The 43,177-nt window shown below is 66.5% G+C and carries 45 protein-coding genes and 4 tRNA genes; 24 read left to right on the top strand and 25 right to left on the bottom strand.

Translation table 11 applies throughout. The features are described 5' to 3' along the window. The first annotated feature begins 221 nt into the window (after window positions 1–221). On the top strand, window positions 222–2,114 hold the full coding sequence (htpG, locus tag GIW57_RS18155) for a molecular chaperone HtpG (RefSeq protein ID WP_236512240.1): 1,893 nt from the start codon (window positions 222–224) through the stop codon (window positions 2,112–2,114). Window positions 2,115–2,425: 311 nt separating this feature from the next. Here the strand turns inward: htpG and GIW57_RS18150 are convergent, their stop codons facing one another. Further along, complete coding sequence (locus GIW57_RS18150) at window positions 2,426–2,728, bottom strand: hypothetical protein (protein WP_236512238.1); 303 nt, start codon at window positions 2,726–2,728, stop codon at window positions 2,426–2,428. Between the two features lie 131 nt (window positions 2,729–2,859). Between GIW57_RS18150 and ftsY the strand changes: the two genes are divergently transcribed. From ftsY to GIW57_RS18135, 3 genes are all read left to right on the top strand, one after another. Further along, window positions 2,860–4,188 carry a signal recognition particle-docking protein FtsY gene (ftsY, locus tag GIW57_RS18145; protein ID WP_236512236.1) on the top strand — a complete coding sequence of 443 codons (1,329 nt, stop codon included), beginning with the start codon at window positions 2,860–2,862 and terminating at the stop codon, window positions 4,186–4,188. 81 nt (window positions 4,189–4,269) lie between these two features. Beyond that, a complete protein-coding gene (mutY, locus tag GIW57_RS18140; protein ID WP_236512234.1) occupies window positions 4,270–5,394 on the top strand; it encodes an A/G-specific adenine glycosylase in 1,125 nt (374 codons plus the stop codon). A 5-nt stretch (window positions 5,395–5,399) separates the two neighbouring features. Then, the gene (locus GIW57_RS18135) at window positions 5,400–5,669 is read left to right on the top strand and encodes an oxidative damage protection protein (protein ID WP_236512232.1); all 270 of its coding nucleotides are present in this window, start codon (window positions 5,400–5,402) and stop codon (window positions 5,667–5,669) included. A gap of 67 nt (window positions 5,670–5,736) precedes the next feature. On the opposite strand, the gene GIW57_RS18130 is transcribed toward GIW57_RS18135, so the two are convergent. The 10 genes from GIW57_RS18130 to GIW57_RS18085 form a co-directional block, all read right to left on the bottom strand. After that, on the bottom strand, window positions 5,737–6,186 hold the full coding sequence (locus GIW57_RS18130) for a DUF6491 family protein (protein WP_025878820.1): 450 nt from the start codon (window positions 6,184–6,186) through the stop codon (window positions 5,737–5,739). A 160-nt stretch (window positions 6,187–6,346) separates the two neighbouring features. After that, window positions 6,347–7,060 carry a lipoprotein-releasing ABC transporter ATP-binding protein LolD gene (gene lolD / locus GIW57_RS18125; protein ID WP_032977862.1) on the bottom strand — a complete coding sequence of 238 codons (714 nt, stop codon included), beginning with the start codon at window positions 7,058–7,060 and terminating at the stop codon, window positions 6,347–6,349. Beyond that, on the bottom strand, window positions 7,053–8,294 hold the full coding sequence (locus GIW57_RS18120) for a lipoprotein-releasing ABC transporter permease subunit (RefSeq protein ID WP_093819978.1): 1,242 nt from the start codon (window positions 8,292–8,294) through the stop codon (window positions 7,053–7,055). The genes lolD and GIW57_RS18120 overlap by 8 nt, the downstream gene beginning before the upstream one ends. Before the next feature lie 23 nt (window positions 8,295–8,317). Further along, entirely contained in the window at window positions 8,318–8,767 is a 450-nt protein-coding gene (locus tag GIW57_RS18115) for a hypothetical protein (protein ID WP_100464873.1), read from the bottom strand. Continuing rightward, entirely contained in the window at window positions 8,718–8,966 is a 249-nt protein-coding gene (locus GIW57_RS18110; protein WP_089240366.1) for a succinate dehydrogenase assembly factor 2, read from the bottom strand. The genes GIW57_RS18115 and GIW57_RS18110 overlap by 50 nt, the downstream gene beginning before the upstream one ends. A 97-nt stretch (window positions 8,967–9,063) precedes the next feature. Beyond that, window positions 9,064–9,849: a succinate dehydrogenase iron-sulfur subunit gene (locus tag GIW57_RS18105; RefSeq protein WP_025878815.1), complete on the bottom strand. Its 786-nt coding sequence runs from the start codon at window positions 9,847–9,849 to the stop codon at window positions 9,064–9,066. Window positions 9,850–9,915: 66 nt separating this feature from the next. Further along, entirely contained in the window at window positions 9,916–11,706 is a 1,791-nt protein-coding gene (gene sdhA / locus GIW57_RS18100; protein WP_100464870.1) for a succinate dehydrogenase flavoprotein subunit, read from the bottom strand. 31 nt (window positions 11,707–11,737) lie between these two features. Continuing rightward, window positions 11,738–12,124, bottom strand: a complete 387-nt coding sequence (gene sdhD, locus GIW57_RS18095; protein ID WP_025878813.1) for a succinate dehydrogenase, hydrophobic membrane anchor protein — start codon at window positions 12,122–12,124, stop codon at window positions 11,738–11,740. After that, on the bottom strand, window positions 12,121–12,513 hold the full coding sequence (gene sdhC / locus GIW57_RS18090) for a succinate dehydrogenase, cytochrome b556 subunit (RefSeq protein ID WP_089240360.1): 393 nt from the start codon (window positions 12,511–12,513) through the stop codon (window positions 12,121–12,123). The genes sdhD and sdhC overlap by 4 nt, the downstream gene beginning before the upstream one ends. A 57-nt stretch (window positions 12,514–12,570) precedes the next feature. Then, window positions 12,571–12,744: a DUF1674 domain-containing protein gene (locus GIW57_RS18085; protein ID WP_080149151.1), complete on the bottom strand. Its 174-nt coding sequence runs from the start codon at window positions 12,742–12,744 to the stop codon at window positions 12,571–12,573. A 39-nt stretch (window positions 12,745–12,783) separates the two neighbouring features. Between GIW57_RS18085 and GIW57_RS18080 the strand changes: the two genes are divergently transcribed. After that, window positions 12,784–13,659 carry a folate-binding protein YgfZ gene (locus GIW57_RS18080; protein WP_100464867.1) on the top strand — a complete coding sequence of 292 codons (876 nt, stop codon included), beginning with the start codon at window positions 12,784–12,786 and terminating at the stop codon, window positions 13,657–13,659. A gap of 127 nt (window positions 13,660–13,786) precedes the next feature. Here GIW57_RS18080 and ugpC read toward each other — a convergent pair whose 3' ends face one another. Further along, window positions 13,787–14,869, bottom strand: a complete 1,083-nt coding sequence (gene ugpC, locus GIW57_RS18075) for a sn-glycerol-3-phosphate ABC transporter ATP-binding protein UgpC (RefSeq protein ID WP_100552183.1) — start codon at window positions 14,867–14,869, stop codon at window positions 13,787–13,789. 352 nt (window positions 14,870–15,221) lie between these two features. On the opposite strand from ugpC, the gene zwf reads away from it, so the two are divergent. From zwf to eda, 5 genes are all read left to right on the top strand, one after another. Then, the gene (gene zwf, locus GIW57_RS18070) at window positions 15,222–16,658 is read left to right on the top strand and encodes a glucose-6-phosphate dehydrogenase (RefSeq protein ID WP_089240355.1); all 1,437 of its coding nucleotides are present in this window, start codon (window positions 15,222–15,224) and stop codon (window positions 16,656–16,658) included. Continuing rightward, the gene (gene glk, locus GIW57_RS18065) at window positions 16,655–17,662 is read left to right on the top strand and encodes a glucokinase (protein ID WP_025878808.1); all 1,008 of its coding nucleotides are present in this window, start codon (window positions 16,655–16,657) and stop codon (window positions 17,660–17,662) included. Before zwf ends, glk begins: the two co-directional genes overlap by 4 nt. Next, window positions 17,659–18,381 carry a 6-phosphogluconolactonase gene (gene pgl / locus GIW57_RS18060; protein WP_236512230.1) on the top strand — a complete coding sequence of 241 codons (723 nt, stop codon included), beginning with the start codon at window positions 17,659–17,661 and terminating at the stop codon, window positions 18,379–18,381. The genes glk and pgl overlap by 4 nt, the downstream gene beginning before the upstream one ends. 58 nt (window positions 18,382–18,439) lie before the next feature. Continuing rightward, window positions 18,440–20,356: a phosphogluconate dehydratase gene (gene edd, locus GIW57_RS18055; RefSeq protein ID WP_025878806.1), complete on the top strand. Its 1,917-nt coding sequence runs from the start codon at window positions 18,440–18,442 to the stop codon at window positions 20,354–20,356. A gap of 234 nt (window positions 20,357–20,590) precedes the next feature. Then, entirely contained in the window at window positions 20,591–21,250 is a 660-nt protein-coding gene (gene eda / locus GIW57_RS18050) for a bifunctional 4-hydroxy-2-oxoglutarate aldolase/2-dehydro-3-deoxy-phosphogluconate aldolase (protein WP_236512228.1), read from the top strand. 291 nt (window positions 21,251–21,541) lie between these two features. Here eda and GIW57_RS18045 read toward each other — a convergent pair whose 3' ends face one another. The 3 genes from GIW57_RS18045 to ispG form a co-directional block, all read right to left on the bottom strand. Beyond that, window positions 21,542–22,189, bottom strand: a complete 648-nt coding sequence (locus tag GIW57_RS18045) for a response regulator (protein ID WP_025878804.1) — start codon at window positions 22,187–22,189, stop codon at window positions 21,542–21,544. Between the two features lie 202 nt (window positions 22,190–22,391). Next, a complete protein-coding gene (locus tag GIW57_RS18040) occupies window positions 22,392–23,141 on the bottom strand; it encodes a phosphatase PAP2 family protein (RefSeq protein WP_089240345.1) in 750 nt (249 codons plus the stop codon). Then, the gene (gene ispG / locus GIW57_RS18035; RefSeq protein ID WP_100464858.1) at window positions 23,122–24,387 is read right to left on the bottom strand and encodes a flavodoxin-dependent (E)-4-hydroxy-3-methylbut-2-enyl-diphosphate synthase; all 1,266 of its coding nucleotides are present in this window, start codon (window positions 24,385–24,387) and stop codon (window positions 23,122–23,124) included. Before ispG ends, GIW57_RS18040 begins: the two co-directional genes overlap by 20 nt. A 114-nt stretch (window positions 24,388–24,501) precedes the next feature. On the opposite strand from ispG, the gene GIW57_RS18030 reads away from it, so the two are divergent. Together GIW57_RS18030 and GIW57_RS18025 are read left to right on the top strand one after the other, a co-directional pair. Further along, window positions 24,502–25,722, top strand: a complete 1,221-nt coding sequence (locus GIW57_RS18030) for an ATP-binding protein (protein WP_089240341.1) — start codon at window positions 24,502–24,504, stop codon at window positions 25,720–25,722. Beyond that, the gene (locus tag GIW57_RS18025) at window positions 25,719–26,288 is read left to right on the top strand and encodes a response regulator transcription factor (RefSeq protein ID WP_032952096.1); all 570 of its coding nucleotides are present in this window, start codon (window positions 25,719–25,721) and stop codon (window positions 26,286–26,288) included. The genes GIW57_RS18030 and GIW57_RS18025 overlap by 4 nt, the downstream gene beginning before the upstream one ends. Before the next feature lie 90 nt (window positions 26,289–26,378). Here GIW57_RS18025 and pgi read toward each other — a convergent pair whose 3' ends face one another. The 7 genes from pgi to pcnB form a co-directional block, all read right to left on the bottom strand. Beyond that, window positions 26,379–27,893 (bottom strand): glucose-6-phosphate isomerase, encoded by a 1,515-nt coding sequence (pgi, locus tag GIW57_RS18020; RefSeq protein ID WP_236512226.1) that lies wholly within the window; start codon window positions 27,891–27,893, stop codon window positions 26,379–26,381. After that, on the bottom strand, window positions 27,890–28,270 hold the full coding sequence (panD, locus tag GIW57_RS18015) for an aspartate 1-decarboxylase (RefSeq protein WP_100552178.1): 381 nt from the start codon (window positions 28,268–28,270) through the stop codon (window positions 27,890–27,892). Before panD ends, pgi begins: the two co-directional genes overlap by 4 nt. 87 nt (window positions 28,271–28,357) lie before the next feature. Then, complete coding sequence (locus GIW57_RS18010) at window positions 28,358–28,852, bottom strand: hypothetical protein (RefSeq protein ID WP_236512224.1); 495 nt, start codon at window positions 28,850–28,852, stop codon at window positions 28,358–28,360. Between the two features lie 66 nt (window positions 28,853–28,918). Next, window positions 28,919–29,758, bottom strand: coding sequence for a pantoate--beta-alanine ligase (gene panC, locus GIW57_RS18005; protein WP_100464845.1), 840 nt, complete (start codon window positions 29,756–29,758; stop codon window positions 28,919–28,921). Continuing rightward, complete coding sequence (panB, locus tag GIW57_RS18000; protein ID WP_025878796.1) at window positions 29,755–30,570, bottom strand: 3-methyl-2-oxobutanoate hydroxymethyltransferase; 816 nt, start codon at window positions 30,568–30,570, stop codon at window positions 29,755–29,757. Before panB ends, panC begins: the two co-directional genes overlap by 4 nt. Before the next feature lie 34 nt (window positions 30,571–30,604). Beyond that, entirely contained in the window at window positions 30,605–31,090 is a 486-nt protein-coding gene (gene folK / locus GIW57_RS17995; protein WP_236512222.1) for a 2-amino-4-hydroxy-6-hydroxymethyldihydropteridine diphosphokinase, read from the bottom strand. 3 nt (window positions 31,091–31,093) lie between these two features. Next, on the bottom strand, window positions 31,094–32,473 hold the full coding sequence (gene pcnB / locus GIW57_RS17990; RefSeq protein ID WP_100464839.1) for a polynucleotide adenylyltransferase PcnB: 1,380 nt from the start codon (window positions 32,471–32,473) through the stop codon (window positions 31,094–31,096). Between the two features lie 49 nt (window positions 32,474–32,522). Here pcnB and GIW57_RS17985 point away from each other — a divergent pair. After that, window positions 32,523–32,597 (top strand) — tRNA-Glu (locus GIW57_RS17985). A gap of 444 nt (window positions 32,598–33,041) precedes the next feature. Here GIW57_RS17985 and GIW57_RS17980 read toward each other — a convergent pair. Continuing rightward, window positions 33,042–34,466 carry a sugar porter family MFS transporter gene (locus GIW57_RS17980; protein ID WP_236512220.1) on the bottom strand — a complete coding sequence of 475 codons (1,425 nt, stop codon included), beginning with the start codon at window positions 34,464–34,466 and terminating at the stop codon, window positions 33,042–33,044. A 186-nt stretch (window positions 34,467–34,652) separates the two neighbouring features. Here GIW57_RS17980 and fdxA point away from each other — a divergent pair, with 186 nt between their 5' ends. Beyond that, a complete protein-coding gene (gene fdxA, locus GIW57_RS17975) occupies window positions 34,653–34,976 on the top strand; it encodes a ferredoxin FdxA (protein ID WP_005409054.1) in 324 nt (107 codons plus the stop codon). Between the two features lie 231 nt (window positions 34,977–35,207). On the opposite strand, the gene GIW57_RS17970 is transcribed toward fdxA, so the two are convergent. Both GIW57_RS17970 and dapA read right to left on the bottom strand, forming a co-directional pair. Further along, window positions 35,208–35,723, bottom strand: coding sequence for a hypothetical protein (locus GIW57_RS17970; RefSeq protein ID WP_236512218.1), 516 nt, complete (start codon window positions 35,721–35,723; stop codon window positions 35,208–35,210). Window positions 35,724–35,755: 32 nt separating this feature from the next. Then, a complete protein-coding gene (gene dapA / locus GIW57_RS17965; RefSeq protein WP_100464829.1) occupies window positions 35,756–36,649 on the bottom strand; it encodes a 4-hydroxy-tetrahydrodipicolinate synthase in 894 nt (297 codons plus the stop codon). Window positions 36,650–36,813: 164 nt separating this feature from the next. On the opposite strand from dapA, the gene GIW57_RS17960 reads away from it, so the two are divergent. The 10 genes from GIW57_RS17960 (at window position 36,814) to GIW57_RS17915 (ending at window position 42,985) form a co-directional block, all read left to right on the top strand. After that, window positions 36,814–37,374 (top strand): glycine cleavage system protein R, encoded by a 561-nt coding sequence (locus tag GIW57_RS17960; protein WP_025879444.1) that lies wholly within the window; start codon window positions 36,814–36,816, stop codon window positions 37,372–37,374. A 91-nt stretch (window positions 37,375–37,465) separates the two neighbouring features. Beyond that, window positions 37,466–37,945: a peroxiredoxin gene (locus GIW57_RS17955; RefSeq protein ID WP_089240319.1), complete on the top strand. Its 480-nt coding sequence runs from the start codon at window positions 37,466–37,468 to the stop codon at window positions 37,943–37,945. 84 nt (window positions 37,946–38,029) lie between these two features. Further along, complete coding sequence (locus tag GIW57_RS17950) at window positions 38,030–39,430, top strand: PhoH family protein (protein WP_236512216.1); 1,401 nt, start codon at window positions 38,030–38,032, stop codon at window positions 39,428–39,430. Next, window positions 39,427–39,933, top strand: a complete 507-nt coding sequence (locus tag GIW57_RS17945; protein WP_100464817.1) for a hypothetical protein — start codon at window positions 39,427–39,429, stop codon at window positions 39,931–39,933. The genes GIW57_RS17950 and GIW57_RS17945 overlap by 4 nt, the downstream gene beginning before the upstream one ends. Before the next feature lie 9 nt (window positions 39,934–39,942). Further along, window positions 39,943–40,611, top strand: coding sequence for a YoaK family protein (locus tag GIW57_RS17940; protein ID WP_236512215.1), 669 nt, complete (start codon window positions 39,943–39,945; stop codon window positions 40,609–40,611). Between the two features lie 319 nt (window positions 40,612–40,930). Beyond that, on the top strand, window positions 40,931–41,740 hold the full coding sequence (gene thiD, locus GIW57_RS17935) for a bifunctional hydroxymethylpyrimidine kinase/phosphomethylpyrimidine kinase (RefSeq protein ID WP_236512214.1): 810 nt from the start codon (window positions 40,931–40,933) through the stop codon (window positions 41,738–41,740). Then, on the top strand, window positions 41,737–42,663 hold the full coding sequence (locus GIW57_RS17930) for an alpha/beta fold hydrolase (protein ID WP_236512212.1): 927 nt from the start codon (window positions 41,737–41,739) through the stop codon (window positions 42,661–42,663). The genes thiD and GIW57_RS17930 overlap by 4 nt, the downstream gene beginning before the upstream one ends. Next, a tRNA-Arg gene (locus GIW57_RS17925) sits at window positions 42,654–42,730 on the top strand. Before GIW57_RS17930 ends, GIW57_RS17925 begins: the two co-directional genes overlap by 10 nt. A 69-nt stretch (window positions 42,731–42,799) precedes the next feature. Next, window positions 42,800–42,876: transfer RNA gene (locus tag GIW57_RS17920), tRNA-Arg, on the top strand. 32 nt (window positions 42,877–42,908) lie between these two features. Further along, window positions 42,909–42,985 (top strand) — tRNA-Arg (locus GIW57_RS17915). Window positions 42,986–43,177 lie beyond the last annotated feature (192 nt).

Raw genomic sequence — 43,177 nt, 5'->3', positions numbered from 1 at the left:
ATGGATGGCGCCATCGAGCCCCCAGGGATGGGTCTACGGCGTGTCCTGCCCACCCACACCGCCCCGCCATCCCACGGAATGCCCGCTGTTGCTGTTGCCCTGGCCTCTGCGGGTGCAGGGCGCCGCCCTGCCCGACCAACCCCTTGATTTCGGGACAATCACCCTTACCCCTTGGCGAGGCCGCACGCGCTTGCGCGGCATTGCACATGGAGCCCTAACCGATGTCCGAGACGATCCAGACCGAAACCCTTGGCTTCCAGACCGAAGTCAAGCAGCTGCTGCAGCTGATGATCCACTCGCTGTACTCCAACAAGGAGATCTTCCTCCGCGAGCTGGTCTCCAATGCCGCCGACGCCGCCGACAAGCTGCGCTTCGAAGCCCTGACCCAGCCCGAGCTGCTGGAAGGCGACAGCGAACTGCGCGTGCGCGTCAGTTTCGATCCGGCCGCGCACACCATCACCATCGAAGACAACGGCATCGGCATGAGCCGCGCCGATGCCATCACCCACCTCGGCACCATCGCCAAGTCCGGCACCGGCGACTTCCTGCGCCAGCTGTCCGGCGACCAGAAGAAGGATTCGCAGCTGATCGGCCAGTTCGGCGTCGGCTTCTACAGCGCCTTCATCGTCGCCGATGAGGTCGAAGTCACCTCGCGTCGCGCCGGCCTGGCGGCCAGTGAAGGCGTGCGCTGGACCTCGCGTGGCGAAGGCGATTTCGATGTCGCCACCATCGACAAGGCCGAGCGCGGCACCCGCATCGTCCTGCACCTGAAGGATGGCGAGCACGACTTCGCCGACGGCTGGCGCCTGCGCAGCATCCTCAAGAAGTACTCCGACCACATCGGCCTGCCGATCCAGATGCCCAAGGAAGACGCTGAAGAAGGCGCCGCGATCGAGTGGGAGACCGTCAACCGCGCCAGCGCACTGTGGACCCGCCCGCGCACCGAGATCAGCGATGCCGAGTACACCGAGTTCTACAAGCACGTCGCCCACGATCACAGCGACCCGCTGGCCTGGAGCCACAACAAGGTCGAAGGCAAGCTGGAGTACACCTCGCTGCTGTACGTGCCGGGCCGTGCGCCGTTCGACCTGTACCACCGCGATGCACCCAAGGGCCTGAAGCTGTACGTGCAGCGCGTGTTCGTAATGGACCAGGCCGAGCAGTTCCTGCCGCTGTACCTGCGCTTCATCAAGGGCGTGGTCGATTCCAACGACCTGTCGCTGAACGTCTCGCGCGAAATCCTGCAGTCGGGCCCGGTCATCGATTCGATGAAGGCCGCGCTGACCAAGCGTTCGCTGGACATGCTGGAGAAGCTGTCCAACGACAAGCCCGAGCAGTACGCCACGTTCTGGAAGGAATTCGGCCAGGTGCTGAAGGAAGGTCCGGCCGAGGACTACAACAACCGTGAGAAGGTCGCCGGCCTGCTGCGCTTCGCTTCCACCCGTGGCGAGGCCGATGCGCAGACCGTGTCGCTGGCCGACTACATCGGCCGCATGGCCGAAGGCCAGGACAAGATCTACTACCTGACCGGCGAGAGCTACAGCCAGGTGCGCAACAGTCCGCACCTGGAAGTGTTCCGCAAGAAAGGCATCGAAGTCCTGTTGCTGACCGACCGCATCGACGAGTGGCTGATGGGCTACCTGACCGATTTCGACGGCAAGGGCTTCGTCGACATCGCCCGCGGCGACCTCGACCTGGGCGCGCTGGAAAGCGAAGCGGACAAGCAGGAGCAGGAAGCTGCAGCGAAGGACAAGCAGGGCCTGGTCGAGCGCCTGAAGAACGTACTCGGCGATGACGTGGCCGAAGTGCGCGTGTCGCACCGGCTGACCGATTCACCGGCGGTGCTGGCCATCGGCGAGCAGGACCTCGGCCTGCAGATGCGCCAGATCCTGGAAGCCAGCGGCCAGAAGGTGCCCGACAGCAAGCCGGTACTGGAAATCAACCCGGGTCACCCGCTGATCGCCAAGCTCGATGCCGAAGCCGATGGCGCACGGTTCGACGACCTGGGCCGGGTGCTGTTCGACCAAGCTGCGCTGGCCGCCGGCGACAGCCTGAAGGATCCGGGTGCTTACGTCGCCCGTCTGAACAAGCTGCTGCTGGAGCTGTCGGCCTGATCGATGCCGGGATCGCCCAGCCTGGTGGTTGCCAACCCCGGTTGGCACCGCCATTGCCCCGGTAGAGGCCAACCTTGGTTGGCGCTGTCGCTGCCCTGGTAGGTGCCAACCTTGGTTGGCGCTGTCGCTGCGTTGGTAGGTGCCAACCTTGGTTGGCGCTTGGTTCGACTGCAGAAGCGTGCCAACCAAGGTTGGCACCTACCAGAGCGGATCACGGTTGTCGCCCGAAGCAGGGCGAGGTTGGTATTCCGCAGAAGCACGCCACGATTGCCCTCAGGGCCAGCCACCGGGCCCGCCCAGAGCCGGTCGGATCAGGCTTGCCGGTCCAGCAGCGAGCCCAGCATCTGGTCCTCGCGGCGGATCAGCGCCGCATTGGCAGCAAAGGCCACCACCTCGGCCTTGGCAGCCAACAGGTCACCCAGCGGCGCGGACGGGTCGGTGTCACCAGTAGAGGTCACGCGGGTCTCCACCCCGCCCTGCGCTACGGCTTCGCGCTGCAGTTGCAGGCGCGGTGCATCCGCGGTCGCCAGGTTGGCCACGTTGTGCGCGGCCACCTGCACGCCCCGCTGGGCTGCACGCATCCCGCTGAGGGCAACACCGGTCACATCGTTCATCGGGGGTCTCCCAGGCCACCCAACGCAGCCTTCCGCACCGGTTAACGGCCGCGCGGCTGCGACCTTGAGTCCACGCCGGCCAGACAGGCCCGGGTGGTAGCATATCCCTCTGATTTCAGCGCCTTTTGCCAATGCTCAGTTTTTTCCGCCGCAAGAAGCCCCAGGACGCCGCCACACCGGACGCGCCCAAGACCCAGCACTACTCGGCTGAAGAGCTGGCGGCGGCATTCCCGTCGGCCGCGCCGCCCGAGCAGGCCCCGGCCGCACCGGTAGCCCCGCCCGTGGCGGAAGCGCCGGTGCCAACCGCCACGCCCGAAGTCGTCGCGCCCGCAACGTCAGCAGCGCAGGCAACGCCGGACGCGCCGCAGGAAACCACTGCCGAAGCCCTGCCGGAACGCGTGCTGGCACCGGAGAACTTCGCCGCCGAAGCGGCCGCCGCCGCTGCGGTCCTCGCTCCGCTGGCCCCGGTCATCCCCGCGCAGGAACCGGCCGCCCCGGCCGCCGACCTGCCGGTGCTGGTCGATGCCCCGCCTGCCCCGGCCGGCAAGCCCGGCTGGCGCGAGCGCCTGCGCAACAGCGCATTCGCCCGCAGCTTCGGCGGCCTGTTCTCGCGCAATCCCAAGCTCGATGACGACCTGCTGGACGAGATCGAGACCGCGCTACTGACCGCCGACGTCGGCGTTGCCGCCACCACCGAGCTGATCGCCGACCTGCGCAAGCGCATGAAGGCGCGCGAATTCATCGATGCCAACGCCCTGCTGGCGGCACTGCGCGCCGATCTGATCGCGATCCTGCAGCCTGTGTCCAAGCCGCTGGTCATCGACCGCAACGCCAAGCCCTTCGTGGTGCTGACCGTCGGCGTCAACGGCGTTGGCAAGACCACCACCATCGGCAAGCTGGCCAAGCGCTTCAAGGACGAGGGCCACAGCCTGATGCTGGCCGCTGGCGATACCTTCCGTGCTGCCGCCGTGGCCCAGCTGCAGATCTGGGGCGAGCGCAACGGCGTGGCCGTGGTCGCGCAGGGGCAGAACGCCGATGCCGCCTCGGTGGCCTACGACGCGTTGCAGGCCGGCAAGGCCCGTGGCACGTCGGTACTGATCGCCGATACCGCCGGCCGCCTGCACACCCAGTCCGGGCTGATGAACGAGCTGGGCAAGATCCGCCGCGTGCTCGGCAAGATCGACGAGAATGCGCCGCACGAAGTGCTGATGGTGATCGACGGCACTACCGGCCAGAACGCGCTTTCGCAGCTGCGCCAGTTCAATGCCGCAGTCAAGGTGACCGGCCTGGTGGTGACCAAGCTGGACGGCACCGCAAAGGGCGGCGTGGTTTTCGCGCTGGCCCGTGAGTTCGGCATTCCGATCCGTTTCGCCGGCATCGGCGAGCGTCCGGAAGACCTGCGCGTGTTCGATCCGGAAGCCTTCGTCGACGCCCTGTTGCCCGAAGCGCTGGGTGCCTGACATACCGTGCAGCCACGCATGGCGTGGCTCTACTGCAACCCGGTAGAGCCACCCCATGGGTGGCTGCCTCCTGGAGTACCGATGCCCCGCCAGCCGAACGCCAGCGCCACGCCCGCTCCTGAGCACGGCTTCGTCGCCCGCCTGCTGCACTGGTTCGACGACCACGGCCGCCACGATCTGCCCTGGCAGCATCCGCGCAGCCCGTATCGGGTCTGGTTGTCGGAGATCATGCTGCAGCAGACCCAGGTGGCAACGGTCATTCCGTACTTCCACCGTTTCCTGCAGCACTTCCCCACCCTGCCCGACCTCGCCGCCGCCAGCAACGACGCGGTGATGGCGCAGTGGGCCGGGCTGGGTTACTACGCCCGTGCGCGCAATCTGCATGCGGCCGCCAAGCGCTGCGTGAGCGAACACGGGGGCGACCTGCCGCGTGATTTCGACGCCCTGCACGACCTGCCCGGCATCGGCCGCAGTACCGCCGGCGCGATCCTCAGCCAGGCCTGGAACGACCCGTTCGCGATCCTCGACGGCAACGTCAAGCGCGTGCTCAGCCGCTATCACGGCGTCGAAGGCTTTCCTGGCCTGCCCGCCGTCGAAAAGCAGCTGTGGGCCATCGCCGAAGCACAGGTCGCGCAGGTGCCGGCGGCGCGCATGGCCGACTACACGCAGGCGCAGATGGATCTCGGTGCGACGGTCTGCAGCCGGTCCAGACCGGCCTGCGTGATCTGTCCCCTGCAGGCCGATTGCGTGGCACGTCGCGAAGGCCGTACGGCCGAGCTGCCAACAGCAAAGCCGGGCAAGGTGCTGCCCGAACGCGAGGCGGTGGCCCTGCTGCTGCGCGACAAGCAGCAGCGCGTGCTGCTGCAGAAGCGGCCGGATACCGGCATCTGGGCGCAGCTGTGGACGCTTCCGCAGGCCGATGCGGGCAGCGAGCTGCAGGACTGGTTCGACGTGCACGTCGATGGTTCACTGGAAGATGCCGAGGAACTACCGGTGCTGCAGCACACCTTCAGCCACTACAAGCTGCATCTGCAGGTATTGTCACGGCAGGTGCACGGCCTGCGCGTGGAAGAACCCACGCTGCGCTGGGTCGACGACGCCGAACTGTCTGCACTGGGCTTGCCAGCCCCTATCCGGAAGCTGCTTGATGGCACGCCCATCAAGCCCCCGAAGCGAACCTCCGCAAAATCCCGCAACCACGAGTGAGTGCCATGCCCCGAACCGTCTTCTGCCAGTACGAACAACGCGATGCCGAGGGGCTGGACTTTGTGCCTTACCCAGGCGATCTGGGCCAGCGTGTGTTCAACCACATCGGCAAGCCGGCGTGGACCGCATGGCTGGCACACCAGACCATGCTGATCAACGAGAACCGCCTCTCCCCGCGCAAGCCGGAGCATCGCGCATTGCTGGAAACGGAACTGGTGAAGTTCCTGTTCGAGAAGGACGCGGAGAAGCCTGCTGGTTTCACCCCGGAAGCCTGATCTGGAGGTAGCGCCGGGCCATGCCCGGCGTCCAGCCATCCGCCGGGCATGGCCCGGAGCTACCGCCCTACTTCGCGGATTCCTCGCGCTCCTGCACCTGCGCCTGGCGCAGCTCCTGCTCGGAGGCGCGTAGCGCCTTCACGTCGAGCTTGCGTATGGTCTTGATGAAGCACGGCATGCGCGGGCCAGCGGTCGGGTCACGTACCAGCACCTTGTCGAACGGCGCCGAGACGCGGTTCATCCGGCTGGTCAGGCCGATGGCGGTCGCATACGACAGATCCTGGCAGGGACCATTCAATTCCAGCAGGTAGGCCTCGCTCGGACGCGTCCAGACCGCCAGCGCACTGTCGCCCAGCTCGGTCCAGCCATTGAGGCTGCCGAAGAACTGCATGTCCTTCTGCGGTGCGCCGGCGTGGGCACGATACAGCTCCAGCTTCTCGGCACTGCCCAGGCGGCCGGTGGTGGCACAGCCAGCCAGAGCCAGGCACAGCCCGGCGATCAACAGTGGGGTCTTCATGGCCATCTCCACGGGGAACTGTGCCGATCATGCACCCGCCGGGGTGGTGCCGGCGCAACGGCCGGCAGCCTGGTTCAGCCGTTGGTCGGCGGCCCCCAGCCGACCAGGCCCTGCATCGAATCCGGTAGTCGCCAACCTTGGTTGGCGCTTGGCCGGCCGCTCAGACGTCGGCGTGGGCCAGCGCGTGCAGGCGCCCTTCGCGCAGCTCCAGCACCCGGTCCAGACGCCGTGCCAGCGAGCGGTCATGGGTCACCAGCACCAGGCTGGTATGCCGCGCACGGTTGAGCTCCAGCATCAGCTCGAACACGGTCGCAGCAGTGCGGTCATCCAGGTTGCCGGTCGGCTCGTCGCCCAGCACGCAGGCCGGGTGATTGACCAACGCGCGCGCCACCGCAGCACGCTGGCGTTCGCCACCGGACAGTTCGCCGGGCTTGTGGTCCAGGCGATGGCCCAGGCCGACCGATTCCAGCAGCGCAGTCGCACGCGTGCTGGCCTCGGCCACCGCGGTACCGGCCAGCATCACCGGCATCATCACGTTTTCCAGCGCGGTGAATTCCGGCAGCAGGTGGTGGAACTGATAGACGAAACCCAGCGCCTGGTTGCGCAGCAGGCCGCGCGAGGTGTCCGACAGCGCCGACATGCGCTGGCCGGTGACATAGACCTCGCCAGCGGTGGGCGTATCCAGCCCGCCCAGCAGGTGCAGCAGCGTGCTCTTGCCGGCACCGGAGGCACCGATGATCGCAACCGTCTCACCTGCAGTCACCGTCAGGTCCAGCCCGTCGAACACCGGTGTCTGCATGCGCCCTTCGGCGTAGGTCTTGCCCAGCCCTTCGGCACGGATCACTTCATCGCCGCGGTTGAAGACCTTATTCATAGCGCAGGGCCTCCGCCGGCTGGGTGCGTGCTGCCCGCCAGGCGGGATACAGAGTGGCCAGGAAGCTCATCAGCAGCGCGACCAGGGTGATCACCACGATGTCGCTGGTCTGCATGTCGGTCGGCAGGCCGGTGATGTAGTACACATCCTCCGGCAGCAGCTTGACGTTGAACACCGACTCGATGGCGCCGAGGATGCGTTCCAGGTTCAAGGTCAGGGTGATGCCGCCGATCAGGCCTGCGAGGGTGCCGAAGATGCCGATCAGCGAGCCCTGCACCATGAACACCTGCATCACCCCGCCCGGGGTCAGGCCGAGGGTGCGCAGGATCGCGATGTCGGCCTGCTTGTCGGTCACCAGCATCACCTGCGAGGACACCAGGTTGAACGCGCCCATGGCGATGATCAGCGAGAGCAGGATGCCCATCACCACTTTTTCCATGCGCAGCGAGTGATACAGGTTGGCGTTCTGCTGGGTCCAGTCGCTGACCCGATAGGCGCCGCCGAGGTTCTGCGCCAGGTCCACGCCCACCTCCAGCGAGCGGTCCATGTCATGCAGTTTCAGGCGGACGCCGGTGGCGCCATCGGAACGCAGTACGCGCTCCAGGTCTTTCATGTTGGCAAAGCCCACACCGCGATCGACTTCGTTGTAACCGGCCTCGAAGATGCCGCTGACGGTGAAGCGTTTCATCCGTGGCACCGCACCAGCCGGCGTGCCCTGCACTTCCGCAAAGGTCACCAGCACCTGGTCGCCGACGTCCACGCCCAGCCAGACGGCCAGTTCCTTGCCCAGCAGCAGGTTGAAGCTGCCCGGGGTCAGGCTGCCGTAGCTGCCCTTGGTCACCTTCTTGTCGATCACCGACACCTTCGGCTCCAGCGCCGGGTCGATGCCCTGGATGATCGCCCCCTGCACACGCGGGCCGCTGATCATCGACTGGATCTCGATATACGGCGCAGCGCCGGCCACGCGCGGATCCTTGCTGGCCACATCGACCACGCGCATCCAGTCCGGCATCGGTTCTCCGTCGCGGCTGATGGTGGTGTGTGCGGTCATCTGCAGCAGGCGGCTGCGGATCTCCTTCTGGAAACCGCTCATCACCGCCAGTGTGGTGATCAGCACCGTCACCCCGAGCGCGATGCCCAGGATCGATGCCATCGAAATGAAGGAGATGAAGCCGTTGCGGCGCTTGGCGCGCAGGTAGCGCAGGCCAATGGCCACGGGAATGGGTTTGAACATGCAGGCACGCCAGTCGATTCAGCCTATGGTGCCACCGACCGGGGCTGACGGGAAACGCCGCGTGCGGATACGGCCAGTCGCAGTTCACGTCGCTGCCCGCGATTGAGTACATCCGGCCAGAACAACAGCCGTCGACGGCGCCAGCCTTCGCGCCACTGCAGCAGCAGCCAGGGCCCGCGCACCACCAGTCGCGGCTCGGCAATGTCCTGCCCGTCCACGCGCAGCGGCTCAGGCAGGGGCGGCAGCTGCAGCAACGCGCGGGGCCGCCGCAGGCGCCAGGCCAGCTCGGCCAAGCCCAGCACCCAGACCCCGATCAGCACGGGAACCAGGTGCCCCGGCGGCAGATCCGAGGCACGCAGCAGCCACGGCGCAGCCAACAGTACCGCCAGCTGGGCACCGGCCTGCAGCCGCGACGGGCGCCACTCAAGGCTTGAGGGCGAGGATCTTGTGCATGAGGGGGACGGCGTGCGCATGTGGGCAGGCCTCGTAGCCCATGAACCAGCGCCACAACTTATCGTCCTCGCAATCGAGCAGGAACAGGAAAACCTCGCGCTCTTCGGTCGGTGCACTGCTCCACTCACGGTCCAGGTAGCGACCGAACAACTGGTCCAGTTCGCGCATGCCGCGCCGGCAACGCCAGCGCAGCTTCTTCAGCAGAACATCTTCTTCCATCGTGTTTCTCCAGATACAGCAAAGCCACGCATGGCGTGGCTCTGCTGGGAGGTGCAGCCACGCGTGGCGTGGCTCTACCGGGTACAGTCGGGCCGTATCAGGCGCGGCGTTCCATCATCAACTTCTTGATCTCGGCGATCGCCAGCGCCGGGTTCAGGCCCTTCGGGCAGGTCCGGGCGCAGTTCATGATGGTGTGGCAGCGGTACAGCTTGAACGGATCTTCCAGATCGTCCAGGCGCGCACCGGTGTCCTCGTCGCGCGAATCGATGATCCAGCGGTAGGCCTGCAGCAGGATCGCCGGGCCCAGGTAACGCTCGCCGTTCCACCAGTAGCTCGGGCAGCTGGTCGAGCAGCACGCGCACAGGATGCACTCGTACAGACCGTCCAGCTTCTTGCGGTCTTCCGGCGACTGCAGGCGCTCACGGTCCGGCGGTGCCGGGGTCTGGGTACGGATCCACGGCTTGATCGAGGCGTACTGCGCATAGAAGTGGGTCAGGTCCGGAACCAGATCCTTGACCACGTTCATGTGCGGCAGCGGGTAGATCGGCACTTCCTTCTTGCCGCAGTCCGAGATGGCTCGGGTGCAGGCCAGGGTGTTGGTGCCGTCGATGTTCATCGCGCACGAACCACAGATACCTTCGCGGCACGAGCGGCGGAAGGTCAGGGTCGGGTCGATCTCGTTCTTGATCTTGATCAGCGCGTCCAGGACCATCGGGCCGCAGGCGTCCAGATCGACATCATAGGTATCGGTGCGCGGATTGCTGTCGTCGTCCGGACTCCAGCGGTAGATCTTGAAGGTGCGCACGTTCTTGCCGCCGGTCTTGGCGGGGAAGTGCTTGCCCTTCGTGATCTTGGAATTCTTGGGGAGTGAAAACTCGGCCATGGCTGCTCTCGTTGGCTCAGGCGGCCCGCGCCCGAGGGCGCGGATTGCATGTTAGGCGGGGTCGGATCAGTACACGCGCGGCTTCGGCGGCACCACGGACACGTCATCGGTCAACGTGTACATGTGCACCGGACGGTAGTCGAAGCTGCACTTGCCCTTCTCGTCCACGCTGACCAGGGTGTGCTTCTGCCAATTGACGTCGTCGCGGTCCGGGAAGTCCTCGTGCGCGTGTGCGCCGCGGCTTTCCTTGCGCTGCTCGGCCGAGTTGATCGTCGCCACCGCGTTCAGCAGCAGGTTGTTCAGCTCGTAGGTCTCGATCAGGTCCGAGTTCCAGACCAGCGAACGGTCGGAGACCTTCACGTCCTGGAACGAGTCGAAGATCTTGTCCATCTTCTCGCAGCCTTCCTTCAGCGTCTGGCTGGTACGGAAGACCGCCGCGTCAGCCTGCATGGTGCGCTGCATGCGATCGCGGATGACCGACGTCGGGGTATCGCCGTTGGCGTGGCGCAGCTTGTCCAGCAGGCCCAGCGCCTTGTCGCAGGCGTCGGCCGGCAGGGTCTTGTGCGCCGCGCCGGGGGTGATCGTCGCCGCGCAGCGATTGGCCACCGCACGCCCGAACACCACCAGGTCCAGCAGCGAGTTCGAGCCCAGGCGGTTGGCGCCGTGCACCGAAACGCAGGCCGCTTCGCCGATGGCGTACAGGCCCGGCACGACCGCATTGTCGTTGTCACCGACCCTCTGCACCACTTCGCCGTGGTAGTTGGTCGGGATGCCGCCCATGTTGTAGTGCACGGTCGGGATCACCGGGATCGGCTGCTTGTGCACGTCGACGCCGGCGAAGATGCGGGCGCTTTCGGCGATGCCCGGCAGCTTGTCGTCGATCACGCCCGGGCCGAGGTGGGTCAGGTCGAGCAGGATGTGGTCCTTGTGCTCGCCGACGCCGCGGCCTTCGCGGATCTCGATGGTCATCGAACGGCTGACCACGTCGCGCGACGCCAGATCCTTGTAGTGCGGTGCGTAACGCTCCATGAAGCGCTCGCCGCTGCTGTTGCGCAGGATGCCACCTTCACCGCGGACACCCTCGGTGATCAGGCAGCCGGCGCCGTAGATGCCGGTCGGATGGAACTGCACGAACTCCATGTCCTGCATGGCGATGCCGGCGCGCATGGCCAGGCCGCCACCGTCGCCGGTGCAGGTGTGCGCCGAGGTGGCGCTGAAGTAGGCACGGCCGTAGCCGCCGGTCGCCAGCACCACGCCCTGGGCGCGGAACAGGTGCAGCGTGCCGTCGGACATGTCCAACGCCAGCACGCCGCGGCAGGCACCTTCGTCATCGAAGATCAGGTCGAGTGCGAAGTACTCGATCATGAAGCGTGCGTCGTGCTTCAGCGACTGCTGGTACAGCGTGTGCAGCATCGCGTGGCCGGTACGGTCGGCCGCCGCGCAGGTGCGCTGCGCCGCCGGGCCTTCGCCGTACTGGGTGGTCATGCCACCGAACGGACGCTGGTAGATCTTGCCTTCGGCGGTGCGGCTGAACGGCACGCCGTAGTGCTCGAGCTCGATGATCGCCGGAATCGCTTCACGGCACATGTACTCGATGGCGTCCTGGTCGCCCAGCCAGTCCGAACCCTTGATGGTGTCGAAGAAGTGGTAACGCCAATCGTCCTCGCCCATGTTGCCGAGCGCAGCGGAGATACCGCCCTGGGCGGCGACGGTGTGCGACCGGGTCGGGAAGACCTTGGTCAGGCACACGGTCTGCAGGCCCTTGGCGGCCAGGCCGAACGTGGCACGCAGGCCGGCGCCGCCGGCGCCCACCACGACCATGTCGTACTTGTGTTCGGTAATCTTGTAAGCGGACATCTAGTCTGGATTCCTGTCTTGGCGCCTGGGCTCAGGCAACGCCGAGGGCGATGCGGCCCACCGCAAACACACTGACGATCATGCCGAGCACGGCGACGAACTTCACCGCGGTCTGCAGCACCAGGGCCAGCAGCGATTCGTGGATGTAGTCCTCCAGCACGACCTGCAGGCCGAGCTGGGCGTGCCAGAACATGGCGATCAGCAGGCCGATCAGCGGAACGGCGTTCCACGGCTTGGCGATCGCGGCAGTCGCGGTCACGTAATCCGAGCCCAGCAGGCCCAGCACGAACACCAGGAACCAGATGCCCAGCACCACCAGCGCGGCGGCAGTCAGGCGCTGATGCACGAAGTGCTCGGTGCCGGTCTTGGCCGAACCGAGACCGCGCACGCCCTTCAACGGGGTACGGAACTTGCTCACGCGGCACCTCCGAACATCACATAGGCCCACACCGCCAGGGTGATCAGCAGGCTGCCGATCACCGACATCCAGCTGCTGCGGATGAAGGTGGCAATGCGGAATCCGATCGCGAAGTCCTGCACGATATGGCGGATGCCATTGCACAGGTGATAGGCGAACGACCATGTCCACGCGAACAGGAACACGCGGCCATACCAGGCCCCGGCATGGCCGGTGAAGCAGTTCCAGGATTCGGGCCCCATCATCAGAGCCAACAGGCCTCCGGCGATGATGAGGGCACCAACAGACAGAAAGACGCCAGTGGCTCGATGCAGGATCGAGGTGGCCATCTGAATCTGCCAGCGATACACCTGAAGGTGCGGAGAAAGGGGACGTTGTCTGGTCGCCATTCGCTGGGCTCGTTGTCTCGGCTGGGCGGCATAAGGCCGCGTTGGCTCAATGCTGGATCAGAAATCGATGCAGCGTCCGTTTTTTTCCCAATCGCCATACCGCACCGGATCGAGTCCGCCGCGGCCACCGAATTCTTCTTCCACCTCTGGTTGTTCCACGGGCACAGGGACCGGGGGAACCAGCGGGGCTTCAGCTTCGGCGTCGGGAGTGGGGGTTGTTTGGCCTATCATGATGGGTCTCGCAACGCACAAATTTTAGACCTCGTTCACGTGCCTGACAACCTTCCCCCTGCTTTCGTCGCATATCCGCGCCTGCCCGGCCATCAATTGCTGAGCCTGCAGGGCGTGGATGCAGTGGCTTTTGCCCATGCCCAGTTCAGCAGCGACGTGACCGCCCTGCCCCTGCTGCACTGGCAGTGGAGCGCGTGGCTGAGCGCCAAAGGCCGCACCCTGGCAGTGTTTCAGCTGCTGCGGCTGGCCGATGACCATGTGCTGCTGGTACTCGCCGACGGCGATGCCGATGCGATTGCGTCGCAACTGCAGCGTTTCGTGTTCCGCCGCAAAGTGAAATTGCAGGTGCATGCCGACCTGGCAGTGGCCGGGGCCTTTACTGCGCCGGAAGCCGCTACCGGCGCCGCCATCGCGCTGGCCGGCAACCACGGCTGGGAACTGGATCTGGGCAGCGACGCACTTCCCCGCACGCTGCGCATCGGCCCGGTCGAGGCCTTCCCGGCCAGCGACGAAGCCGGGGACGCCGCCTTCGCCCTGGCCTGGCGCCAGGCCGACCTGCGCTTTGGCCTGCCGCGACTGGAAGCGAGCCAGCGCGAGGTGTGGACCCCGCAGCAGCTGGGCCTGGACCGCCTCAACGGCTACAGCGTGAAGAAGGGCTGCTACCCCGGTCAGGAAATCGTCGCGCGCACCCATTTCCTCGGCAAGGCCAAACGCGCGGTGCAGCTGCTGCACACCGCAGCACCGGCGCAGGCCGGCGATGGCGTGCAGCAGGACGGGGTCGCGCTCGGCACCCTGGCCAGCGTGGCCGGCGACCTGGCGCTGGCGGTGCTGCCGCTGGAGACCGGCGACAGCGAATTGCAGGTGGGTGATGCGCCCGCACAGCGGATGCCGCTGCTGGACGGGTTGGCGCGCTGAGGCGTCGATCCGGCACGTCATCCACGCATGGCGTGGATCTACCGAGCCCGAGACCCTGTTCCGGTGGGTGCGGACCGTTGGTCCGCACTGCGATGAAGCAGCCGAGCGTGGGCTCGGCTCTACAGGACTATAGGCGCTCGCCGGTTTCCGGGTTGAAGAAATGCAGGCCCTGCGGGTGGATCGCCACCCGGATGTCCTCGCCCACGCCCGGCAGCGACTGCGGCGCCACGCGCATGGTCAGCGCGTGCTGGCCACTGCTCATGTTGACGAAGATCTCGTTGCCGACCGGCTCGATGCCTTCGATGCGCGCGGTGAACGCATGCGTGTCTTCGCTGCCTGCCGGCTGCAGGTGTTCGGGACGCACGCCCACCGCGATCGGCTTCTGCAACCACGCCGGATCGATCGTCGCCTGCCCCAGCGGAGCCTGCCACGCGCCATCAACCACGGTCACGCCACCGGCATCGCCCTGCAGCGTACCGCGCAGCACGTTCATCGCCGGGCTGCCGAGGAAGCCGGCCACGAACAGGTTGGCCGGACGGTCGTACAGCGCCATCGGCGTGTCGATCTGCTGGATGATGCCGTCCTTCAGCACCACGATGCGCTGGCCAAGGGTCATCGCTTCAACCTGATCGTGGGTCACGTAGATCATGGTGGTGCCCAGCTTGCGGTGCAGCTGCGCGATCTCGGTGCGCACGCTGTGGCGCAGCTTGGCGTCAAGGTTGGACAGCGGCTCGTCGAGCAGGAACACCGCCGGCTCACGCACCAGCGCACGGCCCAGTGCAACACGCTGGCGCTGGCCGCCGGACATCGCCTTGGGCAGCTTGTCCATCATCTCGGTCAGGCCCAGCGTCTGCGCGGCTTCGCTGATGCGCTTGTCGATGGTGGCCTTGTCATGCCCGCGCAGCTTCAGGCCAAAGGCCAGGTTCTCGGCCACGGTCATGTGCGGGTACAGCGCGTAACTCTGGAACACCATCGCGATGTCGCGATCTTTGGGCGCCACGTCGTTGACCACGCGATCACCGATGGTCAACGTGCCGCCGCTGATCTCTTCCAACCCTGCCACCATCCGCAGCAGGGTCGACTTGCCACACCCGGACGGGCCGACCAGCACCATCAGTTCGCCGTCGGCCACCTCGAACGTGGCGTCCTTCACCGCGACCTGGCCGTTGTCGTAGACCTTGCGCACACCCTGCAACTGCACTTTTGCCATTTCACTCATCCAGTCCGCCCGACGCCGGGCTGTCTTTTGGGACTGCCTCGGCCCTCCCGATGGCAGTGATGATTGCGCGGTTGCCGCATGACGGCGACCACTGCAATCGAATACAGTTGCCCATTCTGCCATGTAAACGTTTTCACGTGGCACTATCCGAACGTCGGTGCGCGCCGACCTGCATCGTCGACCGAACGAAGGGTTGCCGCTGTAGTCGTTTCGATTGGAACGGTGCTCCGGCAACCCGGAAAGCCGATCCAGATGAGCCTCGGACAGGCAGTTGCGCGGATGTCCCCCGAACCCAGCCATGAAGCGATTGACAACGATGTCACCCGGATCTGAAACTCGAGCGATGCACGACACACTCTTCCTGTTTGGTGCCACAGGTGATCTGGCCCAGCGCTACCTGTTCCCTTCGCTGCTGCGCCTGCTCGGCGACGGCCTGCTGCCGGAGGATTTCCGCATCCGTGCGCTGGCCCTGTCCGGCCACGACACCGAAGCCTTCCATGACATCCTGCGGCCACGACTGCAGCAGGCGATGCCGATGGCCAGCCAGGAGGACATCGCCTCTCTGCTGCGTCGCATCGACTACCGCTCGGTCGACCTGCGCGACGTCGACTCGGTCGCCGCCGCGGTATCCGACCTCGTCGACCGCCGCTGCGTGAGCTACCTGGCGATCCCGCCGGGCCTGTACATCTCCACCTGCGAAGGCCTGGCCAAGGGCGGCGCACTGGCCGCACCGGCGCGCCTGATGCTGGAAAAGCCGATCGGCAGCGACAGCGAAAGCGCCGAGGAGATCATCACCACCATCGGCCAGTGGATCGACGAAGACCGCGTGTTCCGCCTCGACCACTACCTGGGCAAGGCGGCGGTACAGAACCTGATCGCGCTGCGCTTCGGCAACACGCTGCTGGAAGCGGTATGGAACCGCAACTACATCGAATCGGTGCACATCCTGGTCGCCGAAAGCGAAGGCGTGGATGGCCGCGATGCCTACTACGCGCGCTCCGGCGCCCTGCGCGACATGGTGCAGAGCCACATCCTGCAGCTGCTGTGCATGGTGGCGATGGAGCCGCCGGCGTCGTTGGAAGCCGACCGCATCCGCGACGAGAAGGTCAAGGTGCTGCGTGCGCTGCGCCCGCTGGATGCCAAGCACGCAGCGCGTGACAGCGTGCGTGGCCGCTATACCGCCGGCAGCATCAACGGCCAGCCCGCACAGGCCTATCAGCCACCGGAAGGCAGCGATGTGGAAACCTTCGCAGGCGTCACCGCGCACATCGACAACTGGCGCTGGAGCGGCGTGCCGTTCCACCTGGTCACCGGCAAGCGCCTGCCCGAGCGCACCACCCGCGTGGTGGTGACCCTCAAGCCGGTCACGCACTGGTTGTTCGAGCGTCCGCAGCGTGCGCAGGCCGCACCGAACCGCCTGGTGTTCCAGCTGCAGCCGCAGGAGAACATCGAACTGGGACTGATGAGCAGCCTGGCCGGCCCGGAATGGGGCGCACTGGAACTGCAGCCACTGGAACTGGAACTGTCGGTGCCGACGGGCCTGCATCGCCGTATCGCCTACGAACGCCTGTTCCTGGACGCCTTCAATGGCAACCACACCCTGTTCGTGCGCGATGACGAAGTGCGTGCCGCCTGGGCCTGGATCGACAGCGTCGCCGATGCCTGGAAGGCAGCCGACCTGCCGCTGGAACCCTACCCTGCCGGCCAATGGGGCCCGGCCAACGCGGTCGACTTCCTGCCGCAGGGCGTGGATGCGCCGGATAGCGGAGCGTCGGAATGAGTGCCAGCTCGCAGCCGGTGCTGGTCGCCGACATCGGTGGCACCAATGCCCGCTTCGCCCTTGCCGACACCTCGCAGGACGCCCCGCTGCTGAAAGAGAGCATCCGCGAATACGCAGTGGCGGAGTTCCCGTCGCTGGGTGATGCCGCGCGCCACCATCTGGAACAGATCGGCGCCACCGCAAGCCGTGGCGTGTTCGCCGTCGCCGGTCGTGTCGATGGTGACGAAGCCCGCATCACCAACCATCCGTGGGTGATCTCGCGCAGCCGCACAGCTGCGATGCTGGGTTTCAACGAACTGCACCTGATCAACGACTTCGCCGCGCAGGCGATGGCGATCTCGCTGCTGCAACCCGATGACGTGGTCCAGGTCGGCGGTGCCGCCTGGGTTCCGGGCAAGCCGGGCCAGCCGCGCAACTACGCAGTGATCGGGCCGGGGACCGGCCTCGGCGTCGGCGGCCTGATCCTTCGCCACGGCCGCTGCTACCCGCTGGAAACCGAAGGCGGCCATGTCAGCTTCCCGCCGGGAACGCCGGAAGAGATCCGCATCCTGGAGATCCTGTCCGAGCAGTTCGGGCGCGTCTCCAACGAGCGGCTGATCTGCGGCCCCGGCCTGGTCAACATCCATCGCGCCATCTGCGAGATGGCGGGTATCGACCCGGGCCAACTGCAACCGGTGGACGTGACCGCCCGCGCCCTGCACGGCGATCCACAGGCGATGCGTACCGTCGATGTGTTCTGCGCGGTGTTCGGTGCCATTGCCGGTGATCTGGTGCTGACCCAGGGCGCCTGGGACGGCGTGTTCCTGACCGGTGGACTGACTCCGAAGATGCTCGATTCATTGCAGCACTCCGGTTTCCGCCAACGCTTCGAACACAAGGGCCGGTTCTCCTCGATCATGGCGCGGGTGCCATCGCTGGCCGTGATGCATCCCCACGCCGGACTGCTGGGCGCCGCTGCCTATGCTGCCGACGCCGAACGTGACGCACCAGGAGTTGCCGCATGAGCCCCACCTTCCACGACGACCGCATCGAGTTCATCAACCACGGCGATGCCGATGGCTGGATCGAAGCGGTCGCTGCCGAAATGGCACAGGCGATCAACCACGACATCACCGAGCTGGGCCGCGCACGCATCCTGTTGTCGGGCGGCACCACGCCGGCACCGGTGTACCAGGCACTGGCCGAGCTGGACGTGCATTGGGACCGCGTTGAAGTGAGCCTGGCCGACGAGCGCTGGCTGTCGCCGCAGGATCGCGACAGCAATGCGTGGCTGGTGCGCGAGAACCTGCTCACACGTGCCGAAGGTGCGCACTTCGATCCGCTGGTGCGGATCGGCAAGCCGCTGCCGGAGTGCGTGTACACCGCCAACCTGCAGGCCCAGCACAGCCAGCGGCCAAGCCTGGTCGCACTGGGCATGGGCAATGACGGCCATACCGCCTCGCTGTTCCCGGGCTCGCGCGACCTGCAGCGCGCCCTCGAAAGCACCCTGCCGTATGCCGCGCTTGATGCCACCGGCTGCCCCGGTGCCAACCAATGGCCGCTGCGCATCACCCTTACGCCGCGCGGCCTCGGCCAGTGCCGCCAGCGCCTGCTGCTGCTGCGCGGCAAGCAGAAGCTGCAGGTGCTGCGCCAGACATTGGACAGCAACGACCCCCAGCAGTATCCGATCCTCAACGCGATCAACCTGGACGGCGCGCGCCTGCGCGTCCACTGGGCTGATTGATGTCGGCGGCGGCGCCCTGCCGTCGCCCGCCTCTCGCCACCTCGAACGCCGGTAGCCAATGAGCCTCCATCCGCAACTGCAAGCCATCACTGAGCGCGTCATCCGCCGCAGCGCCGCCTCGCGCGCCGCCTATCTGGCAGCGATCGACGCCTCGCTGCGCGATGGCCCGTTCCGCAGCCGCCTCAGCTGCGGCAATCTTGCCCACGGTTTCGCCGCCTGCGGTGGCACCGACAAGAGCCGCCTGCGCGGCGGCGTGACGGCCAATCTGGGCATCATCACCGCCTACAACGACATGCTGTCGGCGCATCAGCCGTTCGAGACCTATCCCGAACAGATCCGTGCGGTGGCTCGCGAACTGGGCGCGACCGCACAGGTTGCCGGTGCCGTGCCGGCGATGTGCGACGGCGTCACCCAGGGCCGTGGCGGCATGGAGCTGTCGCTGTTCTCGCGCGATGTCATTGCCCAGGCCACCGCGATCGGGCTCAGCCACGACATGTTCGATACCACCGTGTACCTCGGTGTGTGCGACAAGATCGTGCCGGGCCTGCTGATCGGCGCCCTCGCCTTTGGCCATCTGCCGGCGGTGTTCGTGCCGGCCGGCCCGATGACACCGGGCATTCCCAACAAGCAGAAGGCCGAAGTGCGCGAGCGCTACGCCGCCGGCGAAGCCACCCGTGAAGAACTGCTGGAAGCCGAATCGGCCTCCTACCACGGTGCGGGCACCTGCACCTTCTACGGCACTGCCAATTCCAACCAGGTGCTGCTGGAGGCGATGGGCGTGCAGCTGCCGGGCGCGTCGTTCGTCAACCCGGATACCGCGCTGCGCGATGCACTGACCCGCGAAGCCACCGAGCGCGCGCTGGACATCACCGCGCTGGGCGACGACTTCCGTCCGCTGGGCCGGATCATCGACGAGCGCGCGATCATCAACGCGATCATCGCGCTGATGGCTACCGGTGGCTCGACCAATCACACCATCCACTGGATTGCCGTGGCCCGCGCGGCCGGCATCGTACTGACCTGGGACGACTTCGACGAGCTGTCGCAGCTGATTCCGCTGCTGGCACGGGTCTATCCGAACGGCGAGGCCGACGTGAACCGCTTCGCCGCTGCCGGTGGCCCGGCGTTCGTGTTCGGTGAGCTGATCAAGGCCGGCCTGATGCATGGCGACCTGGTCAGCGTCGCCCGTGGCGGCATGGCCGACTATGCGCGCGAGCCGCAGCTGCGCGATGGCAAGCTGGTGTATCTGCCGGGCCTGGAGCGCAGCGCCGATGAAGAAGTGGTGCGCGGTGTCGACAATCCGTTCGAAAGCCAGGGCGGCCTGCGCCTGCTGCGCGGCAACCTCGGCAAGTCGCTGATCAAGCTGTCGGCGGTGAAGCCGCAGTACCGCACCATCGAAGCCCCGGCCGTGGTGGTTGATGCACCGCAGGTATTGAACAAGCTGCACGCCGGCGGCCTGCTGCCCGAGCATTTCGTAGCCGTGGTGCGTTATCAGGGCCCGCGTGCGAACGGTATGCCGGAACTGCATTCGCTGGCACCGCTGCTGGGCCTGCTGCAGAACCAGGGCCGGCGCGTGGCGCTGGTTACCGATGGCCGCCTGTCCGGCGCGTCGGGCAAGATTCCGGCCGCGATCCACGTGACCCCGGAAGCTGCACGCGGTGGTCCGTTGGGCAAGGTGCGCGAGGGCGACATCATCCGCCTGGATGGCGAAGCCGGCACGCTTGAAGTACTGGTGGACGCGGCCGAGTGGGCTGCGCGTACGCATGCGCCGAATACGGCGCCGGCCGCCAATGACCTGGGCCGCAACCTGTTCGCGATCAACCGGCGTGTGGTGGGTCCGGCGGATCAGGGCGCGATCTCGATTTCGTGTGGTCCGGCAGCGGCTGACGGTGGGCCGTGGGATTACGACGCGGAGTATGAGCTGGGGCACGATGCTGCGGCTGCGGCGGCGCCGCATGAGGCGAAGGACGCCTGAGGGTTGAAGAGCGTTGCGGGTTAGTCGCAGCGGTAAATTTCCTGGCTGAGGGCGCGGTCAGCCCCAGCCGGGACACGCCGTAAACCCATCCATGGGGGCTCGGTCGCGGCATCCATGCCGCTCACGGTCCCGTCTGGGGCTGACCGCGCCCTCCTGACACTCTCCGGCGCGTCAACGCCGCGAAGTGATCATTGAAAGCACAACAAGAGCGAAAGCAAAGGCAGAAGCAGAGCTATGGGTATCGAACAACATCAGGTGCGGGCGGCGGAGTTGCTGCATGCGGCGGGCATCCTGCCGGTGGTGACGATTCATACGCTGGACCAGGCACGTGCGGTCAGTGCGGCGTTGCTGGAAGGCGGGTTGCCGGCGATCGAGCTGACGCTGCGGACGCCGGTCGCGATGGAAGCGCTGGCGATGCTCAAGCGCGAGCTGCCGGATGTGGTGGTCGGCGCCGGTACGGTGCTGACGGTGGAGCAGATGCAGCAGTCCATCGATGCGGGCGCGGATTTCCTGGTGACCCCGGGCACGCCACCGGTGCTGGCCGATGCGCTGGCTGCGGCACCGCTGCCGGTAGTACCGGGTGCGGCGACGCCGACCGAGCTGCTGTCGCTCTACGCGCGCGGCTTCCGTGTCTGCAAGCTGTTCCCGGCCACGGCCGTGGGCGGCCTGGCCATGATCAAGGGCGTAGCCGGCCCGATTGCCGACCTCAAGCTGTGCCCGACCGGCGGCATCACCGAGAACACCGCGGCCGAATACCTCGAGCAGAAGAACGTGGTCTGCATCGGCGGCTCGTGGATGGTGCCGGGCAACTGGATCGACGCCGGCCAGTGGGACAAGGTGAGCGAAAGCGCGGCGCAGGCCGCGAAGATCGTCAAGCGCGTACGCGGCCACTGAACCACTACGGGGTCAGAGCCCTTTCCCGCCGGGAAAGGGACCCGACCCCAGTCTACGAGCGCGCACAGCGCGCGACCCGCTCCTGCCGTTCTTTTCTTCATTCCGCGGTTGCGGTGCACGGAACCTGTCCGTGGCCGGGCGGATGGGTTGCGCAGGGGCGTGAGCCGCATGGATGCGGCGACCGAGCTTACAGGGACGTACTTGCAGCGTCCCCTGCGCAGCCCATCCGCCCGGCCAACCCCATGAAACCAACCGCACAACCGCGAGGGGCTCAGCCGTTGGCCGAAACCCTTACAGCGGTCGCGCCGGATCCACCAACCCGTACTGACTGGCCATCCGCGCCAACGCGATGTTGTCGTGGATTCCCATCTTCTCGAACAACCGCGCCTTGTGCGTATTGACCGTCTTCGCGCTCAGGCTCAGACGTCGGGCGATGTCTTCCTGGCGCAGGCCCTGGGTCAGCAGCAATGCCACTTCCAGCTCACGCGGCGACAGGTTGTCGAACGGCGAGCCGTTGCCTTCCACCGTGGACAACGCCAGGTTCTGCGCGATGCTCGTGCCCAGGTAACGCCGTCCGGCGGCCACGTCACGCACCGCGCGCAGCAGTTCCTGTGCATCGCAGCCCTTGCCGATGTAACCGGCAGCGCCCGCTTCGAGCAGGCGCTTGGGCAGCGGACCGTCCTCCAGCACCGACACGATCACCACCCGCGTGCTGCGGTGGCCACGGACGATGCGCTCGGTCACTTCCATTCCGCTCACCCCGGGCAGATGCAGATCACACAGCACCACGTCCGGTTGCAGCTGGCGGATAGCGGGAAGCGCGTCTTCGCCGGTCTCGGCCTCGCCCACCACTTCAATGTCGGTTTCACTCGACAGTATCATCTTCATCCCGGTGCGGACCAACGCGTGGTCATCCACCAGGTAGACTCGAATCGTCATTCACGTACCTCTTCGAATGCGGCCAATACGGGTCAACCTAGGCAGGAGCACCTGACCACTGCAAGCGCGGATGTTGCGCAATTCCGGCGTTCTGCCTTGCGCATCACATTCTTCACGCACTGATCGTGCCCCTTGCCCTGCAGAACCCGTTACAACGAAACAACCCGTCCCTCAGGTAGACGCCCTTGGGAGGGCATCCACGTCACTCCCCTTGCGTGATCGCTTCGCTGGCCGTCGCTGGCGGCGAACCGTGCCGTCGCCATGGATGACGGCGGCTGAACATGACCAGATAGCACCCTACCACCCAAACCAGCGCGGCACACCATCCGGCCAGGATGTCGGAGGGGTAATGCACCCCCAGGTAGACCCGGGAAACGCTTACCAGCAGGCTGAACGACGGCGCCAGCAGCAGCACCGGCCAGCGCCAGCGGGTGTTCCAGGCCAGCAGCACCAGGGTGACCGCCAGGGTCATCGAGCCCATCGCGTGGCCGCTGGGGAAACTGAACGTGGATTCCGGCGCGATCGATTCCCACAGGCTGGGCCGGTCGCGCTGGAAGAAGTGCTTGCTGCCCATGTTCAGCAGCGCCGACCCGACGAAGCTCACGGCCACGAAGGTCGCTTCACGCCAACGCCGGTGCCAGGCCAGTGCACCGACAATCAGCACATCGGCCGGGATCAGGAACCACTCGTAACCCAGTTTCGACAGCAGCACGAAGATGCGGTCCAGCCACGGCGAATGCAGGCCGTGCATCTGCCACAGCAGCGGTGCATCGAAGTGGAAGGACTCGAACTCGTGCACTTCGTCGGCCAGCGCGACGAACCCGGCCAGCGGCAGCAGCACACCGGCAAACAGCAACAGCAGCCGCCAGGCATTGCGCGCCATCCAGTGGCGGAAACCGGAGGCTGGCTCCGGTGCAGCGAGGATCGTCGGCTTACCCGGCGCTTCGGACATAGGTGCGTTCAACGTAATCATCGATCAGGGCGACGAATTCCTGGGCGATGTTCTCGCCACGCAGGGTCACCTTCTTCTCGCCATCGACGAACACCGGTGCCGACGGTGCTTCGCCGGTACCCGGCAGCGAGATGCCGATGTTGGCATGCCGCGACTCACCGGGCCCGTTGACCACGCAGCCCATCACCGCCAGGGTCATGTTCTCCGCGCCGGGATGCTGGATCTTCCACAGCGGCATTTTTTCGCGCACGTGGGTCTGCACCACCTTGGCCAGTTCCTGGAAGAACTCCGAGGTGGTTCGGCCGCAGCCCGGACAGGCCGTGACCAGCGGGGTAAAGGCGCGCTGGCCGGTGGTCTGCAGCAGTTCCTGGGCGACGATCACTTCCTGCGTACGCGACTGGCCCGGTTCGGGCGTCAGCGAAATGCGGATGGTGTCGCCGATGCCTTCCTGCAGCAGCACGCTCAGCGCCGCCGCCGAGGCGACGATGCCCTTGCTGCCGATACCGGCTTCGGTCAGGCCCAGATGCAGGGCGAAGTCCGAACGCTGGGCCAGGTCGCGGTAGACCGCGATCAGTTCCTGCACGCCGCTGACCTTGGCCGAAAGGATGATGCGATCGCGCGGCAACCCCAGCTCGACGGCCTGCTCGGCCGAATCCAGCGCCGAACGGATCAGCGCCTCGCGCAGCACGCGGCCGGCGTCCCAGGGCTGTTCGCGATGGTTGTTCTCGTCCATCAGCTTCGCCGCCAGGGCCTGGTCCAGCGAGCCCCAGTTGGCGCCGATGCGCACCGGCTTGTTGTAGCGGATGGCGAACTCGATCAGCTGGGCGAACTGCAGGTCCTTCTTCTTGCCGAAGCCCACGTTGCCCGGGTTGATGCGGTACTTGGCCAGCGCTTCGGCACAGGCCGGTTCGGCGGTCAGCAGCTGATGGCCGTTGTAATGGAAGTCACCGATCAGCGGGACATCGATGCCCATCATCGCCAGCTTGTCGACGATGCGCGGGATCGCCGCGGCCGCTTCGACCGTATTGACGGTCAGGCGCACCATTTCCGAGCCGGCGCGCCAGAGCTCGGCGACCTGCTTCACGCTGGACGCCACGTCGGAGGTGTCGGTGTTGGTCATCGACTGCACCACCACCGGCTTGCCACCGCCCACGGTGACTCCACCGATCTGGACCGATTGGGTCAGGCGACGGGGCCAGGCAGTGGCATCGGAGGGGGCTGTAGGGCGGGTGACGGCGTCATGCATGCGGGCATTCTAACGCCCGCCCCGACCTTGCGGGTGTGTCGCATTCAGGCGGCAGTGCAGCTGCGGCCGATTGTCGCAGGCAGGCATCCCCGCGAACGCATACGATGGGCGCGAATGACCGGTCCCGACGCCCCGTTTCTCCGAACCCTGTGCAGCCTGCGCTGGCTGGCCGTGGCTGGCCAGGCGGCCACCATCCTGGTCGCCACCTGGGTGCTGGGACTGCCCTTGCCGCAACTGCCGTTGTGGTCGGGCGTGGCCGTGCTTGCCGTGTTCAACCTGTATACGCAGCTGCGCCCGGAGCCGGCCGATACCGCGCCACTGACTGCCTTCGGCCACATCCTGGTGGACGTGATCATCCTCACCTGGATGGTCAGCTGGAGCGGCGGCATCGCCAATCCGTTCGGCTCGCTGTTCCTGATCCTGATCGCCCTGGCCGCCTTCGCCCTGCCCCTGCGCTGGGCCCTGGCCGTGGCCAGCGCCTGCCTGCTGGGCTATGCCGCCAGCGGACTGTTCGGCCAACCGCTGCCGGCCGGCTACTTCAACGCACTGGATCTCAATCGCTGGGGCGTGATCGCCACCTTCCTGCTGTCCGCCGCGGTGGTACTGATCTTCTCCACCCGGCTGGCGATCGCCCTGCGCGAGCGCGAACTGGAACTGTCGGCGCTGCGCGAACGCTTCGCGCGCAACGAAGGCATCGTCGCGCTGGCCACGCATGCGGCCTCGGTGGCGCACGAACTGAACACGCCGCTGGCGACGATGACCCTGCTTGCCGACGACGTGGCCGAACGCAGCGAAGAGCCGGAAGTACGCGAGGACATGGAAACCCTGCGCGAGCTGCTGGTGCAGTGCCGCGAGCGCGTGCTGGCACTGGCCGCGCCGGCCTCCAACGACCGCCCCGGCCGCGCTCACTCCACGGCCCAGCAGGTGCTGGAGCAGTGGCGGCTGGTGCGCCCGACCATCGACCTGCACCGCAACGACGACGCACCGCTGCGCTTGCCGCTGGACCCGGGCGTTGGTCACCTGCTGATGGTGCTGCTGAACAACGCTGCCGATGCCGGCGAGCAGGCTGGACGACCGCGCGTCGACCTCAGCCTGCGCATCGAAGGCGACGATCTGATCGGCGAAGTACGCGACTACGGCCACGGCTTCGATGCCCGCGCCGCCGTGCTGCCGGGCAAGCTGTTCGGCAGCAGCAAGAGTGAAGGCATGGGCGTCGGGCTTGCCCTGTCCCATGCCACCATCGAACGCCTGGACGGCGAGATGTGGATGCGCCCGGCCCAAGGGGCCGGTAGCCGCGTCGGCTTCCGCCTGCCGTTGGCCCCCCGCGAGGAATGACCATGACTGCTTCTACCCTTGGCCTGCTGGTCGACGACGACGAACTCTACCTGCGCACGCTGCAGCGCAGCCTGGCCCGCAAAGGGCTGGAGACGCAGACCGCACAGGATGCCGCCAGCGCACTGGCACTGGCGCGCCAGCATCCGCCAGCGTTCGCACTGATCGATCTGAAGCTGGGCAGCGATTCCGGCCTGGCGCTGATCCAGCCGCTGCGCGCGCTGCGTGCGGACATGCGGATCCTGCTGGTGACCGGCTATGCCAGCATCGCCACCGCAGTGGAAGCGATCAAGCTGGGTGCGGACGACTACCTGCCCAAGCCCTCGACGGTGCCCATGATCCTGCGCGCGCTGGGCGAGGAAGACGACGGCCCCGCTGATGACGGCGAGATGGAAGTGCCCGATGCAATGACCCCGATCAGCCGCCTGCAGTGGGAGCACATCCAGCAGGCGATGCATGAAACCGGCGGCAACGTGTCGGCGGCCGCGCGCCTGCTCGGCATGCACCGGCGTTCGCTGCAGCGCAAGCTGGCCAAGCGGCCGAGCCCGGAGCGCGATCCGAGCCGGTAACGCGGCGTCGTATCCGCCGGGCATGGCCCGGCGCTACCGGGGTAACGAAGGGTAGCGCCGGGCCATGCCCGGCGGCATTCCCCGCCCGCGTCAGCCCTTCAGCTGGGCCAACAGCTCACGGGTCAGCGGGTCGTTGACCTCGACGTCCTCGCCCTGCAGAGCGGGCAGCAGGCCACTGGCCAACTGCTTGCCCAGCTCGACACCGAACTGGTCGAAGGCGTTGATGTTCCAGATCACCGACTGCACGTACACGGCGTGCTCGTACATCGCGATCAAGGCGCCCAGCGCCTGCGGGGTGAGCGCGTCGAGCAGGATCATGGTGCTCGGGCGGCCGCCCGGATAGTCGCGGTGCGGATCATCGCTGCCCTGGCCGTTGGCCAGTGCTTCGGTCTGCGCCAGCAGGTTGGCCATCAGCGCCTGGTGGTTGACCGTATACGGATCGTCGTTGTGCACGCAGCCGATGAAATCGGCCGGAATGATGCTGGTGCCCTGGTGCAGGGCCTGGAAGAAGCTGTGCTGCACATCGGTGCCGGCACCGCCCCACCACACCGGCACGGTGTCGGTGGTGACCGGCTGGCCATCGCGCTGCACGCGCTTGCCCAGGCTTTCCATCACCAGCTGCTGCAGGTAGGCCGGCAGCAGCGCCAGGCGCTGATCGTAGGTCATCACCGCATGCGTGGCAGAGCCCAGCAGATTGCGGTTCCAGATGTCGGTCAGGCCGTGCAGCACCGGCAGGTTGCGCTCCAGCGGCGCGTCCAGTGCATGCGCATCCATCTGCGCGGCACCTTCCAGCAACTGCTCGAAGCGCTCGAAGCCGATGGCCAGTGCGATCGGGAAACCAACGGCCGACCACAGCGAATAGCGGCCGCCCACCCAGTCCCACATCGGCAGCACACGATCGGCGGCAATGGCGAAGGCCTTGGCGGCGCGTTCCGGATTGGCGCTGACCGCGTACAGGCGCTCGCTGCCACCCAGCCAATCGTGCAGGATCTGGCCGTTGAGCAGGGTTTCCTGGGTACCGAAGGTCTTGGAAATGAGGATGCCAGCGGTCCTCGCCGGATCCAGCGTGGCCAGCGTGCGCTGCATGGCGGCGCCGTCCACGTTCGACACGAAATGCACGCGCAGGCGTGCACCAGTGACCGGACGCAGCGCGTCGGCGACCAGGCGCGGGCCCAGATCGGAACCGCCGATGCCGACACTGACCACATCGGTCACGCCGCTGTCTTCCAGCGCGCGCACCAGCTCGCCCATGCGCTGGCGGATGCCGCGCGCGGTGGCATAGGCCTCGGCCGCCACCGGCGCATCGACCACATCACCACGCAGCGCGGTGTGCAGCGCAGCGCGGCCTTCGGTCAGGTTGACCTGCTCGCCACGGAACAGGCGCGTGATGGCGCCGCCGACATCACGTTCGGCAGCCAGCGCCAACAGCGCCTGCAACGCCGCGGCATCGTATTTCTGCCGGGCGAAGTTGACATACAACGGACCGACCCGCAGCGCCAGATCCTGTACACGACCGGGTTCGGCGGCGAGCAGGTTGGGAATGCTTGCGCCCTTCAGGCGCTGGGCGTGGGAATGCAGCGAGTCGAATCCGTTGTTCGTTGTCATGCGGCCTGGGTCGGGATCGTGTCGTTGGTGTGGGAGATCTGGTTGTTGCCATCAACGTACACCAGCTTCGGCTTGAAGCTGTCGGCTTCCTGCTCGGTCATGCTGGCGAAGGCGGCAATGATGATGATGTCACCGACCTGCACGTGGCGCGCGGCGCCACCGTTGAGCGAGACGATGCCGCTGCCGGCTTCGGCGCGGATCGCATAGGTCGAGAAGCGCGCACCGTTGGTCACGTCCCAGATGTGCACCTGCTCGAATTCACGGATGCCAGTGGCGGCCAGCAGGTTGTCATCGATGGCGATCGAGCCTTCGTAGTTCAGCTCGGAATGGGTGACGGTGGCGCGGTGGATCTTGGTCTTGAGCAGGGACAGGTGCATGGGGGCGCTGCAACGGCAAAGGAAAGAGCGGATTCTAGCACCCGCTTGGCCATCATCAGGGGGCTGGGACGGGACACTGAAGACCGTTCAGGCGCCCTCGACCGGTAGCGCTGACGGGGCATGCCCGCAGGCGCCCTGCAGTGATAGGCCGAACACCGTATGGAAGGCCAGCCCGGCGACCAGGCCGAAGCCGCCCGCGGCCAGCACCGACAGGCCGTAGCTGATCACGTCGAAGGTATCGACATAGCGCAGGCGCTGCAGCAGCGGACCATTGTCCGCGCCCGGCCAGGCACAGGTCGCCATGGCCAGCGCGCCCAGACCGAACCCCACGAGCAGGAAGGCGGTCCGGCGCAGACGCCGCTGGGACTGCAGGATCAGCGCCATCGGCAGCAACACCGCGATGGCGTTGCACACGCCCAGCACGAACATCAGCGCACCGCCGGTGAGTGCCGGTACGGGCGTACGCGCGAAGTCGAGCGCGAACAACAGGCCGCCCATCAGCTGGGCAGGCACCATGCCGGCGGCCAGTACCGCCAGGATCGAGGCCCGGGCAAGACGGCCGGTAGTGGTGGGGGTATTCATTTCCGGTCTCCCGTCCATGGGAAGGTGAGAGGCGCCCACTACGGGCGCCCCTGAGCCGCATGCGGCTCAGAACTCCAGGTTGTCGATCAGCCGGGTGGTGCCCAGGCGGGCAGCGATCAGGGCCACGCGGCCACCGCCGTCGAAGCTCGGTTCGGCCAGCTCCGGGGTGCGCAGCACCGCGTAATCCACCTGGAAGCCGGCCGCCTGCAGCGCAGCGACGGCGTCGGCCTCGATGCGTTCACGGCCGTGCCCGGCGACATAACCTTCGCGCATGCCCAGCAGGGTGCGATGAAGGGTGGTCGCCAACGGGCGCTGCTCGGCGCTGAGGTACTGGTTGCGCGAGCTCTTGGCCAGGCCATCCTCATCCCGCACGATCTCGGCACCGACGATCTGGATCGGGAACGACAGCTCGGCCACCATCTGCTTGATGACCGCCAGCTGCTGGTAGTCCTTGCGACCGAACACGGCCACGTCCGGCTGCACCTGCAGGAACAGCCGCGCCACCACCGTACACACGCCATCGAAATGGCCCGGGCGGCTGGCGCCTTCCAGCACTTCACTGACGCCGGGCGCATGCATCTGCGTGGTCTTGTCCACGCCCAGCGGGTACATCGCTTCGACGCTGGGTAGCCACACTGCATCGCAGCCTACCTGCTCCAGCCCGGCCACATCGGCTTCGGGGGTGCGCGGATAGCGGCTGAAATCCTCGTTCGGCCCGAACTGCGTCGGGTTGACGAAGATGCTGGCCACCACCTTGTCGGCGTACTGCTTTGCCAGGGTGATCAGCGCGTGGTGCCCGCCATGCAGGTTGCCCATGGTCGGCACCAGCGCGACGCGCAGGCCCTCGCCCTTCCACTGCGCGATCTGCGCGCGCAGTGCACCGAGTTCGTTGAAGGTCTGGATCATTGGGCGTACGCGTGCTCTTCGTCGGGGAAGCTGCCATCGCGCACGGCATCGGCGTAGGCACGGGTGGCACCGGCCACCGAGCCACCTTCGGCCAGGAAGTCCTTGACGAACTTCGGACGACGGTGGCCGCTGTCCAGGCCGAGGAAGTCGTGCAGCACCAGCACCTGGCCGTCGCACTGCGGGCCAGCACCGATACCGATGGTGGGCACGGGAACGGCAGCGGTGACGGCAGCGGCAACCGGCGTCGGCACGCATTCGAGCACCATGATGCTCGCGCCCGCCTCGGCAACCGCCTTGGCGTCGTCCACCAGCTGGCGCGCGGCATCGCCACGGCCCTGGATCTTGAAGCCACCCAGGCGCAGCACCGACTGCGGGGTCAGGCCCAGATGCGAGCAGACCGGGATCTCGCGCTCGACCAGGTAACGGATGATGTCGACCTTGAAGCCGGCACCTTCGATCTTGACCATCTCCGCGCCTGCCTGCAGCAGCTGCAGCGAAGCATCCAGCGCGCGTTCCGGGGTGGCATCGGCACCGAACGGCAGGTCGGCGATCAGCAGCGCACGCTGCAGCACGCGGGCGACCGCGCGGGTGTGGTAGACCATGTCGGCCACGGTCACCGGCAGGGTCGAATCGTGACCCTGCACGACCATGCCCAGCGAATCGCCGATCAGGATCAGGTCGACGCCATTGGCATCGAAGGTGCGGGCGAAGCCTGCGTCGTAGGCGGTCAACATGACCAGCTTCTGGCCATTGCGCTTGGCCTCGGCCAGGGCGGGAACGGTCCAGGGCTTGCTGTCTGCGTGGGTGCTCATGTGCTGATAACCGGGGGAGATAACCCGGGCATTATCACCCTAACGGCGCGATCCCGCAGGCATCCACCCGCATCACTGCATCCCGCACGCGACCATGGCCGGGAATGGCCAGATCAGCGGCGATTTCGGCCAAAGGCACCAACACGAACGCACGCTCGTGCAGGTAGGGATGCGGCACTTTCAGCTCGGGCAGGTCCAACACCTGCTCGCCGAACAGCAGCAGGTCCAGATCCAGCGCACGCGGGCCCCAGTGCACGGCAGGGTCGCGCACGCGGCCGAAGCGCTGCTCCAGCGCGAGCATGGCCTGCAGCAGTGCGACAGCGGAAAGATCAGTGTCGACCGAGGCCACTGCATTGACGAAGGGTGGCTGGTCCTCGTTTCCCCATGCAGGCGTCGCGTACAACCGCGACGCCTGCGTCAGCCGGGTTCCGGGCAGTTCGCCCAGCGCGGCGATGGCCGCGCGGACGGTGTTGGCTGCGTCGCCAAGATTGGCGCCCAGCCCGATCCAGGCAGCGGTCATCGATTACTCGGCGGCACCGGCAGCTGCACCGTCCGGGCGACGACGGCGACGACGGCGCTTGCGCGGCGCCCCACCCTCCTCATCGCCGGCCTCGCTGTGCAGCGAATCCAGCGACGAATCCAGCTCATGCCCGGACTGGGCCTGCGCTTCGCGCCAGAACGCGACGTCGGCTTCGTGCTCTGCCGAGGCCACCTGGCGCAGGGACAGGAAATCGAAGGCCGCACGGAAACGGGGGTGGCTGAGCGTGCGCATCACGCGCTTGCGCTGACGCGAACTGAAGCGCGCCTGCAGCAGCCAGATTTCCTGCATCGGCAGCGAGAATCGGCGCGGCAATGCGATGGTGCTCAACTGCTGCACGGTGACGCGGTCAGCGGCGCGACGCTGCGCCTCTTCCGGCGCCACGCCCTGCTTGAGCAGGGTTGCCTGCGCGCGGCAATAGGCCGGCCACAGCAACAGCGCGAACAGGAACGCCGGCGACACGGGCTCGTCATTGGCCACGCGTGCATCGGTGTTGGCCAGGCCCTCGACCACCATGCGGCGCAGCGCACCGGTACGGTTCGACTTCAGCGCCTTGGCGCTTTCCGGGAACAACACATCGAACAGGCCATAGCGCTCCAGTCCTTCAAAGCTGGCCACGCCGTGCCCGGACAGGAACAGCTTCAGGACTTCCTCGAACAGGCGCGCCGGTGCGGCTTCGTTGAGCAGGCCGGCCAGCTGCGGGATCGGTGCAGCGGTGCCCTCTTCGATCTGGAAGCCGAGCTTGGCCGCCAGGCGGACCGCACGCAGCATGCGCACCGGGTCTTCCTGGTAGCGCTGCACCGGGTCGCCGATGAGCTTCATCAGGCGTGCCTGCACGTCTTCGAAGCCGCCGGTGTAGTCACGCACCGAGAAGTCCTCGATGGCGTAGTACAGGGCATTGCAGGTGAAGTCGCGGCGGATGGCGTCGTCTTCGATGCTGCCGTACACGTTGTCGCGCACGAGCATGCCGTTTTCCATCTCGCGGTCGCCGCTGCCGTCATCGATGTTGGCACGGAACGTGGCGACTTCGATGATCTCGCGGCCGAACACAACATGGGCCAGGCGGAAACGGCGGCCGATCAGGCGGCAGTTGCGGAACAACTGCTTGACCTGTTCGGGCGTGGCATCGGTGGCCACGTCGAAATCCTTGGGTTGGCCATTGACCAGCAGATCGCGCACCGCGCCGCCGACAAGGTAGGCGCCGAAGCCGGCATCGCGCAGTCGATAAAGCACGCGCAAAGCGTTCGGGCTGATGTCCTTGCGGGAGATCGTGTGCTGGTCGCGCGGGATGACGCGCAGGCTGAACGGTGATGTAGCAGAGGAAATGATGTTGGCGCTTCCGGTTGAAGTTTCGGGATTGCCCAATGGCATCGAGGTGCATATACTAGCGCTCCTGCACCGGCAGCGACACACTGCTCCCTTCGTCTAGTGGTTAGGACGTGGCCCTCTCAAGGCTAAAACAGGGGTTCGAGTCCCCTAGGGAGCACCAGTCGCCGCAGCAGGAACCGAAAAAGCCCGCCTTGTGCGGGCTTTTCTGTTTTCCGCAATCGTGTCATCGACGGGGCTGGTCGCTTGAGCGCCTCCCTGCTATCGGCTTGAGCCGGCGGGGTCACCCAGGGCAGGACACGCCGTGAACCCATCCATGGGGTCTCGATGGCGCCATCCATGGCGCCAACGGTCCTGCCCTGGGTGACCCCACCGACTCTGGACGGTTTCCCGCGAGCCGCGGCAGCAACCGACCAGCGCTTCGCCGCGTCCGCACGCACCATGAAACTGTCAGGAGGGGGCAGGCCGCCCTCTCCAGGACCGTTGGCGCCATGGATGGCGCCATCGAGCACCATGGAGGGGATTTTGCGTGTCCTGGAGAGGGCGGCCTGCCCCCTCCCCCACGTAGCAGGGAGGCGCGAACGGATCGCTCCGAAGCCGAAGCGCGTCAGCCTTCCATCTGCTCCAGCTCTTTGCCCTTGGTCTCGCGCACGTAGCGGACGACGAAGATGATCGAGAGGATCGCGGCAACGGTGTAGATGCCGTACGCACCGGCCAGGCCGATGCCGGCCAGCAGCATCGGGAAGGTCACGGTGATCGCGAAATTCGACGTCCACTGCGCCGCACCGGCCACGGCCAACGCCGGGCCGCGGATCTGGTTCGGGAACATCTCGCCCAGCATCACCCACATCACCGGGCCCCAGGACATGTTGAAGAACACCACGTAGACGTTGGCCGCTACCAGCGCCAACCGACCCATGCCGTCGGAGACCTGCAGGCGACCATCGGCCAGACTGCCGCTGGCGAAGGCCACCACCATCAGCACCAGCGCCACCGACATGCCGACCGAACCGACCCACAGCAGCGGCTTGCGGCCGATGCGATCGATCAGCACCACCGTCAGCAGGCAGGCGCCGATGCTCAGCGCACCCGACAATACGTTGATCAGCAGCGCGTCGCTTTCCGAAAAACCCACCGCCTGCCACAACACGGCGCCGTAATAGAACACCACATTGATGCCGACCAGCTGCTGGAACATCGCCAGGCCGATGCCGACCCAGACGATGGGGCGCAGCTTGCCGGTAGCCTTGTTGAGCAGGTCACCGAAACGCGGCTTGTGCTGGTCCTGGGCCAGGCTCGCTTCGATCTCGGCCTGCTTGTTCGCCGCGGCACGCTCACCGTACAACCGGCCAAGCACCGCCCTCGCCTGCGCCTGCCGGCCCTTCATCACCAGGAAGCGCGGGCTTTCCGGGATCACCAGCAACAGCAGCAGGAACAGCAGCGACGGCAGTGCCTGCATCCAGAACATCCAGCGCCATGCCTCCTGCCCCAGCCAGAGCGGCTCGGTCGAGGCGCCCGCGGCCCGGGCCAGCAGATAGTTGCTGAGGAACGCCGCGAACAGGCCACAGATGATCGCCATCTGCTGCACGGTCGCCAGCCGGCCGCGATAGCGCGCCGACGCGACTTCGGCGATGTAGGCCGGTGACATCACGCTGGCCGCACCGACGGCGAATCCGCCGAGCACGCGCGCACAGACGAACAACCAGGACGCATGTGCGGCGCCGGCACCCAGCGCCGACACCAGAAACAACACGGCCGCCCCGATCAGCACGCCACGACGTCCCAGCCGATCACCCAGCCAGCCGGCCGCGAACGCGCCGATTGCGCACCCCAGCAGCATCGAGGCCACCTCGAAGCCGAGCGCGGCTTCGCTGGAGTTGAAGGCCTGGCGCAGACCGTCGACGGTGCCATTGATGACGCCACTGTCGAAACCGAACAGGAAACCACCAAGAGTGGCGGCGCAACTGATCAGGACGATGAAGGCCGTGTTCTCACCGCCATTGGAGGCGGCACCGGGCTGGACTGGCGACATGAAGGATCCTGCAAGGAAGGGGGCCGACCGAAGCGGGCCGGCGGCCTTGGCAGCGTCGCACAGGGCGGGCATGCCGCCAAATGGGCATTCCTGGTACCAATCCGCCCCACTTTCACACGGCAACCGACACCGGGGCCCAACCTGTTCTAGAATTGGCAGGTTCAGTAAGCGATCCGCCCCCTACCCATGCCCTTTGTCGTCACCGAAAACTGCATCAAGTGCAAACACACCGATTGCGTGGAAGTGTGCCCCGTGGATTGCTTCCACGAAGGCCCGAACTTCCTGGTGATCGACCCGGACGAGTGCATTGACTGCACCCTCTGCGAACCCGAGTGCCCGGTCAACGCGATCTTCCCGGAAGACGATGTTCCCGCTGGTCAGGAAGGTTTCGTCGCCCTCAATGCAGAACTGGCGAAGGAGTGGCCGGTACTGACCGTGCGCAAGGACCCGCCGGCCGATGCCGGTGAGTGGGACGGCAAGCCCGACAAGCTGAAGCTGCTGGAGCGCTGAGGCGCCGGCAACGCTGCTTTGGTAGCTGCCAACCTTGGTTGGCACACAAGCGCCGGCCAAGGCCGGTCTCTACCACGGCAGGTACCAACCGGCTGGCAATGAAAAGGGCGCCCAAGGCGCCCTTTCCCGTTCTTGGTAGCTGCCAACCTTGGTTGGCACAAAGCGCCGACCAAGGTCGGCCTCTACCACGGCAGGCACGAACCCGCAGGTCCGTACCCACCGGACCGGCCATTACGGGGCCAGCTTCGCCTTCAGTGCGGCAATCAGCTTCACCGGCGCTGCGGCGGTAGCCGGCAGGCCACGCGGGTCGACTGCGGAGATATACGCACCGGCGTCGACGGCGACCACGCGGACCAGGAAGTTGCTGCCTTCATAGGCCACGTCGTACGAGCCCAGCAGCTGCGCGCGGGTGGCGATGGTCAGGCCTTCCACGCCTTCCAGCGCGGTACCGACCTTGGCGAAGGCGTCTTCCTTGCTGCCGGCAACAGTGAAGCCGGTGGCGCTGACCGCCGGAGCGGCGGCGGCCGGAGCGGCCGGCTTGGTCGCCGAGCTCAGGGTCGGCACCTGGTTGTTGCCGGCGCCTGCCGGCAGGTTCAGGTCCGGCGGCACTTCCAGCGGACGCACTTCCGGGGCCAAGGCATAGTCACCTTTGACGCCACGCTTGAAACAACCGGTGGTGCCGGCGGCGACAGCTACAGCAAGCAGGGCGTAGGACAGCACGCGGACGGCGGAAACGGATTGGCGCATGTGAATCTCCTGGATCAGACCAAGACGGAAGGTCAGTGGCTGGAAAGGGCTTCGAGGGCGGCGATATCGCCGGCGAGATGGTCGGCGGCAGGCGTGTGTGCTGCCGAAAGCGGCAGCAGCGGCAGGCGCAGATCGTGACCGATGCCGATCCGACGCAACAGCGCCTTGACCGGAATCGGGTTGGATTCGACACCGCAGAAGTCGTGGAACGGCTGCAGGCGCGCATCCCAGGATTCAACGGCTTCATGGTCATGGGCAGCAGCCAGGTCGCACATCCGGCGGTAGGCGCCGGGCAGCACGTTGGAGCCGACCGAGATCAGGCCGTCCATGCCGGCCTGGATCGAACGTGCGGCAGTGCCGTCATCACCGGTGAGCACGGCGAAGGTCGCGCTGCGCAGGTCCAGCAGCGCGCGCACGCGGCCGGTATCACCCACCGCTTCCTTGATGCCGACGATGTTCGGATGGCTGGCGAGCTCGGCCACGGTCTCCGGCAGCATGTCGCAACCGGTACGGCCGGGGACGTTGTACAGCACCACCGGCAATCCGGCCTGGTCAGCCACCGCGCGGTAATGCGCGATCAGGCCGGCCTGGGTCGGCCGCACGTACGGCGGGGTGACCACCAGCGCGTGGGTGGCACCGAGCGCGGCGGCGCGGCGGGTCTGCTCGATGGTCTTGGCGGTGCCGGACAGGCCGGTGCCGGCCAGGACCGGAACGCGGCCGGCGATGCGCTCGACCGCGCTGGCCAGCAGCTGGTCGTACTCCGCATCGGACAGGGTGGCTGCCTCGCCGGTGGAGCCGGCAACGACAACGCCTTGGACGCCGCCCTCCAGCTGCAGGTGCAGCAGGCGCTGCCAACCGTCGGGGTCGAGTGCGCCGTCGGCCCGGAAGGGGGTCGCCAGCGCGGTGATGAGGCCGGAAAGGGACAAGGACGTGCTGCTCTTGGCTGGGGAGGGAAAACGCCCGCCACGAAAGGCCGGGGGCGATCTGAATGTTACTTGCGGCGCGAAAGCACGGGCAAGTATGCTGGACACCGGTGGATCCCCGCCTCTGGCGGGCATTCAGACTAACGCATGCATTACCCGGAATCGCCTTGACCGACACCACCCCGCGCCCAGCGCCGAGCGAAAACCACCTCCTGATCAACGCCTATACGACGCATCCGGAGTCCCCCCTGTTGTCCGTCACCCGCCGCATCGCCGACAGCGGGTGCAATCTGGTGGATGCACGTCTGGCCACCGTGGGCCGTGATGTCTCGGTGACCGCACTGGCCACCGGCTCCTGGGATTCGGTCGCCAAGCTGGAAGCGATGCTGACCCGGCTCGAACGCGAGGAAGGCCTGAAGCTGGTCTGGTATCGCACCGAAGCCAAGCAGGCGCAGTCCAACCTGCTGCCGTACATCGTCGAGGTGATCGCCGCCGACAAGCCGGGCATCCTGTTCCAGCTGGCTGATTTCTTCGATCGCCAGGGCATCACCATCGAAACCCTGCAGAGCACGCGTTACCGCGCCATGCAGACCGGTGCGGAAATGTTCAGCGCACAGGTCACCATCGGCGTGCCGGCCAACATGCACATCGCTGCCCTGCGCGACGATTTCCTCGAGTTCTGCGACCACTTGAACCTGGACGCGATCATGGACCCGATGAAGTTCTGATTGAAACCCGGATTTTTCGCGCGCTCCTCACGGGCGCGTGGCGTTTCATGCAATTGTCGTAGAAAGAACCCAGGCTCGACAGAAGGACCTCATGAATAACGGCGATACCCTGGACAGCACCACCCTCTCCCTGCCGCTGGCGCTGTCCGGCGGCGCCCAGGCCACCCTCGGCGATTACGCCGGCCAGTGGCTGGTGTTGTACTTCTACCCCAAGGACAGCACCCCGGGCTGCACCACCGAGGGCATCGACTTCAACGCACTGCTGCCCGACTTCAGGAAGGCAGGCGCAGTCGTGCTTGGCGTCTCCCGCGACTCGGTGAAGTCCCACGACAACTTCTGTGCCAAGCAGGGCTTCGCGTTCCCGCTGGTCAGTGATGCCGACGAAGCGCTGTGCACCGCCTTCGACGTCATCAAGATGAAGAACATGTACGGCAAACAGGTACGTGGCATCGAGCGCAGCACCTTCCTGATTTCCCCCGACAGCCGCATCGTGCAGTCATGGCGCAAGGTCAAGGTCGCCGGCCATGCCGACGCCGTGCTTGCCGAACTGAAGGCCCATCCGTCCAAGTGAGTCCCATCGCCCACTTTGTCCGCCACCACCCTGCCCTGCAGCAGGTCGTGGTGGTTTTTCCCTGTCCGTAACCAGGAACCGATGATGACCCGAGGCAAGCGCATCTACGTGCTGGATACCAACGTGCTGATGCACGATCCCACCGCGCTGTTCAAATTCGAGGAGCACGATGTCTACCTGCCCATGCAGGTGATCGAGGAGCTGGACAACGGCAAGAAGGGCACGACCGAAGCGAGCCGCAATGCGCGCCAGGTCAGCCGCTTCCTCAACGAGCTGGTGCAGGCTTCGGGCCTGGACAACCTGGCCGAGGGCATTCCGCTGCAGCGGCCGCAGGGCCTGCAGCTGCGCGGCAAACAGAGCGTGGGCAAGCTGCGCTTCCAGACCAGTCATTTCGACGCGGGCAAGAGCTTTGGCAAGGTCATCCCGGACAACGCCATCCTCGGCGCGATCCTGGCGCTGAAGGAAGAAACGCCTGAAATCCCGGTGGTGTTCGTCTCCAAGGACATCAACCTGCGGATCAAGGCGGCCATCGCCGGCATCGTTTCGGAAGACTACGAGAACGACCGTGCGCTGGACGATTTCAGCCTGCTCTACACCGGCGCCACCGAGCTGCCGGAAGACTTCTGGAAGCGCCACGGCGAGGATCTGCGCAGCTGGAGCGACAAGGGCCGCACCCATTACGAAATCCTCGCCCAGGAGGGTGAGGAGTGGTACCCGAACCAGTACGTCTACCTGCCGGGCGAAGATGAAGTCGAACTGCGTGTCAGCAAGATCGTCGGCGATGGCAAGGTGGTGCTGTCGCTGGTCGATGACTTCCGCCATGGCAGCCACGCCGTGTGGGGCATCAGCGCGCGCAACCGCGAACAGAACTTCGCGCTCAACGCACTGATGGACCCGGAAATCGACTTCGTCACCCTGCTCGGCACCGCCGGCACCGGCAAGACCCTGCTGGCGCTGGCCGCCGGCCTGGCGCAGACGATGGACCAGCAGCGCTACCGCGAGATCATCATGACCCGCGCCACGGTCAGCGTCGGCGAGGACATCGGCTTCCTGCCCGGCACCGAGGAAGAGAAGATGACGCCGTGGATGGGCGCGTTGACCGACAACCTGGAAGTACTGACGCACAACCAGGAAGGCGGCACCTGGGGCCGCCAGGCGACCAACGACCTGCTCGCCAGCCGTATCAAGATCCGTTCGATGAACTTCATGCGCGGCCGTACGTTCCTGTCGCGTTACCTGATCCTGGACGAGGCGCAGAACCTCACGCCCAAGCAGATGAAGACGTTGATCACCCGTGCCGGCCCCGGCACCAAGATCGTCTGCCTCGGCAACGTCGAACAGATCGATACCCCGTACCTGACCGAGACCACGTCGGGCCTGACCTATGCGGTGGACCGCTTCAAGAACTGGCCACACAGCGCGCATATCACGCTGCGTCGCGGTGAACGCTCGCGGCTGGCCGATTACGCGTCGGAGGTGTTGTGAACCGTTGCACCCGCCTGCTGCTGCCATCGATGGCGGTCGCCATCACCACGCTGCTCGGTGCCTGCGCGACCACGCAGGGACCGGCCAGCGTGCCGACCACCGAACGCAGTGGCCAATCCTGGGTGGTCACCCGCCCGATCATCGCCGCGCAGGTGCTCGACACCTGCTCGCGACCCAGCCCCGGCCGCGAGGCCGGGCGCGTCAGCGGCTACTGGGCACCGAGCCGGCAGCAGGTGGACCAGCTGGAAGCGAAGCTGCCAGCGCTGGAAGCGCAGGTGCCGCACGTCATGGATTTCGACCGCCAGTACGTCGGCATCGAGCTGGACGGAAAGCAGGTGATCTACATCAACGCGTTCCATCTGCCTGAAGACAACAGTCTGCGACCCGCCCGCGAAGCGGTGCGGGTCTGCGATGGTGGCGCGCAGTTCTGGGGCGCGGTCTTCGATCCGGCCAACGGCACCTTCAACGAGCTGCAGTTCAACGGCGGCTTCGGCGGGCCCTGAGGGCCTGCCATGGGAATCCGCCTGCCCACCTGGGTCTGGATCGGCGCGGTCGCGCTGTCGTGCGTGGCCGGCATGGTCAATGTGGTCGGCTTCCTTGGTTTTGAACACCAGGCGGTCAGCCACATGACCGGCAGCACCAGCCAGCTCGGCATGGCGTTGGCGCAGGGGGATTGGCGCGCGGTCGGGCACCTGTGGGGTCTGCTGATCGCGTTTTCATTGGGCGCGATGGTCAGCGGGCTGCTGATCCAGGACAGCGCACTGCAGCTCGGCCGCCGCTACGGCGTAGCGCTGGCGTTGGAATCACTGCTGCTGCTGGCGGCCATTCCGCTGTTCAAGCAGCATCAGATATGGGGCGCACTGGCAGCCGCGATGGCCTGTGGACTGCAGAACGCGATGGCCACCACCTTCAGTGGTGCCGTCGTACGCACCACCCATCTCAGCGGCATGTTCACCGACCTCGGCATCGGCCTCGGCCACCTGCTGCGCGGACTGCCGCTGCAGATACGACGCCTGACCCTGAGCGGCCTGATCATCAGCGGCTTCCTCGCCGGCGGCGTCATCGGCGCCTGGCTGTTCGTGCGCTGGCAGTACGACGCCCTGCTCGCCCCTGCCCTGCTGACCGGACTGACCGGCCTCGGCTATGTGTCCTACCAGCAGTGGGCACGCTGGCGGCGCTGAGCATGGCGTCATCCACACATGGCGTGGATCTACGTTGTCCCTCCGATCATTTCCGCGATATCCACGCATGGCGCGGATCTACTGACCGTCACCGGGAAGCTGTCGAAGGCGGGGCGGTGTTGGATTGCGTGGTGTCCGCGCCATGGATGGCGCGGGCAAGCCTACAGGGACGTACTTGCGGCGTCCCCGCAATCCGACACCGCCCCGCCTCCCGCGCAGAAATCCAGAGCCGCTGTTGCTGTTGCCCCGGCTTCTGCGGGTGCCGGGCGCCGCCCGGCCGGCACTACCCCCACACTGGGCAGCACGGCACAATCACTGCATGAGCCCGACCACCCCCGTTTCCGCCCTGACCATCGCCGGCTCCGATTCCGGCGGCGGCGCCGGCATCCAGGCCGACCTGAAGGCCTTCGCCGCGCATCGCGTGCACGGCCTGTCGGTGATCGCCGCACTGACCGCGCAGAACACCCGCGGCGTCAGCGCCGTGCACGTGCCGCCAGTCCACTTCCTGCGCGCGCAGATCGAGGCCTGCTTCGACGACTTCGATATCCACGCAGTGAAGCTGGGCATGCTGGCCAACGCCGAGGTGATCCACGCCGTGGCCGATGCACTGGAACGACATCGACCACCGCACGTAGTGCTGGACCCGGTGATGGTCGCCACCAGCGGCGCTCGCCTGCTGGAGGACAGCGCGCTGCAGGCAATGCGCGAACGGCTGCTGCCACTGGCCACCCTGGTCACCCCCAATGCACCGGAAGCGGAGCTGCTGGTCGGCCGCAGCATCGCCAATGGCAACGACGCAGAGCAGGCCGCCGCCTCACTCCTTGATCTGGGCGCCGGTGCGGTGCTGCTGAAGGGCGGTCACCTGCACGAAGGCAACCGCGTGGTCGACCGTTACTTCGATGGCGTCAGCAGCGAAGAGTTCATCCATGCCCGCCTGCCATTGGATGCGCACGGCACGGGCTGCACGCTGGCCTCGGCCATCGCCGCGCAGCTGTGCAACGGGCTGAGCCTGGCCAATGCCTGCGAAGCCGGCATCGACTACGTGGCGCGCGGGCTGCAGCAGGGCTATGCGCCCGGCCGCAGTGAGGTGCTGGTACTCGACCACTTCGGCGCGGCACCGCACGCATGAGCGATTCGCCACGCGTACTCGCCGTGGACAGCGGCGATGGCCACCGTTACGAGGTCATCGCCTGCGTGCCTGCACAGCCGCTGGCACGGCTGTTGTGGCTGCCGGCGCTGGGCGTGGCCGCTCGCCACTACCTGCCGCTGGCGCAGGCACTGGCAGCCAGCGGCGTGGCGGTCTACCTGCACGAATGGCGCGGCAATGGCAGCAGTTCGCTGCGCCCATCACGCACCCAGGATTGGGGCTACAGACAGATTCTCGACCACGACCTGCCGGCCAGTCAGGCCCTGCTCGCCGCTGACGACAACGCGCAGGACGTGCTGCCCTGGATCATCGGTGGTCACAGCCTGGGCGGTCAGCTGGCCTGCGTGCATGCCGGGCGCCAGCCACAGGCATTCGATCGATTGTGGCTGGCCGCCAGCGGTACACCGTTCTGGCGCACGTTCCCGCCACCACGCGGCTGGTTGCTGCCGCTGATCTATCGCTTCCTGCCATGGATCGCACGGCGTCAGGGCGTGCTGCACGGGCGCCGGCTGGGCTTCGGCGGCACCGAAGCACGTGGATTGATCGCCGACTGGTCACGTGTAGGGCTGAACAATCACTACGCAGCTGTGGGCATGGACGAGGACCTCGATGCGCAGATGGCGCGTGTGCATGGCAGTGCTCAGGCGGTGCTGATGGAAAGCGATTGGCTGGCGCCCATCGGATCAATGCAGGCGCTGCTGGCGAAACTGCCGAATGTCGCCTCGCAGCTGCGCGTGCTTTCTGCGCAGGAGCTGGGCACGCGAGCCGACCACTTCGCGTGGATGAAACACCCGGAGGCTGTCGCAGAGGCGTTTTTCATTCAGTTGGGTGAAAATTTTCACAAAAGCGTTGACGACTCGCGCCGACATCCGCATAATTCCGCTCCTGTCGCAGGGCGCCCGTAGCTCAGTTGGATAGAGTACCTGGCTACGAACCAGGCGGTCGGGAGTTCGAATCTCTCCGGGCGCACCACTCGACAGACCTTCAGCATCCGCCGCTGGAAGTGCAGTAAAATAGAGAAGTAAGTTGATTGTGTACCGCGCGCCCGTAGCTCAGTTGGATAGAGTACCTGGCTACGAACCAGGCGGTCGGGAGTTCGAATCTCTCCGGGCGCACCACACACGATCAACACAACAAGTTTATGTAATTGGCGCCCGTAGCTCAGTTGGATAGAGTACCTGGCTACGAACCAGGCGGTCGGGAGTTCGAATCTCTCCGGGCGCACCATTACACCGAAACAGCAGGCCTCGGCCTGCTGTTTTTTTTTGTGTTTTTGGCAGGGCTGCGCCCTGCACCTGCAGAGGCAACAGCAACAGCAGAAGCTGGCATTCCGCGGGGTGGCGGGGCGGTGTCGGATTGCGGGGACGCCGCAAGTACGTCCCTGTAGGCTTGGCAGCCGCTTGCTCGTGTGCGCTGTCC

The sequence above is a fragment of the Stenotrophomonas sp. PA-6-5C genome, assembly GCF_021605635.1.
GTDB classification, from domain to species: domain Bacteria; phylum Pseudomonadota; class Gammaproteobacteria; order Xanthomonadales; family Xanthomonadaceae; genus Stenotrophomonas; species Stenotrophomonas lactitubi.
The sequence above is the reverse complement of the archived record's forward strand: the minus strand, read 5'-3'. Positions and strand labels throughout refer to the sequence as shown.

Excerpts from the sequence above, each read along its gene's own strand:
- htpG (WP_236512240.1), top strand. The coding sequence starts at position 222 with ATGTCCGAGACGATCCAGACCGAAACCCTTGGCTTCCAGACCGAAGTC.
- GIW57_RS18150 (WP_236512238.1), bottom strand. The coding sequence starts at position 2,728 with ATGAACGATGTGACCGGTGTTGCCCTCAGCGGGATGCGTGCAGCCCAG.
- ftsY (WP_236512236.1), top strand. The coding sequence starts at position 2,860 with ATGCTCAGTTTTTTCCGCCGCAAGAAGCCCCAGGACGCCGCCACACCG.
- mutY (WP_236512234.1), top strand. The coding sequence starts at position 4,270 with ATGCCCCGCCAGCCGAACGCCAGCGCCACGCCCGCTCCTGAGCACGGC.
- GIW57_RS18135 (WP_236512232.1), top strand. The coding sequence starts at position 5,400 with ATGCCCCGAACCGTCTTCTGCCAGTACGAACAACGCGATGCCGAGGGG.
- GIW57_RS18130 (WP_025878820.1), bottom strand. The coding sequence starts at position 6,186 with ATGAAGACCCCACTGTTGATCGCCGGGCTGTGCCTGGCTCTGGCTGGC.
- lolD (WP_032977862.1), bottom strand. The coding sequence starts at position 7,060 with ATGAATAAGGTCTTCAACCGCGGCGATGAAGTGATCCGTGCCGAAGGG.
- GIW57_RS18120 (WP_093819978.1), bottom strand. The coding sequence starts at position 8,294 with ATGTTCAAACCCATTCCCGTGGCCATTGGCCTGCGCTACCTGCGCGCC.
- GIW57_RS18115 (WP_100464873.1), bottom strand. The coding sequence starts at position 8,767 with ATGCGCACGCCGTCCCCCTCATGCACAAGATCCTCGCCCTCAAGCCTT.
- GIW57_RS18110 (WP_089240366.1), bottom strand. The coding sequence starts at position 8,966 with ATGGAAGAAGATGTTCTGCTGAAGAAGCTGCGCTGGCGTTGCCGGCGC.
- GIW57_RS18105 (WP_025878815.1), bottom strand. The coding sequence starts at position 9,849 with ATGGCCGAGTTTTCACTCCCCAAGAATTCCAAGATCACGAAGGGCAAG.
- sdhA (WP_100464870.1), bottom strand. The coding sequence starts at position 11,706 with ATGTCCGCTTACAAGATTACCGAACACAAGTACGACATGGTCGTGGTG.
- sdhC (WP_089240360.1), bottom strand. The coding sequence starts at position 12,513 with ATGGCGACCAGACAACGTCCCCTTTCTCCGCACCTTCAGGTGTATCGC.
- GIW57_RS18085 (WP_080149151.1), bottom strand. The coding sequence starts at position 12,744 with ATGATAGGCCAAACAACCCCCACTCCCGACGCCGAAGCTGAAGCCCCG.
- ugpC (WP_100552183.1), bottom strand. The coding sequence starts at position 14,869 with ATGGCAAAAGTGCAGTTGCAGGGTGTGCGCAAGGTCTACGACAACGGC.
- zwf (WP_089240355.1), top strand. The coding sequence starts at position 15,222 with ATGCACGACACACTCTTCCTGTTTGGTGCCACAGGTGATCTGGCCCAG.
- glk (WP_025878808.1), top strand. The coding sequence starts at position 16,655 with ATGAGTGCCAGCTCGCAGCCGGTGCTGGTCGCCGACATCGGTGGCACC.
- pgl (WP_236512230.1), top strand. The coding sequence starts at position 17,659 with ATGAGCCCCACCTTCCACGACGACCGCATCGAGTTCATCAACCACGGC.
- edd (WP_025878806.1), top strand. The coding sequence starts at position 18,440 with ATGAGCCTCCATCCGCAACTGCAAGCCATCACTGAGCGCGTCATCCGC.
- eda (WP_236512228.1), top strand. The coding sequence starts at position 20,591 with ATGGGTATCGAACAACATCAGGTGCGGGCGGCGGAGTTGCTGCATGCG.
- GIW57_RS18045 (WP_025878804.1), bottom strand. The coding sequence starts at position 22,189 with ATGACGATTCGAGTCTACCTGGTGGATGACCACGCGTTGGTCCGCACC.
- GIW57_RS18040 (WP_089240345.1), bottom strand. The coding sequence starts at position 23,141 with ATGTCCGAAGCGCCGGGTAAGCCGACGATCCTCGCTGCACCGGAGCCA.
- ispG (WP_100464858.1), bottom strand. The coding sequence starts at position 24,387 with ATGCATGACGCCGTCACCCGCCCTACAGCCCCCTCCGATGCCACTGCC.
- GIW57_RS18030 (WP_089240341.1), top strand. The coding sequence starts at position 24,502 with ATGACCGGTCCCGACGCCCCGTTTCTCCGAACCCTGTGCAGCCTGCGC.
- GIW57_RS18025 (WP_032952096.1), top strand. The coding sequence starts at position 25,719 with ATGACCATGACTGCTTCTACCCTTGGCCTGCTGGTCGACGACGACGAA.
- pgi (WP_236512226.1), bottom strand. The coding sequence starts at position 27,893 with ATGACAACGAACAACGGATTCGACTCGCTGCATTCCCACGCCCAGCGC.
- panD (WP_100552178.1), bottom strand. The coding sequence starts at position 28,270 with ATGCACCTGTCCCTGCTCAAGACCAAGATCCACCGCGCCACCGTCACC.
- GIW57_RS18010 (WP_236512224.1), bottom strand. The coding sequence starts at position 28,852 with ATGAATACCCCCACCACTACCGGCCGTCTTGCCCGGGCCTCGATCCTG.
- panC (WP_100464845.1), bottom strand. The coding sequence starts at position 29,758 with ATGATCCAGACCTTCAACGAACTCGGTGCACTGCGCGCGCAGATCGCG.
- panB (WP_025878796.1), bottom strand. The coding sequence starts at position 30,570 with ATGAGCACCCACGCAGACAGCAAGCCCTGGACCGTTCCCGCCCTGGCC.
- folK (WP_236512222.1), bottom strand. The coding sequence starts at position 31,090 with ATGACCGCTGCCTGGATCGGGCTGGGCGCCAATCTTGGCGACGCAGCC.
- GIW57_RS17980 (WP_236512220.1), bottom strand. The coding sequence starts at position 34,466 with ATGTCGCCAGTCCAGCCCGGTGCCGCCTCCAATGGCGGTGAGAACACG.
- fdxA (WP_005409054.1), top strand. The coding sequence starts at position 34,653 with ATGCCCTTTGTCGTCACCGAAAACTGCATCAAGTGCAAACACACCGAT.
- GIW57_RS17970 (WP_236512218.1), bottom strand. The coding sequence starts at position 35,723 with ATGCGCCAATCCGTTTCCGCCGTCCGCGTGCTGTCCTACGCCCTGCTT.
- GIW57_RS17955 (WP_089240319.1), top strand. The coding sequence starts at position 37,466 with ATGAATAACGGCGATACCCTGGACAGCACCACCCTCTCCCTGCCGCTG.
- GIW57_RS17950 (WP_236512216.1), top strand. The coding sequence starts at position 38,030 with ATGACCCGAGGCAAGCGCATCTACGTGCTGGATACCAACGTGCTGATG.
- GIW57_RS17940 (WP_236512215.1), top strand. The coding sequence starts at position 39,943 with ATGGGAATCCGCCTGCCCACCTGGGTCTGGATCGGCGCGGTCGCGCTG.
- thiD (WP_236512214.1), top strand. The coding sequence starts at position 40,931 with ATGAGCCCGACCACCCCCGTTTCCGCCCTGACCATCGCCGGCTCCGAT.
- GIW57_RS17930 (WP_236512212.1), top strand. The coding sequence starts at position 41,737 with ATGAGCGATTCGCCACGCGTACTCGCCGTGGACAGCGGCGATGGCCAC.